The organism is Phormidium sp. FACHB-1136 (assembly GCF_014697375.1).
Lineage (GTDB): Bacteria > Cyanobacteriota > Cyanobacteriia > Phormidesmidales > Phormidesmidaceae > Nodosilinea.
Window position 1 is genome coordinate 1 of record NZ_JACJRS010000030.1, and the last position, 57,332, is coordinate 57,332.

A 57,332-nucleotide genomic window follows, 5' to 3' on the forward strand; every position below is an offset into this window, starting at 1 on the left:
CTCTACTTTTGCCTAAATTCATCGCCGCTAAGCTTAACCCCTTGCCCCCTCAGGTCTCCCAAAGCTTAGTAACTTAGTACCCCTGTCCAGAACTTATGACTGTCCAGTTAATCTTCAAAGCTTGTTTATCATCTAAATCGAGTCCATCGGAGAGTACAAAGTTAACAGAAGCTAACATTGCTCCTGTTATTGACATGGCAGTGATAGCAGCAGCCAATTCTACAACCCCCGTTGGAGGGATAAATGATGCAAAAAACAAGAATACGTTGGTTGCAACTGCTTCGCCAGCAAAAACGGGAAGCAAGGCTAAAACAGCTGTTGGAGTTAAGCGTTTACCTTTATACAGATAATATAAAGATATGATAGCTGTTGACTGTGTGGCAACAATCCAAACTGCTTTGCCAGGTAGGGCAGCTTGTACTCCCACAGCAGTAACAGCAGAGAGAATAATACCTAAGGCATACTTTCGTTTTTGACTCATGTGCCTAGCAAGGAGGAGCTTTTTTCCGCGATTCTCCAAGAAAAGTTCTACATCTTCTCTAAGCTCATCTACTCCTCGAATATCAAGTGGAGTTCTGCCAGATATTTGCGGATCATATCCAAAAGTACATACAGGATATATCCGATCTACTCTCAAATACTTCTTCCATTGATTAATGACATCTTCTAGAGCCTGACCTTCAAACTTATCCCAAACATCTATTTTGCTAAGAACAACGAAGACGGAGTCACAACTTCTCTTGAGATCATCAAAGAAAATCTTTTGAGAAGCATCGGCAGCACCAGATACGACTAAAATTCCTACGTCAATATTCTCAATGAATTTACGTGTTACTTCACTATTTTCTGCTCTGATATCTCCTAGGCCGGGTGAATCTATCAGTCTCACTTTGTCATCTAGTCGATACACCTGTATTTTTTGTGTTACTCCTGCTTGAACGCCAACCTTAGCAACTTGGTTATTTCGATTTCTCATCAAAAATGCGTTTATCAAGGAACTTTTTCCACAGCTCACGTTTCCAATTATTGCTATATTCAAGGTCTTGTCAAAGTCTTGAACTAAATTTTCATACTCTGCCTCAATTGCTTTGATAAATACTATTTCCTGATCTTTTATCCATTCCTGAATGACATCATAAGCATTTTTGACTAGACCTTGGTAGAAATCTTTGTGCTTTGGAGCAGTCAAATCCACAGATACAGATTCACCTGTATTGCCATATCTATGTGCTACAGATTTGTTTTTAGGATCGATGATGAGCTTATCACCACTTGAATTAGTAATGGTTAGCAGAGATTTTTTTATATCATAAGGCTCTGCTAAATCAGCGATGTATAGTTTGTCTTTATGGGTGAACTCTGGCATGTTCAATAACCTCGCACAATGAAATGGGTAACTACATCTGATCGCGGCTACAAACTGAGCCATTAACTTACTTCGCCTTAGCCTCCAACGTCTCCAACCGACTCTTCATTTCCTGATTTGCCTTCTTCAGATCATCCACCTCCTGGCGCAGTTGTTCCACGGCTTTGTCTTTGCCAATCGCCTTTTGCACCTTTTGCACCGCTTCCTGGGCGCGGCGGCGAACTCGGCCATCGGGGGTATGTTCTGCCAGGTTTTGCAGAATGCGGATGGCGCGGGGGCTTTCCACCCCTTCTAGGGCGGCCACGGCGGAAACCTGGGTGAGGAAAAAGGTTTCGCTGGCGATGGGTTCTAGGCGGTCGAGGATGCGTTCGACAGTGGGTTTGGTTTGACCCTTGGAGATGGGGCCGAGGGCGCGGATGGCGTAGAGGCGCAGGGCTTGGGGGGTGCCGAGTTCGGTGTATTTCAGCACCAGGTCGAGGGCTTCTTCGGAGGATTTGAACTGGCTGAGGGCGGTGATGGCCCCAGAGCGCACCGTTTCATTCCAGCCCTGGCGTTCCTTGAGGATACTTTCTAGCAGTTTGAGGGTCTTTTTCTCCTTGGGTTTGCCCTCCAGGTCGGCGGCTCCCACCGCACCAAGGCCGTGGATGGCAGTGGCCTCCACGTAGTAGCTGGCATCGCCTTTTTCGGCAATGGCTTTGAGGGCTTTGTAGCTGTCGGCGGTTTTGATGTCGCCCAGGGCGCGGACTACAGAACGGCGGACGCGGGCTTCGGGGTCTTTCAAGCCCTTCAACAGGCCTTCCACAGCCTGATCGAGCTTGATGGAGCCGAGTTGTTCCGCCACTTCGGCCCGCACGCCCCAGAAGGGTTCCTCGGTGAGGGCGGTGGCGAGGGCGGTGACGGCTTCTAGGTTGCCCTTTTTGGCCAGGGCGATGGCGGCTTCGATGCGGGAGAGAGGGTCGGGGTCGTGCTGGAGTTGGGCCTTCAGTTCGGGCAGGGGATACTCTAGCTCCACGGTTTTGAGGGTGTGGTTGCCCACATCAAAGCTAATGAAGTCGGGCTTTTTCTCTAGGGGGAAGAAGAGGGCCTGCTCCCGTTCGTGGAGGCGCACGGTGAAGGGTTTGACCTCGACCTTGGGGGTTTTGCCCTGGCTGACAAAGCCAAAACCGATGGGGATGCGTAGGTCAAACAGGCCGCTGGTGCTGCTGGTGTCGCCGTCCTTGGCCTGGGTTTGGGTGATGGTGAGTTTGGCCAGCTTGCTGTCGCCGTCCCAGCTATAGGCCACTTTGTAGTCGGGGTGGCCGCCGCGCAGCACGTACTGGTCGAACAGGGGCCGCAGGTTGCGTCCGGTGGCTTGGTCGATGGCCCGCAGCAAGTCGATGGTTTCCACGGTGCTGTGGGCGTGGCGGTTGACAAAGGTCTGGATCGCCTTCCAGAACAGGGGGTCGCCCAGCTCGGCGCGGATCATGTGGTAGACGCAGGCCCCTTTTTCGTAGATGTGGCGGTCGTAGAGTTCGATGGCCTCGCGGTAGATGTGCGTCACCATGGGGCGACGGTAGCGGGTTTTGTCTTCGTTCAGGTAGCTCCGCATTTCGCCCAAACGGTAGTAGGCGGCTTCGTCTGCGCCGTATTCCTGCTCCGTCCACATCACTTCGGAATAGGTGGCCATGCCTTCTTTCACCCAGGCGTGGCTCCAGTGGTTGATCACCAGCAGGTCGCCAAACCACTGGTGGGCCAGTTCGTGGACGACCAGGGACTCGGAATTGCGGTTATCCAGGGCGGCGCGTTCGTCGAGCAGGCAGCGGTCGGTGAGAATCGTCACCGAGGTATTTTCCATACCGCCAAAGATAAAGTCGGCGGCGCAAACCTGGGCGTACTTGGGGAAGGCGTATTTGTAGCCGTACTTGTCGCTGAGAAATTCGATCATCCGAGGGGTTTTGCCCATGGTGATCTGGCCCTGATCCCTACGGCCCTTTTCCACGTAGTAGGTGACGGGGATATCCTGCCACTGGTCTTGGATGATGTCGAATTCACCCACCGCCAGGGCCATTAAATAGGTGGGATGGACTTGCTTTTGGTGCCAGTGGAAGACCTTATAATCGCCGTCTTCGATGGTATCAATTAGCTCGCCGTTAGACACCACCTGGTACTGCGCCGGAACCCGCACCTTAATTTCTGAGGTAGACAGCATCCCCGGATAGTCAAAACAGGGGAACCAGTAGCGGGAGTCCTCATCTTCGCCCTGAGTCCACACCTGGGCGGGTTTGTCGGGGTAATGTTGGTCTGGCCCGACGAAGTAAATGCCCCGCTCTGGCTGCACCAGGCGATAGGCAATGGTGAGGGTAAAGCTTTCCCCCGTCACCGTGGGCTTTTTCAGGTGAATATGCAACCGTTCGCCATCGTAGTCAAAGGCTTGTTTGGCGCTGCCAATTTTGACCGACTCAATCCGCTGATTCACCGCATCCAGGGTCAAACTTTCTACCCCATCCCGCACTGGGTTGATGCGAAGTTTGCAGGTGCCCGCACAGATTTTGTTGTCCAAATCGAGGCTGATATCCAAGAAAATGTGCTCCACCTGGCCGGGACGGTCGGGGTTGTAGTGGGGTTTGGCCCCCGGCATTTCAAAGGATTTGTAGCCGTTGTTGTCATCTTGGAACAGTTCGATTTGGGCGATGCGATGGGCGTTGGGCATGGGAAATAGGGGCCTTAAACGGTGGAGAAGTGACCCAAAAGGTCGGGGGTCGGAGGTTCTTAAAACCCATAGTAGGGCTACACCTCATTCCCAATTTACCCCGTGTTCAGGGGATGGGTTAACATGGCAAAGGGCCAATTCCTGTCTTTCCCTGGCTGTAGATGTATGCTCACCTCCTCCGACGGACTCTCTTTGGCAAACCAGTACGGTGATCGCGCCATTGCCCAAACCCGCGAGGCTCTGCTGGAGAAATGGCCTAGCCCCAGTCAAAATCGCTATACCATCCACCTAGAGCACCCCGAATTTACCGCCCTCTGCCCCCGCTCCGGCTACCCCGACTTTGGCACCATCGTGGTGGACTATTGTCCGGGGGAATGGGTGGTGGAACTCAAAGCCTTTAAGCTGTTCGTCAATTCCTTTCGCAACGAACGCATCAGCCACGAAGCTGTGACCAACGCCATCCTAGACCGCCTTTGGGAGGAACTGGCCCCCCACGGTATCCGTGTGATTGGCGACTTTACCCGTCGGGGCGGGGTCAAAACCGTGATTACCGTCAAAAAAGGCGACTGCAACGACTTTGATCCTTACCAGGCCAATCCGCTTTAGGGGCAAGTCAGCGGCATCCCCCATGGCACAGGGCTTTGTGGATGTAACCGACCTAGATTTGGCCTTGCCAAGTGAGGGTTTGTTCGGCGGAGTGGCTACCCAGGGAACGTAAGGCGGTGATCTCTAGCTGGGCATAGGTGCCGGGGCGCAGGGCGCGGGCATCGATGGGCAGTTGACCGAGGGCGAGTTCAAAGCGGTTGTTGTTAAGGGCTACCTGTTCCGTCGGCAATATGGCTTCGTAGGCGGTGGTATAGCGAGGGTTGCGGCTCTCCCGGAGATCGTCGGTGGTGGTGCGAAGGGTGACCCGAAACTGGGTATCCACAAAGGCGGATTCGTTGCCCAAGTCCAGCACAATGACCCGCAGATTAGGGCCTTGGCCCTGGGTGCCGCCCCAGGCTAGCCGGGTCGCGTCTTGGCGACGCACGGCTCGGTGAATGGTGAGGGTCATCACATCACCCTGGCGCTGGGTGCTGTAGTCGGCCCAGAGATCCTCCGAGAAGGTGGCGGCTAGGGTGCCATCGGCCTGAATCTCGGCGGTCAGGCTTTCCCTGTCAAACCCACTGATCGGACGGGCGGCTTGCCAAACTAACTGCACCGTTCCGGCCACCCGCCCCGTATACACCTGGTAGCTGTCTCGCACCCGTGACCCAGGAGCCAGCAGCCCATTGGCCCCAGATCGGGTCTCCCACAGGTTGCGCGATAGCGGAAAAGACTGATTCGCCAGGGCCGACAGCCGCGCCGATTGAGCGGGATTGTCCGGCTGGAGCGGATCCAGTTGGTTCACGAGCCACAGTTGTCCATCCTCCCCCGTGCGGCCATCGGCCCCGAAGTTGCCCTGGGCACCCGTCCGCCCGTCACTACATCGATAGCGCTGGGTTTGGCAACGGTAGTTACTCTGCCCCGGTGTGCCCGTACAGGTTTGTTGCTCCCACTGGCGCACCGGGCAACGACAGCCTAGGGTACCCTGCCCACCCCGACCACCCCGACCACCCTGGCCCCCCACCGCCGTCACCGAAAGGCGCTGAAGCTGAGCCAGATCGCGATAGTAAACAGTTAAGTCGCCCCCATTGCCGCCCTGCCCACCCTGGCCCCCGTTGCCCCCATTACCGCCATGGGCCGCTTGCAAATGGTGGGCCACATCCCTAGGCTGGTCGGCGCAGCGGGGCCGATAACCCGCCTCCCCATCTTCCCCTGGCCCACCCGATTCTCCAGACAACACAAAACTGGCCGGGTTGCCATCGGCAATGGTATTGGCCGCGACGCCTGACCGTCCATCCTGCCCCGGTCGGCCATCCCGCCCCGCCTCGCCACTGTGGCCAAAGAGGCGGGTTTGGTTCGCCCAAGCCGCCATCGAACAACCCTTCAAGCTAGGTAGGGGTAAGGCCACCACCCCACCGACCAACACCATCGGCAAAGCCAGTGCAAACGCCCGTTTCACAGGGAACCCTCCGGGAATATCCGCAAAAATAAGCAGCCCTATGCTAGCCAATCGGCTCCCACAAAAACGAAAGCCTGTGCCAGAAAATTTCTGTAGAGGGTTCCCTGGGTCTGGCTAGCTCTGGCGGCGACCTGCTAGGGCCAGTTTGGGCACGCGGCCTAGGCGTCCGGTCATCAATCGTAGGGCCAGGTGGCGCAGGGGAGAAACGTGGGTGAGGACCCATAACCCGGTGCGGCGCAAGGCCACGATGGGAGCAATTTGGTTAGAAAAGCTGCGGGTGAGGGTGTCGGTGAAGCTGAGGATGACCCAGTTTTCCCACCGTCGCCAGCGTTCGTAGCGGCGCAGCACGGTGACGGCACCGAGGTCTTGACCCTTGTGGTGGGCGGCGGTGAGGACTTCTGCGAGAGCCGCTGCATCCCGCAGCCCCATGTTCAATCCTTGGCCACCGACGGGGTGGCAACTGTGGGCAGCATCGCCGACTAGGGCAAGGCGAGGCTGGATATAGCGGTCGCACTGCATCAACTGCACCGGGAACAGGGCGGGTGGGGTGAGGCGTTTTAGCTTGCCCATTTGGGAGCCGTAGCGGCGTTCGAGTTCGGCCATAAATTCGGCTTCGGGCAGGTTGAGGATGGCCTGGGCCTCTTCGTGGGGAGAAGTCCACACCACCTGGCAGCGACCACCGGGCAGGGGCAAAATGGCGAAGGGGCCGCTGGGCCAAAAGCGCTCGTAGGCGGTGGATTGATGGTCGCCTTCGGGTTCCAAAACCGTGGTGATGCAGGATTGCCAATACTGCCAGCCAAAGGCATCGATGTTGGCCTGCCGCCGCAGGGGCGACTGTTTGCCATCGGCGGCAACAACGAGGGCGGCATCCAACGTGCGGGTGCCCTCCGGTGTCGTCAACGTGCCCACCACCCGTTCCCCGTGGCGCTCGGTGACGGTGAGGGTGGACTCACTGAGGTAATGGATATTCGCCGCTGCCTGCACTGCCCCTTGCAGCGCCTCCATCAACACCCCATGCTCGGCCCCGTAGAACACCGATTCATCCCCCAAATCCTGGGGCGAGAACTTCACAACTTCGGGATGATCGCCATCGGACAGCCGCACCTGCTGAAAGTGGCAAATTTTCGGCCCCACCTGCGGCCACAATCCCAGGCCCTTCATGATATCTGCCGAGGTGGGCGAAAAGGCATAGGCCCGCTGCCGAGAAGCCGCCCCCTCCGGGGTTTGGGCTTCAATCACCGCCACCCGCAAGCCAGAGGGCCGCAACGCCGCCGCCAGGGTTAGCCCCACAAGGCCGCCGCCGACGATGGCGATATCCACCGAAAGCGGGGGAAGGGAGGATGGGGAAGCAGGCATTGGAGCAGGATAGGTTGTGGTCATGGGAATTGGGAGTCGGGAATCGGGAGTCGGGAATTGAGCGAACGTAGGGTGCATCCGTGAAACGATGCACCAAAGTCAGGGGAATGGAAACTTGGAGCTTATCTAATTGTGGCGTGGAGGTTTGGGCAAAAGCAAGGTTAGTCAGCGTAAGATCCCAGGGTTCTTCTGCCCATTACTCAGCATCTTTGAGTCCCCCAGGTCAGAACCCTGGGATCTAGGTAGGTGGGGTTCCAGATCCCAGGGTTCTGGTTTGAAATTTACCGAGGTGCTGGGCAGACCGATGGAAGAACCCTGGGATCTAGGTAGGTGGGGTTCCAGATCCCAGGGTTCTGGTTTGAAATTCACCGAGGTGCTGGGCAGACCGATGGAAGAACCCTGGGATCTAGGTAGGTGGGGTTCCAGATCCCAGGGTTCTGGTTTGAAATTCACCGAGGTGCTGGGCAGACCGATGGAAGAACCCTGGGATCTTGTGGGCGGATTAGTGGAAATAGGACGCTCCATTGACATCAAAGGTGGCTCCGGTGGCGTGGGGGGCGAGGCCAGCGGCGAGGAAGGCGACCAGATTGGCGATGTCCTGGGGGTCGGCGGGGGCACCCATGGGAATGTCGCGGGTGACATAATCGGCTCCGCGTTCGGCCATCACTTCCTCGATGCGGTCGGTGCGGACGAAGCCGGGGGCAATGGCGTAGGCCAAGATACCGTCCTTAGCGAATCCCCGTGCCAAGGTGCGGGTAAGGCTGATGATGCCTCCTTTGGAAGCAGCGTAGGGCGTGAATTCTGGGCCATCTCCCCGAAAGGCGGCGCGGCTGGCGAGGTTAATCAACGTTCCGCCGCCCTGGTTTTGGAAATGGAGGACAGCTTCTCGGCACAAATCCGCTACGGCGATCAGGTTGACCTGAAGGGTTTGCTGCCAAGCGTTAGCCCAGGTATCCCAATCTCCCTCGACAGGAGCGGCGGGCATGGTGGCGGCATTGTTTACTACCGTCGCGATTGACCCATGCCAAGACAGCGCTTTTACCCACAAATCCCTTGCTGCCCTGGGTTGGGATAAATCCGCTTGAACCAAATGCACCCGGTCAGAGGGTGTCCCGTTAGAACCGAGGGCGGCGGCGATGGCTTCGGCTTCTGTGCGTCCCTGGCCATAGTGCAGCACCACCGAGGCTCCGGCCCGATGCAGGGTTTCCACGATGGCTTGGCCAATGCCGCGAGAGCCACCCGTCACCAAAATCGTTTGGTTTGCTAAATCAATCATCGGATTGCGTCCCGTTGGTTCCTACAATGGAATGATTAACTATTGGTTATACAACTCTGGAGGAATATATGGTAGGCCGTCCGATTATTCTTGGCATCGTAGGCGACAGCGCCGCTGGCAAAACCACCCTAACGCGAGGCATTGCCCAAATCCTTGGCGAAGACCAAGTCACCACCATCTGCACGGACGACTACCACCGCTACGACCGCAAGCAGCGTAAGGAAATGGGCATCTCCGCCCTCCACCCCGACTGCAACTACATCGACATCATCCAGCAGCACTTGGGCCTGTTGCGGACGGGGCAACCCATCCTCAAACCGATCTACAACCACAGCAGCGGCGAATTTGACGCGCCCGAATACATCGAACCGCGCCGCTTTGTGATTGTGGAAGGGCTGCTGGGCTACTCCACCCGCGCCTGCCGCGATGCCTACGATGTCAAGGTGTACCTCGCGCCGCCGGAAGACCTCCGCGCCAACTGGAAAATCAAGCGCGATACCCGCAAGCGCGGCTACACCCCCGAAGAAGTCATCGAGCAAATCAAAGCCCGTGAAGAAGACTCCGAAGCCTACATTCGCCCCCAGCGCCAATGGGCCGACGTGGTAGTGTCCTTCTATCCCCCCAGCGACGAACAAAGCACCAACGAACTGATGCTCAACGTGCGCCTGGTGATGCGCCCCACCATCCCCCACCCCGACTTTAGCCACCTGCTGGAAACCAAACACGGCGGCACCCTCAGCGATGCCGTGCGCCTAGAACTGGATCGCGACATGGGCAAACCCGTGGACGTGCTGGAAATTGACTGCCACGCCACCGAGCAACCCGTCCAAGAGTTGGAACGCACCCTCTGCGGCGAAATTCCCTACCTGGGCCGTTTTTGCAGCATCGAAGGCAACACCGACATCGGCAAAGTCATCGGCACCACGGGCGAAACCCTGCAAAGCTATCCCCTGGCGCTAACCCAGTTGTTGATCACCTACCACATGCTGAAGGCAGCGAATATCTACGACTAGGAAGTCGGGAGTGGGGAACCCTACCCAGACTACATCGCCTAACCTCGGATCCTCATCTACCCACTTGCAGGGGCGAGGTCTTCTCGTCCCCTAATCTTAATGTGCACCTCGATGAATCCGGAATACAGGAGATTGCAGGCTCAAAAAACAATACCGTAAGGCAGAGGGCCTCTAGCCTTAACACCCTTTTGGGATCGGGGTAATCTTACCGGGGTGAATGGGGAAATCCACCCCAGCGGCAAGCGCTAAGATCAAGGGAAGTCCAGGGTTGCCACCCTCTCCTCATTGGCACGTCTGGGCTTAGAGGTCGCTATGGTCTATGTCAACGCCGCCGCATCTCCCCCTTTCGCCACCCACCCCACCACGAGGCCGATCATGATTTTTTCCCTAGGCCACGGCCCCCTCGGACGGCAGTATGCCGAGCAGCGTCAGCAAATGGTGCATCAACAGGTAGTAGGACGTGGCGTTACCGATCCCAGGGTGATCAACGCCCTGCTGACCGTACCTCGCCATCGTTTTGTACCCGCCGACTATACTAACCGAGCCTATGCCGATGAACCCCTTCCCCTCGGCCAAGGGCAAACCATTTCCCAGCCCTACATCGTCGCCTTTATGACCGATGCCGCCTCCATTCCCGCCAACGGAACAGTGCTGGAGGTGGGCACGGGATCGGGCTATCAGACGGCTATCCTGGCACAACTGGCCCAGGAAGTCTATTCTATGGAAATTTTGCCCTCCCTGGCCCAGCGAGCCGAGCAGACCCTAGGCCAAATGGGCTATTCCAACGTTCACATCAAACGGGGCAACGGTTACGAGGGCTGGGCCGACCACGCCCCCTACGATGCCATTGTGGTGACAGCGGCTCCACCCCGCATCCCCAGCGCCTTGGTGGATCAACTGGCCATGGGGGGCAAGCTCGTGGTTCCGGTGGGGCACTCTAGCCAAACCCTGTTGGTGCTCACCCGTCACCTGACGGGCCTGTCTACGGAATACACCATCCCCGTGCGCTTCGTGCCCATGGTGGATGAACCTGTTGTAGCGGCGAATTAACGTACCGCCTGCAACAGTCCGTAGCGAATCAGCCCGCCGTAGAGTCCCTGCCGCATGGGCCACAGGGCAAGGGCACCCTGAATGGTCTCTGGCCCTGCCTGAATCAGCCCTGTCACCGCCTGCCAACTGAAGGCCGAGGCGATCACCTCATCCCAAAAGGGGGCCACCGCCTGAGACCAGTCGGCGGTTTGCACCTGCCGAAAGCCTGTCTGTTCGGTCAGGGTTTGGTATTCTGGCAAGGAAAGCACATAGGGCAGGCCGTAGACCCGATAAATCCAGTCCAGTTGGCCCCGCTCAGCGGCGGTGAGTGGCCCCGCCAGGGAATCCGTAGGGCGATGGCACCAGGTCACCATCAGCAGCTTGCCCCCCGGCTTCAGGAGACGGTGGCACTCCTGCAAAAAGCCCGCCTTGTTGGGCATGTGTTCGCCGCTTTCCATCGACCAAATGAAATCAAAGCTCTCGTCGGCAAAGGGCGTTTCTAGGGCATTGGCCACCTGAAACTGGGCACAGGGAGCGCTGTCTGTGGCCAAACCCGCCGCTTCGGCCCGTTCCGCCGCCCGCTTGGCCTGCACGGGGCTGAGGGTAATCCCCGTCACCTTGGCGTTGAACCGGGTGGCCAACTCTAGGGCACTGCCGCCAATGCCGCAGCCGCAGTCCAGAATCTCCGCCGCCTGGGTCACATTCGCCCAGCGCAAACATTCGTCGATGAGGTCGATCTGGGCCTGCCGCCGATCCTTGCGCACCGTACCCGTGGGGCCGTAGTAGCCGTGGTGCATGTGTTCGCCCCAGATGCTTTCCCATAGGCCGGAGGAAGCGTCGTAGAAGGATTGGATTTGGTCGGAGAGGGGTGTGGGCATGGGAGGAAGGGGAAGTGGGGAGTGGGGAGTCGGGACGCGGGAGTCGGAAAGGGGATGGTTTTACATTACTTTATTAAGAAATGGATCGATGGGTGGAGTGGGATCCGGGAAAAACGGGGGTTGGGAACGTGGAACGGGGGTTATAGAGGCGTCTCTATGGGGGCTTTATTACGATCCATTAAGGTTTGCTAGGGCCAATGATAAGAGCTGAAAACTCTCGCTATAGACTGGTTCATGATTAGGAAACCCTTACTGTATAGACCCTTTTGACCGCTTTTTAAGGGGCTCCTTAGGGCTGTCAAAGTCAGTAGTCGTGACCCAACATTGGAGTTTTAAATTCAATGTCCCATTCCGTCAAAATCTACGATACCTGTATCGGCTGCACCCAGTGCGTGCGTGCCTGCCCCCTAGACGTCCTGGAGATGGTTCCCTGGGATGGCTGTAAGGCTGGCCAAATCGCCTCCTCCCCCCGGACTGAAGACTGCGTGGGCTGTAAGCGTTGCGAAACCGCTTGCCCCACCGACTTCCTCAGCATTCGGGTTTACCTGGGTGCCGAAACCACCCGCAGCATGGGCTTGGCCTACTAGGGCTGTTCCCGCTGCACATCATCATAGTTTCTGCATTCTCGTTTCCCCGCTGGCCTCGGTTGGCGGGTTTTTTGCGCGGGTCGGAAACCCCAAGGTGTTAGTCGGGAATCCAAACATAGGGACTGCCCGACACCGATACCCCACCCGTCCTCGAAAACCGCACCACCACAATCTGGGAGTTATCGCGGCCAATGTCCAAATAGCCGCTGGCCCAAAGGTCGAACTGCACCACCCCAGTTACCTCTAGCCGATAGCCCCCAGGCCGCAGGTGAACGGTGTGCTGACGGTTGAAGTTGTGGGGTTGGTAAATCAGTCGGCCATCCAGATACACCGCTCCCCAGTCGGTGCCTAGGGCGTCGAACTCTACCCGCACTCGCTCCTCTGTCGGAACGGGGACAGGGTAGGGCCAAGGATGGGGCCAGGGGGCCGGACGGTGAATGATGATGACGCGGTTGGCTAGGGGTTGAATCGGCTGGGGGTCGGGGGGGAATGGGAGGTTGGGTAGAAGACCAAGGCCAACCACAAGGCTCAAACTAGGTAGACCAAGGCGATAATTCATAGCGGTGATCCTCCAGTGCCCCTGCGGGACTCCTTGCGGGTAGGTTTGGGTGATGCAGACTCAATGGCAACCCACGCAAACCATGGGGGATTCCCCCACCCAGGGCGAGCCGCCTTTCCCGGCAAAGTTGACTAGAATCTAAGTAGCCATACCCAATATGACTCCAGTTCGAGCCGAGAGGTGCCTCCTCACAGAGCATTCTCGCAATCTTGAACCTTCTTTCACCGTCCCAGGTCAGAACGGCAACGGTCGCTCCATTGAGGCTAGCTTTTCCCCTGACCTGAGGCACGGTTAACTAACTTATCGTGACGTACGAGGATACGGCTTTGAGTAACACCAGCAATTTCCGTGAAGCCATTCAAAAGGCAAAAGGTCAATCCCTCATTGGCCCCAACGTCATCAAAAACGCCCTCCCCTTTGTCGGTGGCGGCCTGGTTCTAACGGCCCTGGGTTCCTTTGGTGGCCTCAATGTGATGGCCAGCAACCCCGCCATTTTCATGCCCACCTTCTGGGTTGCCTTTGTGGCCCAAATCGCTCTGTTCTTCGTGGCCAGCAACATTGCCAACCAGGAAAAGAACAGCACCGCCCTGCCCCTACTGGCCACCTATAGCCTGCTAACGGGCTACACCCTCAGCGGCCTGATTGCCTTGGCTCTTGGCACCGCTGGCGTGGGCATTATGGGCATTGGTTCCGCTGCCTTGGCCTGTGGGGTGGTGTTCATCGCTGCTCGACAAATTGGCTCCAACCTTTCCGAGGAAGACGGCTTTGCCCTCACCCGCACCATCGGCATGGGTGTGGTTGCCGTGCTGATTGCCGTGGTGGGTCAGTTCCTCTTTGCCCTCTTCGGCGGCGGCGTACCCCAGTTTTTGGATATCGCCATCTCCGCCTTTGGGGTGTTGGTGTTTGTGGGCGCGTCCGTGGTGGATTTCTTCATCCTGCCCCGCACCTACAAAGATGAGCAATACCTCTCGGCAGCGCTGTCGATGTACCTCACCTACATCAACCTGTTCATCTTCATCCTGCGCCTGCTGATCGCCATTAACCGCGACTAGGCTAACCCAAAACTGTAGGTTGGGCGGCACCACAACCAAACCCAACTAAACACCAAAATCCCAGGATTCTACCTCAAGCTAGGCTGATGGCATGGCGACTAGGCTAAGAATCTTGGGGTTTCTTTTAATCCAATTGAATGAAGCTGGTTAAACACCAAGCCTATAAAATTAGCAACTTCAGCACACGACTTGGAAGGTTAATGTGCCATACATGGGATTCGGATCCAAGATTAAGGGATTCATCAGCGTGAGGCCTGACTATGTGGCCGTTAGTGGGGATACCGGAGTCGATTGCCCAGGGGATGGCCGCCTATCGGTCAGTGTTCTGCCGAGACGCAGGCTTGGAGCTGTTCGGGTACTCCCTCGGACTGCGTGAAGTTAGCCCTAGGGGCGTTGATGACCACTCCGCCGGATGTGGTGGTGTCCGGCATTAACCACGGGGCCAACCTGGGCACAGACGTGCTCTATTCCGGCACCGTCTCCGCCGCCATGGAAGGGGCCATGGAAGGAATGCCCGCCATCGCCGTTAGCCTTACCAGCTACAAAGGCGGCAACTTCGACCTCGCAGCCGCCTTTGTGCGAGACTTGCTTTCCCCCGATAGCCACCTGCCCCTGCCCCCCGCCACCCTGCTCAACGTCAACGTGCCCGACCTACCATCGGCGGATATCAAGGGCGCAAAAGTGACCCGCCAAGGCATCCGCCGCTACCACGAACAATTCGCCAAACGCACTGACCCACGGGGCAAAACCTACTACTGGCTGGCTGGAGAAGTTCTCGAAGATGTGGAAGATCCCGCCGCCCAGTTGCCCTACCCCCCCGACCAGCGGGAGGCCATTCTCGCCGTCTCCACCGATGTCCAAGCCATCCAGGAGGGCTATATTTCGATTACGCCTTTGCAATACAACCTCACGGCTATCACCACCCTCACCGCCCTCAGCCAGTGGTTCCCGCCTGACATTCCTAATCCTTGAAGTATCAGACCTTTGATGAACACGGATTGCGTATAGACCGATTGCATCCAAATAAAAATCCGTGAATTTACAGAGACTTTTGTGTCTATTATTGGCTTTGAAAGTTTGTCAACTTAAAAAGTATCACTTATTATTAGACTATATGGTGTACAGCAGAATCCGCATATCACAGAAGCCATCTTCAGAAAGAACGTATCCAAGAAAATTCCATAAGTTCTAGCTGGTAATACTTCTATTTTGAATGTACATTTTGCGGTCACGATCTCCGTAATACTCTGGACTTAGATGTCCATAGCATACAAGATGAATGACTCACTAGATTTATCGTCTGATCATGAATCGATGCTAGTTTTGTCGATAGATGACATCTCGGAACTAGGTTTGCTAGTAGATGACACCTCAAAATCTTTAGCTGAAGATTTAAATAAATCGACGATACAAGCAAGTGATATTAGCAAGATTCGATCCGTTGATGGCATCGTCAAATTATTTAGAATGCTTGGATATGATGCAGAAGCCAATGTCTATCCAATAGAGACTATTGAACCAAAGCATTTAGTCTTTCAGCAAGCTGTTAATCAGATTTACACAATCGCTTGCCATCGTGATGAAACTAGTATTTTTCAGATATTTTTTATATCTTTTAAGGCTGTCGATCTTAAGCTGTCATTTCAGATGAATGAGTATTTAAAGAGAGTCTATAAAGCTCTAGATAGCGTAGACAGTATATCGAAAAAAATACTGATTGGCGCATCTGACTATCAAGAGATAATGTTTGCATCTGCACATCGCTATCTCAATAATAAATATGAAAAAGAGTTTTCCTTTGTCTTTTATTATGTAAATCGCTTTAATCCTAGCTGTAGCTCGCTCAAATATATTAACTCGCTCAAGTTAGATGTAGATAAATCCCCTTCCGAATTGCACTATCAGCAACATCAAAAAACTCATAGTATCAGTGTATTTGCGAAGGCTCAGGCAGTTTTAGGTAAGGGATCTAGGACACCAAAAAGTGCTTTTGAAGAATATCTTTTCCAAGTCGGAAGAATTAGACTTCTGAGAGCTGATGAGGAAATTTTGCTAGCTCGAAGAATAGCTGATCTGATCAGACTACGTGATATTCTTTACGATCTAGAAGACAACGATCTACAGAAGCGGGAACAGGAAAAGGAAAAGGAACTTACTCTCGAAGAATGGGAGAGGTGGGCTGAGGCAGTAAGACAGGAAGAGGGGGTATTTTTTACCACTGAATTATTTCGCCACCGCGTTCATCTGGATCAACGGGCTCGAGATAAGATGATTTTAAGCAACTTAAGGCTAGTTATTTCCATAGCTAAGAGATACCAGGGCAGAGGATTAGAACTTCTTGACTTAATTCAGGAAGGTAATATTGGGCTAATTCGGTCAGTTGAAAAGTTTGATCACACCAAAGGCTTTAAATTTTCAACGTATGCTACTTGGTGGATTCGTCAAAAAATCACTCGTGCTATTGATGATAAATCTCGTATGATTCGCTTGCCAGTTCACGTATATGAAAAGATCTCTAGGATCAAGAAAACCGCAAAGCTACTCTCTCTAATGCTTAGGAGAAAACCTACGTATGAAGAGATTGCTACTTTCATGGAAATGGACATTAAAAGTCTACAATTTATTATTCAATCGAGTCTGTCTACTGTTGCTCTCGATGCCATTAGTAATAAGGAGGAATATCTTTGCTTAAATAATGCCATTGACTCGGAGATAGATACCTCCGAAGAGTATGTGTTTAAAACCCTGCTGCGAGAAGATATCGAGAGTGTTCTCAGCACGCTCAGTCCCCGAGAGCGTGACGTGCTGCGTCTGCGCTATGGTCTGGATGATGGACGCATGAAGACACTGGAAGAAATTGGCCAGATTTTTAACGTTACCCGTGAGCGCATCCGTCAGATTGAAGCAAAGGCACTCCGCAAACTACGTCACCCAAATCGAAATGACATTCTCAAAGACTATATTAGATGATGAACTTCTAAATGTCTTGCTAGGCATAGATTTTAGTGTTCTGAAAAACTATCTAGAATTTCTATGAAGCTAGTTTTCTAGGTGTCTAGTATCCTAAAAATACATTGTAGCCCTGCAGAAGGAATTCATAAAAACATGCATCTACCGGATTACATTGACAATGATCTTCATAAACTCGAAGATGTTCTCCGTTCTCTCATCTTGGAATATTATGAACAAGATTTAGATATTGCTACAGGCTATTTTCAAGTTGAAGCTTGGTCTAGACTTCAGGAGGGATTTAGTAAATTAGATAGCTTACGTTTATTAATTGGCCGAGATCCATCCATTAGATTAGCGGAAACGGATCATATTGATCTCAAGACATATTATCGCCGGAACATTCAGGAACAGTTAGACCAGCAGCCCTTTAACCGTAATTATAAAGCGCTGATTGATAATCTAATAGAATTTCTTAGGCAAGAAAAAATACAAGTAAGACTTTATGGTGGAGCCGAGGGATCAATCGGTAAATTTCTTCATGCCAAAGCCTACATTTTTAACCGTAATAGTATTATTGGCTCTAGCAACTTAACGCCATATGGTTTAGTAGGAAATACTGAGCTAAATGTATTGATTAAACAGGAATCAATAAGCCGCGATTTACGACAAAATTGGTTTCATAAATTTTGGAATGATCCAGATGTAGACCAAGACTATAAGCCCAAGTTACTAGATGCGCTAGAAAGTTCAAAGTTTGGTAGTAAGCAATATACGCCCTATCAAGTATTTCTCAAGGCGCTATTTGAATTATTTCGAGACGACATTCATATTGAGAGCGATAACCGAACCGTTTTAGACTTGGCGAGTTTCCAACAGGAAGGCTTTGAACGAGCCGTTAGGTTATTGGAGCGTCATCAGGCCGTGATGGTAGCCGATGCTGTGGGTCTGGGTAAGACTTTTATTGGATTGCGACTAATTGAGCATTACCTCGTCAAGGATCGACAACCAGGCCGAGTGCCTCGCGCTCTAGTGATTTGTCCAGCCCAGATCCGAGACTTAATTTGGCGCAAGAAGCTAGATGAATTCGGCATTAAAGCTGATATTCTTTCTCAAGAAGAAATAGGACGTACTACGTTTGATATTAGTTCTTTTAAGAATCATGACATTGTAGTTATAGATGAGTCTCACAACTTCAGAAATTCCAGCACTAATCGTTATCAAAATCTACAAAAGCTGTTGGGCTCTGGTAAGCGCGGCAAGCGGGTTGTGCTGCTCACCGCAACACCCATTAATAACAGCATTTATGATCTTTATCATCAGATTCTATTAATGACCCGCAACATAGAATCTTACTATCGAGATTGGGGAATCTACAATCTTAATAGTTATTTTAAGGCGCTAGCTAAAGGAAATGTTGAGATTACAGAGCTACTCCTACAAACAATGGTAAGGCGATCACGTCAGGATGTAATCAAGCGTCAAGAAGCAGGAGAAGAGATTAGGATCGGTGGACAGGAAATTCGATTTCCCAAGCGACAACTAGAGAAATTCACTTATAACTTTGAAGATAGTTTTAAAGGGCTATATGCCAAAATAGGAGCACAGATTGATCGACTAAACTTAGCCCCATATAACGTCAAAGCCTTTAAGTATAGGCAGAGCAAAGATGAGAAAACCCAAGTAAAGCGAAATCAAGCTCTAGTTGCTTTAATGAAGTCCCTATGGCTGAAGCGATTAGAGAGTTCAATAGCAGCCTTTGAAGCCAGTATTCAAACTCAACGAGATTTCCAAAGTGAGTTTTTAGCTTGTCTAGATGAAGGTAAGGTGCTCAGTGCAAAAGCATTTCGTAAAATTATCGCCGCAGAGACTGATGGAGAAAGCACTATCGACATTAGTGAAATTTTAGCATCCCTAGAACAAATCTCTATTTCAGACTATGATCTTCATCAATTAAAGGATCAAATATCAGACGACTTCAAAAATTTAGAAGATATTCTCAAAAAATTACGTGAAATTCAATCTTCCGTGGCTCAAAAAAGAGATTATGATCGAAAGCTTATGGCTTTCAAGGAATTAACAAAAACTCATTTGCCTGGAAGAAAGGTCATCGTCTTTAGCTACTTCAAAGAAACAGTTCTATATCTACATAAAGAACTACTTCAAGATAAAAGTTGGCTGCAATCAATGGAAATAACAGATGGCAATAGTAAAAGATTTCCAACAATAGAAATCCTAACCGGAGCAACATCAGGAATCCAGCGTTGGGACAAGGTACGAAGGTTTGCTCCTAATGCCAACTGTGAGGATGAAGATCAACGTCAAGAGGCTCAGCAATTTCCAATCGATATCTTGATTTGTACTGATGTGCTATCCGAGGGACAAAATCTTCAGGATGCTGGAGTTATTATCAATTATGATTTACACTGGAATCCGGTAAGGATGATCCAGCGAGCAGGACGGATTGACCGCATTGGTACTCCCTATGAATTACTTTATATTTACAACTGTTTTCCTGAAGAAGGGCTTGAAAATCTACTTCGATTAGTGCAGCGACTTCAGTCTCGTATTGCGATAATCGATAATGAAGTTGGTCTAGACGGAAGCATTCTAGGGGAAGAAATTTCGGATCGGTCTATCGAAGAATTGATTCGACTTAAAGAAGCAAATAGCGATTTAGAAAAAGCCGCAATCTTAAATGAATTAGAGCAAAGTATTGATTTTGTTTCAGCCGATCAAATGCGTTTCCCACTTCTAGAATTTTTATCAAGAGTCGGGAAAGGTGCTTTGGCAGGCATTCCCATGGGGATTCATAGCACCCGAGTAAATGGAAAAGATGGTGTATTTTTGGCATTTCGAGCTAAGGAGCGCCACTTTTGGTGTTTCTATCCTCGTATCAACGGATTGATTGCTACTGATCCTCAGTATGCTACGAGAGAGAAGCGGAAAATCTTTAAGATGATCGAATGCACACAACAAGATTATCCTGAACATGACAAATTATCTGCGGCAGCTTTTGACAACACCATTTTTCCTGTTCTAGAGGATGCGGTCACAAATATCCTGGACGAATTAAGAAGAGATCGAGTTAGAGCAAGAATCCCTCGCAAGCTCAACAAACTTATGAGTACTATTTATACTGCTCTTACGGATCAAAGTTGGCTCGATAGCTTGGACAAGCCGCTACCAGATACCATTGAAAAAGTGCTCAAGATTCTTATAAATGAAGAGTTGCGATCTTATGACAAGGAAATTCGAGTGATTTGGAACACCTTTAAAACGCATGGTGATCGTCTTATTCTGATTGACGCTCTAGACGAATTCTTCGTGGAACAAGAAATCGGTCGAGATCTTTTAGACGAACATGAGCAAGAAACACTATTAGAATCCATTGTTGATGAAGATATTCAACTCGTCTGCTATGAGTGGTTTAAGCCTGAGTAGTGACGACCGCCGATCACTGAAAGCCTTGTAGAATAGAAACTCTAGAATATCTACTTTCCTAAGACGATGCTTGCCACCATATTTCTAAACGGCCCTATTTTTGGGCGTTGCTTTCCACCATCCTTGCCAGTAAGCACTGCTGGAAAGCAAAATCTTAATACACTCTATTAATCAAAATTCAACCTGCTGAATGTAGATTTAAGCACAAGCTGGCAAACTCTCCCGTCGCCCTATCTACCTATTCCCCCATGAAAATCGCCATTGCCCAACTCAATCCCACCATCGGCGACCTGTCCCACAATGCCCAGCAGATTGTGGCAGCGGCGCAACAGGCTCAAGCCATGGAAGCGCAGGTGTTGGTGACGACGGAACTGGCTCTTTGTGGCTATCCGCCTCGTGACTTGCTTCTGCGGCCCGGTTTTATTGCGGCGATGGCCCAGCGGTTGGAGGATTTGGCCACGGAATTGCCCCCGGAATTGGCGGTGCTCGTGGGCTTTGCGGCGGCGAATCCCAATGCCCGCCAGCGGGGGGAAAAGCCCCTGTTCAACAGCACGGCGCTTTTACAGGGGGGGCAGGTGCAGCAGGTGTTCCATAAACAATTGCTGCCCACCTACGATGTGTTTGACGAAGACCGCTATTTTGCGCCAGGGACAGGGCCAAGCCGTTTTACCCTCAGCACCCCTGAGGGCGATGTGAACCTGGGTATCACCATCTGCGAAGACCTGTGGAACGACGAGGAATTTTGGGGTGGACGCAGCTATCCCCGCAACCCCATTGCCGACTTGGCCGAGGCCGGGGTGGACTTGGTGATTAACCTATCGGCCTCGCCCTTTTCGCTGCAAAAGCCCCAACTGCGGGCGGCGATGCTGACCCACAGCGCCACTCGGTTCCGCTGCCCCATCCTCTATGCCAACCAGGTGGGGGCCAATGACGACCTGATTTTTGACGGCACCAGCATGGCCTTCAACCGCCAGGGGGAACTGGTGGCGCGGCTGCCCTCCTGCCAAACTGGGCTGATGGTGGTGGAGTACGACCTCGCCAAGGCCGACCTACTGCCGGGAACCGTCGCCCCCCTGCCCACCGACGACAACGAAGCCCTCTGGCTGGCCCTGGTGCTGGGGGTGCAAGACTATGCCCGCAAGTGCGGCTTTCGCAAGGTTGTGGTCGGCCTCAGTGGTGGGGTCGATTCGGCCCTGGTGGCGGCGATTGCGGCAGCGGCCCTCGGCCCCGGTCAGGTGCTTGCGGTGCTGATGCCCTCCCCCTACAGCTCCGATCATTCCGTTAGCGATGCCCTCGCCCTCTGCGAAACCCTGGGGACTCCCCACCACACCCTCGCCATCGGCCCCCTCATGGAAGGCTACGATCAAGTCCTCGAACCCCTCTTTGCGAGCACCGAATCCGGCATTGCTGAGGAAAATATCCAGTCCCGCATTCGGGGCAATTTATTGATGGGGATTTCCAACAAATTTGGCCATTTGCTGCTGTCTACGGGCAACAAATCTGAGATGGCGGTGGGCTACTGCACCCTCTACGGCGACATGAACGGTGGCCTAGCGGTGATTGCCGATGTACCCAAAACGCGGGTCTATGCCCTCTGCCACTGGCTGAATCAACAAGGGCAAGGTGTCCAATCTACTGACCCCAACGGCGATCCCCTCGGTGCCCTGGCCCATCTGCGAGGTCAAACTCCCCAGGGCTTGATTCCTACCCACATTCTCACCAAACCCCCCAGCGCCGAACTCAAACCGGGCCAGGTGGATCAAGATTCTCTGCCGCCCTACGAGGTGCTAGACGACATTTTGGAACGCCTAGTGCAGCGCCACGAATCCACCGCCGATATCGTCGCCGCTGGACATGATCCGGCGGTGGTGGATCGAGTGACGCGCCTCGTCGCCAGGGCCGAATTCAAACGCCGCCAAGCGCCCCCCGTCCTCAAAGTGACCGACCGCGCCTTTGGTATGGGCTGGCGAATGCCGATTGCCTCCCGCTGGCCCTAAAAAAATACCCCTAACCCCTTAGGCGGCGGTAAGGCTCGTATTTGGGAGCAGGGGTTGGGTTGTAATCATGCGGATGAAAGGACTTGAACCTTCACTTCTTGCGAAACTAGAACCTAAATCTAGCGCGTCTACCAATTCCGCCACATCCGCGTATTGCTGCTCTAGCATAGCAAAAAATCATCCCTTTGACAGTCCTTCCTGCCGGGATGCCAGCGATGCTAGCGACAGAGGGTTGAATCCACTCTCAGGCAAACATACCTTATAGATGATAGATGTCTTGCTATCTCATGGATGCCTTGCGGCCCATCAATCCCTACCATCGACGCAAGTTAGGCTGCAAAGGGGCCATTCTGTGGCACTCTGGGAGATGACTGTAAACCAATGTTGTGGCACATCGGAACCCGGTTAGGGGTCGTCCTGGGGGCGATTGGTCTAACTCGGTGTTTCTGTATCGGCAAACCTCCGGCAACCCTAGAGCAAAGGCTATGCAAACCCTTCCCAATCCTGTGTCCCAGGCTTCGACCACCCCGGCCTTTGACCCCTTCGATACCACCATCCACCGTCGCAAAACTCGCCCGGTACCCGTGGGCAGCGTCACCATTGGCGGGGGACATCCCGTGGTGGTGCAGTCCATGATTAACGAAGACACTCTGGATATTCAGGGTTCTGCCGCTGCCATCCGCCGCCTGCACGAAATTGGCTGCGAGATCGTCCGCGTCACGGTGCCCAGCATGGCCCATGCCAAAGCCTTGGCGGACATTCGCAAAATCCTTGAAGACACCTACCAGCCCGTGCCCTTGGTGGCCGATGTACACCACAACGGCATGAAGATCGCCCTGGAGGTGGCCAAGCACGTCGATAAGGTGCGCATCAATCCGGGCCTCTACGTGTTTGAAAAGCCCCAGGCCAGCCGCACCGAATATACCCAAGCAGAATTTGACGACATCGGCCACAAAATTCGCGACACCCTTAAGCCCCTGGTGGAATCCCTACGCGACCAGGGCAAATCCATGCGCATCGGCGTTAACCACGGATCGTTGGCCGAGCGGATGCTGTTTACCTACGGCGACACCCCCGAAGGCATGGTGGAATCGGCCCTGGAATTCCTGCACATCTGCGAATCCCTGGACTTCCGTAACTTGGTGATTTCCATGAAAGCCTCGCGGGTACCCGTGATGCTGGCCGCCTATCGCCTGATGGCCAAGCGCATGGACGACCTCGGCATGGACTACCCTCTGCACCTAGGTGTCACCGAAGCGGGGGATGGCGAGTATGGTCGGATCAAATCCACCGCTGGCATCGCCACCCTTTTGGCCGAAGGCATTGGCGATACCATCCGCGTGTCCCTCACCGAAGCCCCCGAAAAGGAAATTCCCGCCTGCTACAGCATTTTGCAGGCGCTGGGTCTCCGAAAAACCATGGTGGAATACGTCGCCTGTCCCTCCTGTGGGCGCACCCTGTTTAATTTGGAAGAAGTGCTCCACAAAGTCCGCGAAGCCACCAAACATCTCACCGGGCTAGACATTGCGGTGATGGGCTGCATCGTCAATGGCCCTGGGGAAATGGCCGACGCCGACTATGGCTATGTAGGCAAAACCCCCGGTTACATTTCCCTGTACCGGGGCCGCGACGAAATTAAAAAAGTGCCCGAAGATCAGGGGGTTGAGGAACTGATCAACCTGATCAAAGCCGACGGACGCTGGGTCGATCCTTAAGTCCAGCGAATCCCGAAGCCTAGTTAATCCCTAAATCTCCAGGCCAAGCTGAGCCTTCACCGCAGCGGCCCAACCGCCTGGGGCCAGGGCCGGGGCGACGGGCCAACCTCGTTCGGCTAGTTGAGGATGGGGGCCAGCGGTTCCAGGCAGAATGATCGGGTGATCCACCGCTGCCAGCATGGGGATGTCGTTGGGGCTGTTGCCAAGGCCCACGGTGACCAGGGGGTCATTGGGATGGGCGGTTTGGTAGAGGGCCGTTAGGTGTCGCACGGCTTCCCCTTTGCCTGCTCCGCCGCCGATCAGATGGGAGAAGCGATCCCCCAGCACGACCCGAAAGCCCATGGCCTCGACAGCGGCTTGGAGATCCTCGGCGGACAAGTTCTTGGGGGTCATAAAGGGTTCACTAAAGTCCCTGGCTTTGGCCTGTTTCGCGGATTCGGGAGACAATCCCGTGATCTGCACCACTTGGTCAACGCTCCAATCGCCAAAGCCCTTGAGGGGACGGCCCAGATCCTGGGCAATGGCCTTCAGCCCCGCCCGCGCCGTCACATAGTTGCACCCTAGGGCGATGACGCGATAGTCGCCGTCGTCTTCCCCCTCCGGCAGGTCAAAGGGCAGTCCTGTTCTAGGGAGATAAATGGCGCTACCGTTTTCCACCACAAAGGGATCCCGCAGGCCCAAATCCTGCCGCAGATGATCGACCTCAGCACGGGTTTTGCTGGTCACCGGGATGACGGGAATCCCCCGTTCCGCTAGGGTAGCTAACACAGGCCGAGCCGCCTGGTAGTCGTAGGTTTCCCCATTGAGGAGGGTGCCGTCGAGGTCGGTAAAAATCAGGTAAGACATGGCTTTGGCCCGGTTGATACCCGTTTATTGTCTTTTAATTTTGGCCTTTAATAAAAGAAGTCCATCAAAGCCGTCTCTTCCATTCCCTTCCCGGCCAGCCCATGACCTCCCTTGCCCCCTCCCCTGTGCGCCCCGCCACCGACTCCAACCCGCTCACCCTGGCCATTGTGGGGGATGTCCATGATCAATGGAGCGACGCCGATGCCGTGGCGCTGCATCGGTTAGCGGTCGATTTGGTGCTGTTTGTAGGGGATTTTGGCAACGAGGTGGTGGATGTGGTGCGTCAGGTGGCTGCGCTGGATCTGCCCAAAGCGGTGATTTTGGGCAACCACGATGCCTGGTATACCGCCACCCCTTGGGGCCGCAAAAAATGCCCCTACAACCGCCAGCACGAGGATTGGGTGGCCCAGCAGTTGCAGGACTTGGGCGACTGCCATGTGGGCTATGGCCATGTGGATTTGCCCCAGTTTGGCCTTTCGGTGGTAGGGGGACGGCCCTTTAGCTGGGGGGGATCAGATTGGACGAACGCCCCCTTCTACGCCGAACGCTACGGGGTGCAACACTTTCAGGATTCCATTGAGCGGATTTGTCAGGCGGTGGATGCGACCCGCTACGATAATCTAATTTTCATCGGCCACTGCGGCCCCAAGGGCTTGGGGGATGCGCCCGAAGATCCCTGTGGGCGAGACTGGAAACCCCTCGGCGGCGACTTTGGCGATCCTGATCTGGCCGCGGCTATTGCCTACGCTAAGGATCGCGGCAAGGCGGTGCCCCTGGTCGCCTTTGGCCACATGCACCATACCCTGCGCCACCGCAAGGATCACCTGCGCCGCCAAACCCACAGCGATGGCTCCACCCTGTACCTCAATGCCGCTAGGGTGCCCCGCTGGCGACAGCAGCATGGCCAAACCCAGCGCCATTTCGCCCTGGTTACCCTTCAGACCAACCAGGTGATTCGTGCCCGCCAAGTGTGGGTCGATGATCAGCAGGGGCTGGTGGAGGCCATCGAGGTTCAGGCCATGGACAGTCGAGAGCCGCTGGCATTGCCCTTGGCTATCAGTTCCCAGTCCACCCTACGGTAAGGCAAACTCTAGCGGTATACTCAAGCCATAGGTATCCCCATATCCGCCCATGCAATATCTGGCGAAGGTGCAAAAAAAAGCATTCCTTGGCGGGGCCGAATTGGCACTGCTGGCGGTGCGCACCTCCGAAGCCACCTGGGAACGGATCGCGACCGAGCGCTTGGTCGAAACCACCCGCGTGTTGGCCTTCCAGGAAGGAGCCCTGGTGTTGGTGGAACTGGATGGCTTGAATCAGGTGGGCACCGTTGAAGATGCTACCCCTTGGGTGCTTGATTTGGTGGATCACTACCTCAGCTATGGGGTGACCCCCGAAGCCCTAGAGCAGGAAATTGAACGGGCCGAACGGTGGCGACAGTCTCTTACCCTGAAAAGCCAAGAGGTAGACCGACGCGCCCTAGAAACCGCCGCCCGCCGCGATGAAATTCAAGAGTTGGAACGCAACCTAAAGCAGGAGCGGGAAGAACTGGAGCAGCGCTGGGATGCCCTTAAACAAAAGGAAGCGGACATGACCCAGGCGGCGGTGGCTGGGGAGGAGGATGAGGGATTTTCGGAGACTTTACGGTAGCTTTAAGATTGCGCTTTAGCGAAGCCTAGGCCACTTGCAATCCTGTGGTCAGGGCGGAGATCACCATATCGCATACCTCGACGTGGGTGGTGCCTTCACTGCGCAGGGCAATGGCGATCAGGTCGTCGAGAACATCGTGGCCATCCACCTGCCCGCTGAGGATAATCACCCCGCCCCGCTGTTTGATGCTGACCTTGGCGGCATCGATTCGACCTAGGCGATCTTTAAATTCAGCCTGGATGCGCTTAGCGAGACCATCGTGATCATACTCCCCCTGTAAGCCCACCCGCTCTGGAGGAATGGTGGTGAGCTGAGCCGGATGGCCTGGGATGGAGCCCCCTCCATAGCACACTCCGCGCACAAGGTGACCGACGATACGCAACGATTTCAACCCCTGATCCATGGCCAGCCTTCCCATAACACTGAAGCCTTCATCAATCAACACAATACGCACAGAACGACTTAAGTTTCGTGATACCGATCACAACATTCACGGTATAACCACTGATGCTTGGTAGATGTCTTGTCAGGATTATACGCGCAATTATGAAAATTATGTAAAGATTTCCTGCAACGATGCCATCTGCCCCATCCTACGGGAGGCCATCGTTGCCTCGGGTGCGCTTGGCCTAGCGGCGGATGGGGATCTTGTCTGGGCGGCCTTGCTCCAACCTGTATTCGTTGATGAGCTGGATGGTTTTTTGGCGCATCGCTAGGTGCTTTTCCACCCCCTCGTAGGCATAGCGGTCAAAGCCGCCTTGGTCAATCAACTGTTTTAGGTAGTTAATCCGATCCCTAGGGTTGGGGTGGGAGGAAAACCAGGTGACGCCCCGGTTGCCATAGGTTTCCTCCAGGGTGGCCATTAGATTATGGAGACCATCAGCAGCATAGTGGCCCGTGGACAGCAGTTTTGTGCCCAAAATATCGGACTGCCGTTCCATGTCGCGGGAATATCCGGCCACAATCAGGTTGGCGGTGAGGTTGGCCACCTCTGGAATCGGGATGAAGGCGGCGAGACTGGCGGTGAGGTTGCCCTGGGTCACCATTTGGAAGCCGTGGGACAGCACCGCATGGGAAATTTCGTGGCCCAGCAGTCCGGCCAGTTCGGCTTCGGAGTAGCTGTTGGTGATCGCTCCGGCATTGATGAAGATTTTGCCCCCCGGCAACGCAAAGGCGTTCAGGCTGTCGTCCATGACCACCTCAAAGGTGTAGTTAAACTCGTCCCGTCCGGCTAGGGCCGCTAGCTTGTGGCCAATGTCGTTGACGTAGTTGCGTACCTCCGGGTCGGTGACGATGGGCAACTGTCGTTTCACCTGATCGGCGACCTGTTGACCGAGGGCGCTTTCCCCCTGCATCAGCAAAATGCCAGAATTGATGGCGGTGAATGGCCCAAACAGCCCCCCTGTGAGGAAATAGCTGGCGGCTCCGGTAATGATATTGCCCACTAAATTGCGGGTGAGGTTAGCGTTCACCTGTCCCCGAAAACGGTTGAAATTGTCCTGGGCCAGTTGCTCCATGGCAGCGGCGTCGGGGTGGTCTGGGTTGAGCAAGGCAAACTGATTGGCGGTGATAGCGGCCTCAATCCACTGTTCCTGGGCCATCTGAAGCTGAATTTCCGCCCTCAGCACATCGGGATGATAGGGAAACCGCAGCGCCACCGCCTCCAACAACTGCCGCGCCTCATCCATGCGTTCCTGCTGAATGAGGTAGCGCACGTATAGCGATTGGGCGGGCAAAAATTCAGGATAGTCCTTCACCAAGAGTTCCAGGGGCACCAACACCCGGTTTGGAAACCCAGACTCTAAGCCAGCCTGGGCCTCTCGCCAATAGACCCGACCCGCTGCGGGCAGTTCCTCCGGGTCGGTGATGGGGATAATGGCTGTGCCGCTGGTCATTTCCGCCAACCACTTCGCCTCCTTGGCCTGTCGATAGAGGACATCCGCCGCCGCCCGATCTCCCGCTAAAAGATGGCGATCCGCCTCCATGAGTAACTGGCTGCGCTTGACCTGATCGGGGGACAGCCCTCGCAACAAACCCGCCATCGCCGCCGAAGGTTCCGACCCTGGGGTGTCTTCTGGGGTGTCTTCTGGGGTGGTGACCTCTAGTTCTGGTTCTGCGACCGATCCCGTGACTTCGCTGGGGTTGGCCTCTAGATCGGTGGCCAATCCCCAGCCGTTGTCGGCATCCTCCCCAGTCCCTAGGACTGGGGGGAACTCCTCGATGGGGGGAGCCCCGTATTCAGCAGTGGACAGTGGCGTCGTGGACAGTGGCGTCGCAGGCGGTGGCGTTGCGGACGGTGGCGTTGCGGATGGTGGCGTTGCGGACGGTGGCGTTGTAGGTTCGACCATCACCGGGAACTCGATGACCACCGGAGGATCGGCTCCCCCCGGTTCGACCGCCCAAACCGGACGGGTTAGGCCATGGGCCAAGCTCCCCACCATGGCTATACTATAGGCGGCCAGGGCGAGGGCCAAAAAGCGTTGAGCAGTTTTGCGTACCACAGCAGATTCTCCCGACATGAGCCTTAAACAAAAAAGCCCCTCGTTCCTATGTCGTTGAATTGGGCCATTGGGTTCCAAACACATCGTAGCGATTTCGGCCTTTGGCCTTGGCGGCATAGAGGGCAATATCCGCCTGGTGCATGAGTTGTTCCCAGGGTTCGGTGGGGGTGGGGGTCTGGGTCGCAAGGCCAAAGCTGAGGGTGACAAAGGGCTGATGGGCTTGGGCTCCGTGGGGGAGGGCTAGCTTTTGCAGGGTTTGACGGATGGTCTCAACCACCTGAAGGGCACCAGCGGTCTCGGTGTTGGGCAGCACGAGGGCAAATTCTTCGCCCCCATAGCGGGCCGCCAGATCGGTGGATCGCCGCACAGAGGTTTTTATTGATCGGTCAATGGCGCTGAGGACTTGATCTCCGGCGGCGTGGCCGTAGGTGTCGTTGTAGGCTTTGAAGTGGTCTACGTCGATCAGCACGACGCTGAGGGGGTGTCCTAGGCGGGCCAAGCGATACCACTCCTGCCGCAGATATTCATCGAGCCAGCGACGGTTGGCCAGTTGCGTGAGGGCATCGGTGCGGGCGAGGCGGTTGAGTTCTTGGTTAGCCTGGGCCAGTTGGCCATAGAGTTCGGCCTGGTGGATAGCGATGGCCAGTTAGAATAACCTAGTAAAAATCATGGACTAGAGATTCGGAACTTTGAGATCACCATACGGCTTAAAAATATGGTCAAGATATTGGGGAATATGGCCATAATCGGGCGGTGATCATTCCTAGGCTTCTCTGCCGATAGAGCACAAGGACATCGCGCCCCAGATCTAGGACTCGCCATAACGCAGGATTTCGCTAGAGTGGAATCGCCCTCGCTGTTGTTTCCCCCTCGTTTGCCGATGGCCAAAGCCACCCGCCCCCCCAAAGCGTCTCACGCCGTGCCTCCGTCCCCACCAGAGGGAGCAAAACGGTCGGGCAAAAAAATGACGGGCAAAAAACGGTCAGGCAAAAATAGCGCAGGTAAACCGGGGGCGGGCACCCCAACCGCAGCGACGGCTCCAGAAACCCTCGACCCCAAACAAGCCCGCCGAGAAGAACGGGCCAGACAGCGCCAGATTAAAAAAGAACGGCAAGCGCTCATTAGCTACCTCTCGACGATCCTATTCGCGGCAGGGGTGGTAGGGGTGCTGGCCGCCCTCGTGGCAGGGCCAAAGGTGGGGTTAGCGGCCCCGGCGGCTATGGTCACCATGGCCATGGCCTATCGCTATCCCCGGCAGGCTATCTATGCCTTCATTTTCTATGTCCCATTCGGGGGCACAGTGGTCTATGCCCTGGGCGGCAGCGGCATTTTGCAACTGGCTAAGGATGCCATCTTTTTCCCGGCCCTACTGGGGGTCATACAGTTTTGCCGCAAAACCCGACAACCCCTCATTATTCCTCCCGCCATCAAGGGGCCGTTGATTGTCCTGCTCGCGTTGTGTGGTTTAACCCTGCTGGTGGTCAACGGCAGTCAACAACTCTCCGCCTCTGGCGAAATTCCGATCCTCATTGGCGTTCTGGGGCTCAAGGTGCTACTGGGCTATGTGCTGCTGATTCCCTGCATTTACTACTTGCTGAGGGATCGCCAGGATGTGTATTGGCTGCTGCGGGCGCAGGTGGTGGTGATTTTAATCTGCTGTTTATTAGGGTTCGCCCAGTTTTTAATGCTGAAGACAGGTCGGTGTCAAGGCACCGTGGGGGAAGGGGCCGAGCTTTTCAGAGCCTCCCTAGAGGCCCGCTGCCTAGTCGGTGGATCGCTACTCTATGCCCCCTCCCAAGGACAAATTCGGCTGCCGGGTACCTTCAATGCACCTTGGCAATGGGGCTGGTTTCTCATTTCCAGTAGTTTCTTCGCCTTTGGCACCGCCTTTAGCGACCGATCTCCGGTTTGGCGCATCATGGGCCTACTAAGCCTAGCCGCCGTAGGGGTCATGGCGGTGGTGTCGGGCCAGCGGATTGCCCTTGCTCTGGTGCCCACCACCATCCTAGGGTTGCTCATTCTCACTGGCCAAGTAGCCAACCTCAAGCGCTTTCTGCCCGTGGGTCTGGGCTTGGTCTTTTTGATCGGCGTTTTTATGGTTCAAAATCCAGAGGTCGTTAACGAACGTGTGACCAGCTTTCAGAATCGCTGGGCCGCCTCTCCGCCCCAAGCATTCATCATGCAGCAATTTCAATGGGCACAACGACAACAGGAAGGCTTTTTGGGTCGAGGGGTAGGCCGTGCCACCAACGCCGCCCGCATCTTTGGCCAAACAGAACTGGTGGAAACCTACCATCCCAAACTGCTCTACGAAATTGGCCCCCTTGGCCTACTGGCCACCCTGGCGCTATACCTCACCCTAACCACCGCCACTTTCAAAGCCTACCGATCCATCCAAGACCCTAGCCTCAGGGGCTATGGGGCGGCCATGTGGGTATTTGTGCTGTTTATCAGCATTTTTCCTTACTACTATCCCCTCGATGTGGATCCGGTGAACGTCTACTACTGGTTGGCGGCGGGCATTGTGCTCAAACTGCCCGAAATTGACCGCCGTGAGCGCCTCCAGCAGCAGTTAGACACTGTTCAGCGTCCTCTGACCAAACGAGAACAAAAGCAACTCAAGCAGCAAGACACCGTCGTGTTTGAGTGATGCGCCCCTACCCCCCAGGCCCAATCATCACAAAGGCCCGACTCTCAAAAAAGAATCGGGCCGTGATTTGGTGGCGGGGCATGGATTTGAACCATGGACCTTCGGGTTATGAGCCCGACGAGCTACCAGACTGCTCTACCCCGCGTCGGTCTATCTAGTATAGCGATAAATCTTTAGAGTCAACAGAAATTTTGAATGTTTTTGGTCCCATTCCACCCGAAGATCCCCCAGAAACTGACGACACCCCCTGGGAGCTACCACCATCGATGATTCCTTGGCGCTGATGGTGGATGAGTCCACTGGGGCCGTCCTAATCAACAATGCCCAAGTGATCACAGCGGACATCATGGCCAGTGATGGGGTCATTCACGCCGTTGATCAAGCGTTCCTTCCCCCTGATCTAGCCCAGTAGTCAAGGACTGCTCACTACCACGATTAACCTCACTCTCTAACTAGCCCCCATAGTTGTGGGGGTATTCTCATTTATTAATCCCGGCTTAACCTGCCTTTATTGTTAAATGGGTCAGGGTTTGGTAATATTCCTAATGACAATAGCTCTCAAAAGTATTGCGCTTTCTAGAGCCATTGTTTAAGCAGCGTCAATCAAGCTTTGTAGCTTGGTCTTTAACCACGTTGCCCCAACAACTAGCCTTTTTAAAAGGTGTGAGGAGAGATAACCGAATGTCTAAACTACTGTGGAAAGCCTTGTTAGCGGCTCCCGCTGCGGGTGTTGCCTTCGCCGTTTCCAGCGTGGCCGTGGCCGCTGAGACGGCCCCTAACCTGAGCCTAACCGTGCAGGCTGAGCCCGTGCAACTGGCTCAGATCACCAGCGTCTCTGAACTCACCGATGTATCCCCCTCCGACTGGGCCTTCCAAGCACTGCAAAGCCTGGTTGACAACTATGGCTGTATTCAGGGCTACCCGGATCGCACCTTCCGTGGTAGCCGTGCACTGACCCGCTTCGAGTTTGCCGCTGGTCTGAACGCCTGTTTGGACGTGATGGCAGTGCTGATTTCCCAGTCTGGCATCCCCCCCGAAGAACTGGCCGCCATCCGTCGTCTGCAAGAAGAGTTCCAGGCTGAACTGGCCACCCTGCGCGGTCGTGTAGATGCTCTGGAAGCGGAAACCGCGACCCTGCGTGCCCAACAGTTCTCTACCACCACCAAACTGCGTGGTCAAGCCGATGGCACCCTCATCGCTCCCTTCAACAGCGTCAACACGGCTCCTATTGGCGGCGTTGAAGATAGCTTCAGCTTTGAAGGTCGGGCTCGTTTGAACTTTGATTCCAGCTTCACCGGACAGGATCGCCTGCGAATTCGTCTTCAAGCTGGCAGTGGTAACCGCGCCCTAAGAGCCTGGAATGGCTTGGCTAACAGCGGTGGCGCTGACTATGACGTCACCGTTGACGACTTTTTCTATCGTTTCCCTGTCGGCAATCGTGTCACCGCCACCTTGTCCGCTCGCGGTCTGCAAGGCGGTGACTGGGTGACCAGCACCATCGTTCCCTTTGATGGCCCTGCTGTTGCCGATGCTAGCGGCCCGCTGTTCTACGATGCGGGTGGTATCAGCTCCAATGCCGTGGGTGGTGGTGTCAACATCGCCTTCACCGATAGCGTTGTGCTCGATCTGGGCTACAGCTCTGCCTACGGCAATGCGGGTAACCCTGCGGTGGGTGTCTTTGACTCTACGACTCCCCAAAGCGTTATTGCTCAGTTGAACTTCGTTCCTGAAGGTCCCTTCAACGCCGCAATCGTCTACATGCTGAACAACCGCTCCTCCACCTTCGCCCTCAACAACACGGGCCTGGCTGCACCGGGCGGAAAGACCAATACCTACGCCGGTCTGGTTAGCCTTGATTTTGGTCGCTTCTTTGTGGCTGGTCATGGAGCTTACCAAGATTTTCAGGGGGGTAGCGACTTTAGCTGGACTGCTGGCGCTGGCCTAAATGACCTCTTCTTGGAAGGGTCTCAACTTGGGGTCTATGGCGGTCAACTGCCTCAGTTGGCTCGCTATCGCGAAAATCCCTGGATCATTGAAGGCTACTATGAAATTCCCTTCAATCAGTTCGTGACCTTGACCCCTGCTGTGGTTGCGGGCGATGCTGGCGTTGCGGGTGCCCCTGACAGCCGTGGCATCTGGGGTGTGATCCGCACCACCTTCCGTTTCTAATGAGCAGCAACTCTGTTTAGTTCGCTTTGAGGTCTAGGGAGAATCATTGATTGCTCCCTAGACCATGACATCAACCAGCCCTTGTCTCCTACGGGTGGCAAGGGTAACGTCAAAGCCTGATCTGGCAACCCTTACAGGAATTTAGACTCAACCCTCTCCCACTCAGGAACTTCTCGATCTTCGGAACGTCCTAAGCGTATACCTCGATGGCGACTAGATTTTTAGTCTGGTCGATACGGGGGATATCTGCTAAATTGGTCGTGATGCATCTCCAATCCTACCCTTACAGGGCTGGCTTCGGAGGTTTGCTACGATGCGCTACCAGCGATGGAATTCCATCTGTTCCCTGGATTGCTGAACAACTAGCCTTTTTAATAAGGTGTGAGGAGAGATAACCGAATGTCTAAACTACTGTGGAAAGCCTTGTTAGCCGCCCCTGCTGCGGGTGCTGCTTTTGCTGTTTCTAGCGTTGCCGTTGCCGCTGAGACGACCCCTAACCTGAACCTAAGCGTCCAGGCTGAGCCCATTCAACTGGCTCAGATCACCAGCGTTTCCGAATTGACCGATGTGTCCCCGTCTGACTGGGCCTTCCAGGCGCTACAAAGCCTGGTTGACAACTATGGCTGTATTCAGGGCTACCCGGATCGCACCTTTCGTGGCAGCCGTGCGCTGACCCGCTTCGAGTTTGCCGCTGGTCTGAACGCCTGTTTGGACGTGATGGCAGTGCTGATTTCCCAGTCTGGCATCCCCCCCGAAGAACTGGCCGCCATCCGTCGTCTGCAAGAAGAGTTCCAGGCTGAACTGGCCACCCTGCGCGGTCGTGTGGATGCCCTGGAAGCGGAAACCGCTACCCTGCGCGCCCAGCAGTTCTCCACCACTACCAAACTGCGTGGTCAAGCCGATGGCACCCTCATCGCTCCCTTCAACAGCCTCAATACGACTCCTATTGGCGGCGTTGAAGATAGCTTTAGCTTTGAAGGTCGGGCTCGCCTGAACTTTGACTCCAGCTTCACCGGAAGCGACCGCCTGCGAATTCGTCTTCAAGCTGGTAGCGGAAACCCCGCCCTGGCGGCCTTTGGTAGCTTGGCTAACAGCGGCGGCGGTGCCTATGACGTTACCGTTGACGACTTTTACTACAGCGTCCCTGTTGGTAGTCGCGTTGACGTGACCCTAGCGGCTCGCGGTATGCAAGGCGATGACTGGGTGACCAGCACCATCGTTCCCTTTGATGGCCCCGGTGTCGCTGATGCCAGTGGCCCTCAGTTCTATGATGCGGGTGGGATCAGCTCCAATGCCGTGGGTGGCGGTGTCAACGTTGCCTTCAGCGATAGCATTGTGCTGGATTTGGGCTATAGCTCTGCCTATGGCAATGCCGGAAACCCTGCGGTGGGTGTCTTTGATTCTGCCACTCCCCAAAACGTTATTGCTCAGTTGAACTTCGTTCCTGAAGGTCCCTTCAACGCCGCAATCGTCTACATGCTGAACAACCGCTCCTCCACCTTCGCCCTCAACAACACGGGCCTGGCTGCACCGGGCGGAAAGACCAATACCTACGCCGGCCTGGTGAGCTTTGACTTTGGTCGCTTCTTTGTGGCTGGTCATGGGGCTTACCAAGACTTCCAGGGTGGGAACGACTTTAGCTGGACCGCTGGTGCTGGCCTCAATGACCTCTTCCTGGAGGGGTCTCAGCTCGGTGTGTATGGCGGTCAACTGCCCCAGTTGGCTGGCTATCGCCAAAACCCCTGGATGATTGAGGGTTACTACGAAATCCCCTTCAACCAGTTCGTGACCTTGACCCCTGCGGTGGTTGCAGGTGACGCTGGCGTTGCGGGTGCTCCTGATAGCCGTGGCATCTGGGGTGTTATCCGTACCACCTTCCGCTTCTAGGGTTATCCCTCTCTAAGCGGATATCACGATAGATCGAAAGCCTCGTCTTTATGGCGAGGCTTTTTTGTGGATTCATCGATTGGTTAACCATGCATATTGAAACTGAGTTGGTTCACAGCGGCAGGGGCATCGACCCGTCTACAGGTGCCCTAGTAGCCCCCATTCACCTATCCACCACCTTTGAGCGGGGGGAAGATGGGTCCTATCCCCAGGGCTATGTCTATGGCCGTAGTGGCAACCCTAATCGTCAGGATCTTGAAACGGCGTTGGCAGGGTTAGAGGCGGGCTGTGAGGCGGCTGTCTTTGGTTCGGGCTCTGCTGCGACGTTTACGCTCCTGCAAGCGCTAAGGGCGGGCGATCATGTGGTGGCCCCTCAAAATGTGTATTTTGGGGTGCAGGAAATGCTAGCCAAAATCCTGGCTCCTTGGGGGTTGCAATACACCCTGGTGGACACCACGGATGTGGCCGCAGTGGAGACGGCTATCCGGTCAAACACTCGCCTGATTTTGATTGAGACCCCTTCCAATCCCCAACTGGCGATTACCGATATTCAGACCGTTGCACACCTGGCCCATCAGGCGAATGCCTATCTGGCTTGCGACAACACAATTCCATCGCCTGTGCTACAACGGCCTCTGGATCATGGAGCAGACTTTGTTATTCATGCCACGACCAAATACCTGGCGGGGCACAGCGATGTGATTGGCGGCGCGGTGATTACCAAAGATCCGAATCCGCTGTTTGCCCAACTACAGCTGATTCAAGGCATTGGCGGAGCGGTACCCTCGCCCTTTGATTGTTGGCTGACTCTACGGGGGCTACAAACCCTGGCGGTGCGCGTTAAGGCCCAGAGTCAGTCAGCCTTGGCGATAGCCCAATGGCTGCAAACCCATCCCGCCATTGATCGCGTTCTCTATCCAGGGCTGACGGATCATCCCGGCTATGAGATAGCCCAGCGACAAATGATTGGGGCCTACGGCGGGCTCCTCTCGATTTTGGTGGGCGGTGGTCAAACAGCAGCCCTGGCGATGACGACGAAAACCCAGCTTTTTACCCGTGCCACCAGTTTTGGTGGCCCCCACAGCACCCTAGAACATCGCGCCTCGATTGAGGCTCCGGGCACCGGAACGCCCGATAACCTGCTGCGCCTATCCATTGGCCTAGAACATCCGCAGGATTTAATCGCAGACTTAGAGCAGGCGCTAGGGCACCGCTGAGATCCCCCCTCCCCCGGTTACCGATCCGGTCGTCCCGTCGCTATACTGTCCAATGGCTTGTTTGAAGGTTGTGGGTATGGTGTCGAGCTGGCTTATTTCAGGAACCCTAGGGACACTGGGTGCTCTGGTGGTGGTGGCTCCGGCCCAGGCTGCAACCCTGCAATATTGGTGGTTTGATGCCGAGAGGAATCAACTCGTGTTTACCACCGATGGCAACGTCCAGCCCACGGCCCAGATGCTCTCGAACCCCACCCGTATTGTGGTGGATTTGCCCAATACCCAGCTCGGCAGTGGCACCACGCGACAATCGGTGGGTGGCAACGTGCGCGAGGTGCGGGCCGGACAGTTTGATGCCCAAACCACACGGTTAGTGATTGAATTTGCGCCGGGGTATCGCCTCGATCCCCGTGCTGTGCGCGTACAAGGGGTGCGCCCCAATCAGTGGGTGGTGCAGTTGCCCGGTTCAACCCCGGAGATTGAGGGGAGTACTGCTGCCCCTGGATCAACCCCAGGCACCGAAGGCACGACTCCATCGGCGAACCAAGTCCAGGGTGGGACGGGCACTGGGGCCGACGCTACCCTGAATCGAGTGATTACCACAGGCGACGGCTTTCTGCTTCAGATGAGCGGCACCGTGGCCCAGCCCACCTTGCGCTTTTCGGGGGACGGCCCCGATGACCGAATAGCGGTGATCGACTTGCCGAACACCACCGTGGCGACGACGTTGCAACCAGGCGACCTACCTAATTTCCGCTACAGCATTCGCACCTGGGAAATTGTGCAGCAGGACACCAGCCCTCCTAGCACCCGCATTACCCTGCGGTTAACTCCCGACAGCCCGGAATGGCGGGCCTTGCGCAATCAAAGCGGTGTGATTTTGCTGCCGCCCAGCGGGGTGCCCATTGGATCGGTTCCCGATGAGCCCCCGCCGCCCACCCCGGTCGCGGAAGTGCGCCCAACAAGCCCCATTGTCCGCCCTAATCGGCCTGTGGTGCCGCCCCCCCAACCCGCTGTGGTGCCGCCCCGGCCAGCGACTGCTCCGCCCTTGCCCAGTATTTCCAACCAGCGGGTGGTGGTGGTGATTGATCCGGGCCACGGTGGACGAGATCCAGGGGCCGTGGGGATCGGTGGGCTTCAGGAAAAGCAGGTGATCTTTCCCATGTCTCTGCGGGTGGCCGAACTCCTTGAACAGCAGGGCGTGGTGGTGGTGATGACCCGCCGCGACGACATTACCCTAGACCTGCAAGCCCGTGTGGACATTGCCAACCGATCTGGAGGGAACATTTTTGTCAGCATCCATGCCAACGCCATCAGCATGAGTCGTCCCGATGTGAACGGCGTGGAGACCTACTTTTCCTCAGAACGGGGACGGCGGCTGGCGGCCACCATTCAATCCAATATGCTGGCGGCAACGGGAATGCGAGATCGCGGGGTGAAGCAGGCCCGATTTTACGTCATTCGCCATACGAATATGCCCGCCGCCCTAGTCGAGGTGGGGTTTGTGACCGGGGCCGAAGATGCGCCCCGCCTCGCCGATCCGGCCTGGAGAGAAACCGCCGCCCAGGCCATTGCCCGTGGCATTTTGCAGTATATCCAGCAGGGGCTTTAAGCCTCCCTGGGCCGGGGGGATTGTCTATGATGGAAACAGGTCTGGGTGGATGGCCGACCTGCCCCACCCAAGCCCCATCGTTATCGCCCTGCGCCACGGTTCATGGTCAACATCACAGGCAATTGGATGAAGGTCTGGAGGTTTCGCTCAGCTATCCTGGGCTTCTTAGGGCTAGGGATGGTCGTTAGTTTGAGTGGGGGCGGAGGGGCGAACCCCGGTCTAGCAGTAGATGCGGTCTGGATCGCTCAAACCGCCGCCCCATCGGAGGATTCTCTCTGTTCGGCCCCGGCCCTGTCTCGTTTGGTGCGTCACCGGGTGGCCGCAGGGGAAACCCTGGATACCATCGCCCAACAGTATGGGTTGTTGAGCGCTACCCTCATGGGCTTTAACCCCGCCGTGCAAGGGGGACGAGTCAGTGTTGGGCAAGAATTGGTGATTCCGCCCTACAACGGTATTCGCGTGCGCGTGGCCCCAGGCCAAACGTGGGTACAGGTGGCCCAAGCCTACGACCGTCAGGCCGATCTGTTGTTTGAAATCAACGGCTGTGTGAGCGCCGTCCCCGCCGAAATTTTTGTACCTGGCATCAACTGGTTTCCCGGCGTGAGTACCGCCGCCAGTGCCCATAACCCGACTCCAACTCGACCCAGCCCGCTCCAAGGCTATCCCCTGCCGGAACGAGCGGAGGTGGTGGTGAATTTTGGCTGGCAGCCCGCCCCAGATCGTAATGAAGTGGTATTTAATACCGGGGTCGCCTTGGCGGCCACCGCCACAACCCCCGTGCTGGCGGTGGGAGCGGGGACGGTGGCTTTTGTGGGGACGGATCCGGTGTACGGCAACCTGGTGGTCGTGAACCATGCCGACGGTTTGCAAACCCGCTACGCTAACCTTACGGAAATGGCGGTAACCGTGGGACAAACGGTATCCCAGGGGGCCAGGTTGGGACGGGTGGCGGCTAGGGACGAACGGGTGGAGTCCTACCTCTTTTTTGAAGTGCGCCTCAATTCTGACTTGGGTTGGGTGGCCCAAAACCCCCATGATCTCGTGCCTGCTATGGCCCTACGGTAGGTTGGGGAACTTCGATTGGGGCTAGGAGGTGGAGTCCTGAACGCTGGCCTCAATGGCATCTAGGGTATTGAGTACGAGGCGTTTCGCCTGGAGTTCCCATCCCCATTTTTGAATTTGAAAGGCCACGTAGAAGCCAATCCCGGTGGCGATTAAATCCAGCGGTTGTTTGCCGGAAATACCGAGCAACAGCCCCAAGCCACCAATCCCCCAAAAGGGTAGGGCCACGGTTTGACGGTTTTCTTCCACTAAAGTGGCCAGAAAATTCTTGGGCAAGCTTGCCTCGACCTCCTCCCGGACGGCCTTTTGGTCTGGGTAGGGCACGGCAAAGCTGAATTTGCGCCGCAGCTTTTCAATTTTGCGGGCATCAGTACTATATTCCGTTAGCTCGTCTTCCGCCATGCGAATGAGCTGTTCTGCTTTGCTCATGGGTTCCTTGGGCTCAGGGGTCACTTCTCCAGGGGTCGTATGACGACCCTATCGCTTCTATGATCCCACAGCCACTCCATCCCTGAACGGTGACAAGGCCCATGATTGGGCCGTAGAACGCCAATAACCCTAGGCCATGGGGCCAACCTACCCTTGCCCCTGATATACACTGGGGAAGATCGATGACCTCTGCGCCCCACGCCATGACCCACGCCACCGATGTTCAAACCCTGGCCCGCTGGATGGCCGCCGACTTTAGCAACCAGCAGCAAGCCTTTGACAACCCACCCCTGTTTGCCCATATTCGAGTGTGTATGCGGCCCTTGCCCAAGGAAACCCTGGATGGCTTTGGGTTTTACATCGAACAAGCCTATGACTACATGCTGGATCGTCCCTACCGGGCGCGGGGGATGAAATTGGTGGCCAACGGCGATCATATTGTGATTGAGAACTACACCGTCACCGATCCCGAAGCCTTCTACGGCGCATCTCGCAACCCAGAGCAATTAGCTAAGTTTACCTCCAACCACTTTCAACGCACCCCCGGTTGCAACCTGCTTGTGCAATGGACAGGCCATAGTTTCAAAGGGGCGGTGGAACCGGGCAAAGCCTGCATGGTGGAACGCAACGGCAAACTCACCTACCTCGACAGCGAGTTTGAAATTGACGCCGACCAGTTTATTAGTTGGGATCGAGGCCGCGACCCCGAAACTGACGAACACCTCTGGGGTGCCCTGGCGGGGCCGTTTCAATTTAAGCGGCGGGCCAGCTTTGCCCACGAAGTCACCGCCTAGGCGATGGCCAGAAAAGACTGTCTTCTAACGTAGGATCAGTAGATCACAAAGTCCCCGCAGCCCTCACCCCCAACCCCTCTCCCAGGGAGGAGAGGGGAGCCAGAAGCTCTTCAAAGTCCCTCTCCCAAGATGGGAGAGGGATTTAGGGTGAGGGCTGGGTTACGACAAGAGAGCGTGTTTGTGATCTACTGAGGATGGGCAGATTGTTATCCAGAAATCTCCTTAGCCCCAGGCCGGACGCCACCCCCTAGGATTGGGCCTTGGTCAACCGATCTAGGCGCAGTTGATGATCGGGGCTAAAGAGAGTTCTAAAGGCCAGCAGCACCACGCTAAAAATGCCAATGGCGGCCCCGGCGGCAATCATAAACACGATCATAATTTGGTAGCGGACGGCGTCGATGGGGTTGGCTCCGGCCAGAATTTGTCCGGTCATCATGCCAGGGAGACTGACTAGGCCCATCACCATCATGGAGTTAATGGTGGGAATCATGCCAACGCGGATCGCCTCGCGCACCTGGCTGTGGGCGGCTTCCCAGCGGGTGGCTCCCAGGGTGAGCCAGGTTTCAATCTGATCCCGCTGGTTAACCAGGCTTTCCATAAACCGATCTAGGGAGAGGGAAATGCCGTTGAGGGTGTTGCCCAGCACCATGCCGAGCAGCGGAATGAGGTATTGCGGGCTGTACCAGGGCTGCACCTGAAGCACCCCCAACAGCGCAAAGCTGGTGACCAGGCCCGATGCCACCAACACTGAGAGCAGGCTATTCCAGTACAACCCCACAAAGCGGCGACGGGTGCGGTTGACGGCGGAGATTCCGGCGATGCTGGTCATCACGAGGCTAATGGCCAGGATGGTGAAGGGGTTTTCCTGAGCGAACAGCCACTCCAGTACAAAGCCAATCAGCAAAAGCTGGGTTACCATGCGCACCGTGGCCAGGGCCAGCGTTCGTTCTAACCCCAGCCGCAAGACCACCGATAGCGAGAGATTGACGACCATGAGCAACGCCGCCAGGGCCAACTGCCCATAGCCAATCACCACGTAGCGATCATCCATGGGGTATCGCCTCCAACACCAGTTTGCGATGGGTGAAACGGTCGATTTGGCTAGGGTCGTGGCTGGTGACCATCACTGCACGCGGAGACATTTGCAGCCATTGGCCTAGCAGGGCTTCCACCTGGGCGGTAGTAGCGGGGTCTAGGGAAGCGGTGGGTTCATCCAGCAGCAGAATTTTGGGGTCAAGCTGGAGGGCGCGGAGGAGGGCCAAAAGTTGGAGTTCTCCCCCGGAAAGCTGGGTGGACTTCAGCCTCAAAAAATCTGGCCCCCGGCCTAGGGCGTCTAGCCAGGAGAGGATCCGCTCGGCCTGATACCGACGGTGGCGATGCTGGGCCAGGGTGAAGGGCTGTTGCAGGTTATCGGCCACGGAACCTTCGATCACCGCTGGGCGCTGGGACAGGTACATCACCTGGGTGCGATAGTCGGGTAAGGCCCAGTCCGTTAGGGATCGCCCCTCAAACCAGACCTCGCCCTGCTGAAGGGGGTCGAGCCACACCAGACTCCGCAGCAGGAGGGTTTTTCCGGCCCCGGAGGGTGCCACGAGGCCCACACAGTCTCCGGCGGCTAGGTCAAAGCTGAGCCCCCGCCACAGCCAGCGACCCTCCACCTGTCGTCCCAGTTCCGTTGCAGCTAACATGCGGCCCCCCTGACCCACGATGGCTTTCTAACCACGGAGCCCTTCTGCCTAGGCGGCCAGAATTTGGTCATCCAGGCTAAAGTCCACCTCGGTTTTGTCTTGGCCCGTGGCCAGGTAGTCGTGCTGGAAGGAGTCCTTCAGTCCGGCCACTAGGTCAAATTTGGGAGCCCAACCCAGTTCGGCCTGGGCTTTGTCGATGGCGGTGAAGAAGTGCTGCACCCGCATGGGGAAGGCTTTGGCTTTGCCGAAGTTGAAGGCCTTGGGGTCGTAGTGGACGATTTTGAGGTCGGAGGGATCCTTTCCGGCGGCTGCGGCACAGGCGCGGGCCAGCCCATCGAAGGTGACGGCTTTTTCGCCGGAGATGTTGTAGATCTGGCCAATGGCGGTGTCGTTGCCCAGCACGGCGGCCATGGCTTCGGCTAAATCCTGGACATGGCCCAACTGGGTGAGGTGCATCCCATTGCCGGGGATGGGGACAGGACGACCGCGCACAATCCGGTCGAAGAACCAGGCTTCGAGGGGGTTGTAGTTTTGGGGGCCATAGATATAGACCGGGCGCACGGAGGTAAAGGGCACGCCCTGGGCCTGGAGGTAGGCTTCGGTGGCAAACTTACCCTTGTGGCGGCTGTTGGGATCCACTGCATCCCCTTCGATATGGGGCATCTGGTCGGATTTGAGGTACACCCCGGCAGAACTGACGTAGACGAAATGCTTGACCTTGTCACCAAACAATTCCACGAGGGGCTGGGTATCGGACAACTCGCGCCCGTTGTTGTCAAAAATGGCATCGAAGGATTCCCCCGCCAGTTTGCTTTTTAGGGTGTCGGCATCGGTGCGGTCGCCCACAATGGTCTGCAAACCTGCCACGGGTGCTGGCTTTTTACCCCGGTTAAACAGCACCACCTCATGGCCTTGGGCCACCAGTTGTTTGGTGAGATACACCCCAATAAACCGAGTCCCGCCCATCACTAAAATTCGCATCATGACCTCCTAGCCGCGAAGTATGGCCCACATAGAGCCGCAAATGTGTCCCTATATTAAGCTGTGGCGATCCCCGAAATTTGCTTTAAGAATCAACGGGTTGGGGAAGCTTCCCCTTAAGCTGAAGAGGAGATGTGAACGGTACCCTTACGCCGGAAGGGGAACCCGCCTAGAATGAGAGGAATCGAAACCCATCCCAAGCGGCCTCAGCCAGAGATAATCGCCCCATGCGAGAGCTGGATAATGCTTACCGAATTCTAGAGCTAGAGCCTGGTGCCTCCCTGGAGGACATCAACCAGGCTTATAAGGATTTGGTGTTTGTCTGGCATCCCGACCGCATCCCCCAGGACAACGAGCGCCTCTATCAAAAGGCTCAGGATAAAATTAAAGCCCTCAACCAGGCCAGGGACTTGCTGCGTACCCACAGCCGCCATGGCCGCAGCGGCACCAATTCCACCGCCAACCGCTACAGCACCACTAACCGATCCTCCTCCTCCAGCTACTACTCGGCCTCCCAGTCCTCCAGCGAGGGCAGCGACCGCCGCTACTACGGCAACAACTATCGCCCGCCCTACGGCTATGGCAGCAACTATCGGCGTCCCTACGAGCCTAGTTCGGCCCAGGGCAACGGCCAGGGCACCAGCAACCCCGGCAATGGATCCAGCAGCACGGGTCAGTCCGCCAATTCTACCTACCAAAGCCGCTACTACCGCTATCAACAAAGCACCTACGGCCAACCGCCCTACGGCGCAGGTACCGCCGCCAGCAACGGTTATGGCACAACGGCCAAGGATGAGACCCAATCCAATACAGGCCAAGCCTCGGCCAACGGCACCTCGGCCAACGGCACCAGCCATAACGCTAGTCACAACGGATCTAGCAGCCAAGGATCCAGTAATAGTGGATTCAGTCATAAGGAATCCAGCCATCACGGATCCCCCAGAAGCACCAGCCCTGGGTCGTCAACCCAGGGAGCCTCGTCCCCAGGCCATGGCCAGCCCGAATCGTCCGCCGAGGACAGCACCTACCAAACCTATCGCCAACGGCGCGATGCCGCAGCGGGAGTAGGCCGTGCCCAGGCCCATGGCCAGAGCGGATCAGCCCCTAGCCGTTCAGAGGATCCCAACCCAGGGGCGGGTCGCCATGCCAGATCCAGCGTTAACCACGAGGGCCCTAGTCCTACTGGCCCCAAGGTTACCCCTAACACCGCTCCACCCCGCCCATCGGTCGATCCGGGCTACAACGCCTACAACGCCCACACCCGGAACTCTACCAGCAGTGCCCACCGTGCCCGCCAAAGCCCCGACCTGAGCGGCAAAGACCTGAGCGGGGCGAACCTGCGGGAAAAGGATTTCGCCAACCGCAACCTGAGTGGGGCCAACCTGAGTGGGGCCGACCTCAGCGATGCCTTTTTGCACAAGGTCAACCTCAACCGGGCCAACCTCAGCAAGGCCAAGCTGTTTCGGGCCAATCTGCTCCAGGCCGACCTTAGCCACGCCAACCTGCGCGAAGCCGACCTGATTGGGGCCGACTTCAGCGGCGCAGATTTAAGCGGAGCCGACCTCAGTGGGGCCAAAGTGGCCGTGGGCGGGCGTACCATGGTCAAGCTCACGGGCACCATTCTCACCGGGGCGATTATGCCCGACGGCTCTATCCATGATTAGTCACCCTTTCAGGGGGGCACCATCACTTTTCGTTACTATGGCTCTGGGTCGTGTCAGTAATCATACTGACACTTGAGCTTTGCCTAAGATTCATAAAATGTACACAAAGCCAGTGGCCAAGTTTGCAACTCCTTTGATCTGCACCTTGTAACATTTGTATAAATTGCAACGACTTCTCTGGAGTTTTACAGCTTTTATTGCGGGCCACCTTACCATGCTTACCCTCGCGTCTCTTCAATCTGCCCTGGCGACAGGCCATCGAGATTTTCCCCAAGCCCACCTCGTCGGAGCCGATCTTAGCCGTTGGAACTTAACTCGGGTGCAGTTGGGGGGCGCAAACCTAACGGAGGCCAATCTGAGCCGTGTGCTGCTGGGCAACAGCGATCTCACAGCGGCGGTTCTTGATCGGGCCAACCTCCTCCATGCCTACCTCCGTCAGAGCAATCTACATCGGGCCAGTCTACAACGGGCTACCCTCATGCTGGCGGATTTAGGAGAAGCCGATCTAAGCGAGGCGGATCTCCGCAAGGCCAACTTGGTGGGGGCCAATCTCCAGTTCTGTAACCTCACGAATGCCGATCTGCGAGGAGCGATCTACTCTGACGGCACCCAATGGCCCAAGGGGTTTCAGCGGAAGGCCAGTCTGCACCGTCTGGCCCCCAGCGTGTGCCTGTCAGGGGTGGATCTCAGTGGGGCACGGCTCACCGGAGTGAATCTACGCGGGGCTGACCTATCGGGAGCCAACCTAGAACACGCCGACCTGTGGGGAGCCTGCTTGGCCCAGGCCAACCTGAAAGGGGCCAATTTACAAGGGGCCAATCTGCTCAGCACCGACCTCTCGGGGGCCAACCTAGAGCACACCAATCTCCTCCAGGCCATCATCGATTTCCCCCATCGATCAGAAAATACGCCCCTGGTCGGCTTGCGAGGGCCATCTCGTAGCCTACCCTCCTTAACCTACTGAAACCATAGGAATCGACTGAGGCCATGGGTGGGTCAATGAATCCTCGGTCTCGCGGATAGAGGGCAAAATTCTAGGAACTATGCCAGAATTGCGCCGTTGGTCTATTTGCTTGGCCCGGAGGTTAACCGTGCAACCTTGTTTATTCCGGCAATTGCCAGGTCGGCAACGGAGCACCACCCTTGCTGCTCTGGTGGCCACCGTCGTTCTGGGCCAAGGGCTGCTGGGGACATGGGAGCAACGCGCCCATGCCATTGATTGGGTAGAGCCGGAAGATGCCACCGGATCTCCCCCAGCGGTGACCGACCCCGCCACCGAAGTGGCCCCCGCTGTGATTGACGTTGTCCCCCACCAGCGCACCTTAAGCCCGGTGGTGGCCTTTGCCATGGAGCAGGAACTCAAAAACCTGATGGGTCGCCTCGAAAGTGCCCTGCTGCTGGCTCAATCTCTCCATGTACCTACTACCCTCACCCTCGCAGAGACCGTTCCCCTCCTTACCGCCACCGTGGGAGAGGTGAACCTAGGGGACGATCCACCGCCGTTTCTGCACCCACAACTGGCGGAGGCTCAGCAGCTTTTGCAAGACTGGCCCGCGCTGTTCTCTGGGAGCCAGCATCGAGAACTGACGGATCGCTGGTTGGCGGTGCGAGAGGCTCTGTGGGACAGTTTCCCGACGGAGCGACCCTATGCTCCGGCGGAGATTCGCGCCGTGTGGCTGGATCGGGGCACCATTGTGCGGGCGCGAAACCCAGAGGGATTGGCCCAACTCTTCGACCAACTCGCCGAGGCCGGGATCACCACGGTATTTTTTGAAACGGTGAATGCAGGCTACCCCATCTACCCCAGCCGTGTGGCCCCAGAGCAAAACCCCCTCACCCGCCGCTGGGATCCCCTCGCCAGTGCCGTGGAACTGGCCCATGCCCGAGGCATGACGCTGCACGCCTGGGTGTGGGTGTTTGCCGCTGGGAATCAACAGCACAACCGCCTGCTCAACCTACCCGCCGATTACCCCGGCCCTCTCCTGTCGCGCTATCCGGCCTGGGCCGGATCCGACCATCGCGGCAACCCCATCCCCCTCGGCCAAGATAAACCCTTCCTCGACCCGGCCCATCCGGAGGTGCGCAGCTACCTGATCCGCCTGATGTCGGAAATGGTGCAGGAGTACGACATCGATGGCGTTCACCTCGACTACATTCGCTACCCGTTCCAAGACCCAGCCGCCAATCGCACCTACGGCTATGGCGACGTAGCCCGCTGGCGTTTTCACAGCATCACCGGGGTCGATCCCCTCGATCTGTCCCCCCGGCCAGACCCCAGCCTCAGCCCCAACCAACAGACTCAGCAGCGGATACTGTGGGATCGCTGGACGGAATTTCGTATTCAGCAGGTGAACTCCTTTGTGGCCACCCTCAGCATTACCCTGCGGCGACAACGTCCGGGGTTGGTGATGTCGGCGGCGGTGTTTGCCCATCCCGAACCTGAGCGGCTGCAACAGATTCAGCAAGACTGGGCCACCTGGGCCAAGGAAGGACACATCGATTGGGTGGTGTTGATGAGCTATGCCCAGGACACTAGCCGATTTGAACAACTGGTACGCCCCTGGATGAGCGGCCAACCCTTTGGATCGGCCCTGGTGATTCCCGGCATTCGCATCTACAACCTCTCGACCCAGGCCACCCTAGACCAAATCCAAGCTGTCCGTGACCTGCCCACCCCAGGGTTTGCCCTCTTTGCCACCGCCGACCTCAATGCCGACCTCAATCGGCTCTTAACCCAAACCCAGGGCACCCCCACCCCCACCGCCCCCGCCCAGATGGCCCTGGCCCGCTACCAAGCCCTCCAGCGGGAGTGGCAGTGGCTACTCAGCCATCAAAAACTGTGGATGGAACGCCCCGCCCTAGAGCAGTGGGTACGGGACGTGAACCAGTTGGAGGCCGATCTCATCGCCCTGAGTAATACCCCCTCACGGCGCACCCTAGAGCGGGTACAGCAAGGGATCGTTCAGGTTCAAACGCCCCTCACCTCCCAAATTCTGATCGAGGCCACCAATAGCGCCTATCGGCTTCAGGTGTGGCAGCATCGGCTGGGGGTCATTGATCAACTTCTGCGCCACGGAGAACCGCAACTGCTAGGGCGTTAACCCCTCAAAGTCGGCGGTGGCCATCGTCGGTGGGGTGGGGACATGGGAGAAAGATGGACTTTCTTGGTTTTTTATTTGACAAACGTCCCATAAGGACACACAATAGAAATCACCCAAGTCGAGGGCCTGTAGTTCAATCGGTTAGAGCACCGCCCTGTCACGGCGGAAGTTGCGGGTTCGAATCCCGTCAGGCCCGTTAAATAGATTACAAGGTTAGGCTGAGTCTCAAGTTGGGCTCAGCCTAGTTTTTTGTGGACAGGATGAGGGGGGCGGGGGGAGCCTTTTTGATCCAGCCCGCTTGGATGAGTTGGTCGTAGGTGGCAGATTCGATGGCCTGGAGCTGTTGGCGCTTCTGCTGTTCCACGAAGGCTTCGAGATCGGGATGATCGGCCCGGAGTTGGGCCATGTCCTGGCTAGCCTGATCTAGCTTTTGGGCAATGGTGACTAACTCGATCTGGCAGAGGGATTCCCCTAGCTGGGCTTGGGTTTGGGGCAGGCTGAGGTACTGCTGAAGGCGTTCTAGGGCCATCCGCTGGGCCACCCGCTCTAGGTATTGATCTTGATACTTTCGGGTTTCCAAGAGGTTAAGGGCGTCTAGGAGGGGTTTGGTGGTCAGCCCTTGAACCAGCAGGGTAAACAGAACAACGCCGAAGGAATTGGAGATAATTTGCTGGCGATCCGTCACTAGGTCGGGAATGCTGAGGGCCAGGGCAATGGCCACGGAACCCCGCAGCCCCACCCACCACAGCACGGTTTGCTCGGCCCAGGGGATGGGGGAACGGGTGATCAGCCCACTGAGGGCACTGAAGCCAAAGATGGCCACGGCGCGGGAAATCACTACGGCGATGATCGCGACGATACTGGTGCCGACGTGCTCAATGAAGTAGGGGAACAACACCTGATCCCCCAGTAGCAGAAAGACAATGGAGTTGACCAGGAAGATGGTGAACTCCCAAAATTCCACCATAGTCGAGCGCTTTTGAGGGCGGGTTCCGGGCACCAGGCCCAGGTTGCCAATCACCAGGCCCGCCGCCACCACGGCAATGACGCCAGATCCCCCGAAATCTTCTGCCAAGAGGTAGGCTCCGTAGGCGGTGACCAAACTGAGGGATTGTTCCACCCAGGCCAGGTCGTAGCGCTGGGTGAGCAGGGCCACGGCGGTGCCAATCAAGCCGCCCACCCCCAGGCCAATGCCGCTGACAATGAGGAACTGCACCAGGGTCGTGGTTAGGTCGATGGGCTGGGGGTCGATGGCCTGCTCTAGTAGGACACTAAAGGCCACCACGGCAGCGCCATCATTGAACAGGCTTTCCCCCTCCAGGAGCGTCGTCAGCCGTTTTCCGGCCCCCACTTCGCGAAACACCCCCAACACCGAGGCCGAATCCGTGGCCGCTAGACAGGCTCCGGTGAGCAGTGCCGTCGTCCAAGACACCTGCATCCAGTGGTGCAAGGCCCAGCCAATCCCCACAATGGAAACGGGTACGCTGCCAATGGCAAACAAACTGCTGGGAACGATCTGCTGGCGCAGGTCGGGCCACTTCATCTTCCAGGCCGCCTCAAACAAAATGGGCGGCAGAAAAATCAGGAGAATCATTCCCGGCGATAGGTCAACCAGACGCACCTCCACCAGGGCCAGACCCAGACCTACAACAACCAGCAACAGGGTGTAGGGGACTTGCCTCAGGGGTGGGAAAATCCGGGGTAGGCTGGCCGCACTGAGGGCCACCAGCAGCACGGGCAAAAAGGCTTTGAGGTTGCGCTCAATGGCCAAATCCGTGGCGTCGGTTAACAAACTGCCCAACACCGAAGGGAGGACAGCAAGCGGGGACGCAAGGGTGAGATCCATCACAACGCTGAAAATTCTGCAACAGCCGTGGACGAGCCACGCCAGACCAAGCATAGCGCACAGGTCTTTCCTCCGGTGCAGCCTGAACTTGGCTTCGAGTTGGCGTCAAGTTAGCATCAAGGCGGGTATGTCATGCATCCTTATGTTGCCTGCCATCCTGATCAAAACTCGCATAGGCTGGTGGGCCGCAGGGGGCACTGATCCGCCGTGGTGATCACTCCCCGCAGGGTGAGTTGGCTGAGATGGGGAAGTTCCGCTAGGGGGCTGAGGTCGGTGATGGGGTTTTCGTCGAGATAGATCAGACGTAGTTCCGTCAGTTCCGCCAGGGGGGCCACGTCCCGCACGTTGGCATTCACCAAGGCCAACCGTCGCAGGTTGGTCAGCGCGGTCAGGGGTTGCAGGCTGTCGAGGTCGTTGAAGGCGAGGGTCAGTTCCAGCAAATCCGTTAGGGAACGGAGGGGGCCGAGGTCGGTAATGGCGTTGCTGGTCAGGCTGAGGCGATACAGTTGGTTCAAACCGCTGAGGGGTGTGAGGTCCTGAACTTGGTTATCCGACAGGTACAACGCCCCCAGATGGCTGAGGTTAGCGAGGGGACTGATATCCTGAATTTGATTGGAACTGAGATCTAGCTCTTGCAGGTTGGGATAGCGGGTTAGGGGTTGCAGATCGCGAATTTGATTTCCGTGTAGAAACAGGTTGTTGAGGGCGGGCAACTCCGGCAGTTGGCTTACATCCGAGAGACCCGTCAAGCTTGCCCGTAGGGTAGTTAACGCGCTGAGGGAGCCTAGGGGGGCAAAGTCCTGAACGGCGGTGTTTTCAAGGTCTAACTCAAATAAGGGTAACCCTGTCAGGGGTGAGAGATCCTGTACAGGGTTGCGGCCTAGCCCCACCTGAGCCAAGTTCGATAGATCTTGCAAGGGACTGAGGTCGCTGACTTGGTTGCCATCCAAATACAATTCCGCTAAGTTGGACAGACCTTGCAGGGGGCTGAGGTCGCTGACGGCATTGTCGCCCTGCATGACCTGGTAGCCATCCAACCAAATTCGATTTTCCAGGGATAGACGGTTGAGGGTCGTGAGGGTTCGCAGCGGCGTAATATCTGTAATCTGGTTGGCGTCTAGGTTAAGTTCCCACAGTTGGCGCAGGTTGGCCAAGGGCGAGATCGCTTGGATTTGGTTATCGTTGAGGCTTAGGAATTGCAAATTGGCCAGATTCTCCAGGGGGGCGAGGTCAGAGATGGCATTGTGGCTCAGCGATAACGTTTCTAAGGAAGTCAGCCCCGATAGCGATTGCACCGACTCAATTTGGTTTCTGTCCAAATACAGGGCGATGGGAGTCAAATCCTCTAGGGGGATCAGATCTCGAATGAGGTTATCGTTTAGCGCCAATTCGTTCAGCCTAGTGAGGGCTTGCAGCGGCGTGAGATCCTGGATTTGGTTGTCATTCAGCAGCAGTTGTTCTAATTGATCGAGTCCCGCCAAGGGGGCCACATTCTGAATGGCGTTGTTCTGAAGGCTGAGGCGGGTGAGTTGCGTAAGGTTTACGAGGGGAGCCAAATCGGTGATTGAGTTGTCGTATAAATAAAGCTGCTGTAATTGCGTCAGCCCCGCTAGTGGCCCTAGGTCAGTAATCTGGTTATCGCCTAGGTTCAGTTCTTCAAGTAGCGTTAAGGCTTCTAGCCCCTGCAAACTTCTGACTTGATTGCTGCTAATGGATAGCTTTTGCAACTGGGTGAGGGAGGCCAAGGGGCGCAAATCGCTAACCGCATTGCCATAGAGATAGATCTCCCGCACCTGGGTGAAGGACGAGAGGGGACGCAAATCCACAATTCCGGCCCCATCCAAGGCCAGGGCGGGGCTTTCTTGTAAGCGGGCTTCGGCGGTGGCACAGTCTTCGGTACCCGTGTAGATCAACAGGGCGGTAACCGTTTGCTGAGCCGCAGGATCCAGTTCAGCGTAGTGAGTACACCAATCCGTAAAACGACTAAAGCGAGAGTCGGCATTGGCCCAGGCTGGGTTTCCTAGCCCAATCCACAGGCCGATAGCGGAAAACCCAACCCACCGGGGGAAATGTGTCGTCATAGCAGAAAAGCGTCCTGGCAAACGTTTGGGCAAAACTGAAAAATCCGATTTTCTCAATTTAGCCAGGAAACTTCGTCCACCCGGAAAATAGCGGCAAAACGCAACAATTCCGCCGCGATCTGACCCCTAACTCAAACTTTGCACAAACCGCATCGCCATTTGGGGGAGGTGGCCGATCTCAAACCAAAGTTGTTTTGGGGCAATGCCAAACAGGTATTGCAGCCCCAGCACAATGGCCACAATGCCCAAAATCGAGCCCGCCCCCACCCTAAACACCTGAAAAACGAGCCGGAAGCCCAGCACCACCACTGCGACCGCTGCCGCCAGCAACACCAACTGAGAATCAACGCCGCCAAACACTGGACTCATGGTTTACCTAATTCCAACACGTAACGTTACTTCAGACTATCCAAACCCAGGGGTCAGCCACATCTGGATCAGCGGTCAAGATTCGCTGTAGCCCCTGGCCTAGGCGGTGCCCTCGCCTTCCGAGGGCTGCATTGCTGTGCGGGTATGCAAGACTTCAAAGGCCCACAGCAACGCTAGACACACCGACACACTCATTGCCACCCCCAGCCAAAACCGATGGGCGACCAGCGGCGATTGATCCATGGCCCAGCCGCCAATCAGGGGGCCAATGAAGTAGCCAATCGTCCAGCATTGGGAACTGACGGCGACGTAGGTGGCGCGGAGGTTGGGCGGCGCGAGGTCAGAAACCGTGGCTACAAAAAAGGGCTTGTAGGCTACGGAGGCCAGGGACAGCAAACATAGGGCCACAATCGCCCAGATAAACTGCCCTTCGGCAAAGGTGCCCGCCGCCCACAGCAGGGCAAAGCCAAAGGCCCACAGCACCATGGCCCCCATCAGCACAAAAATCCGTCTGAGAGGCGTCAAAATGCTGGTAGTAGGAAGTTGTAGCACCGCTCCCACGCCGATGTAGCACCAGGTAAACAACCCTGCCGTACTGCCCACAGAAACCCCTGGGATGGGGTCATTTCCGGCGATAAAGTTGGTGAAGTAGAGGGGAATGGTGGTGGTGACTAGGGCCACGTAGGTGGTAAAAAACACGTTGGCCAGCATGAACACCACCAAAGCTTTGTCTTTCAAGGCGGCGACCCAGCCCTGCCCCGACCGCTCATGCTTAGACCGACTGGGGTAGTCATTGGTCATGAGGATCTGAATCAGCAGCCCAAACAGGGCAAACATGGCCCCACATCCAGCAAACAGCAGCTTGGGTGACTCGTTCACGAGAGCCAGCAAGGCGCTGCCCCCCAATACTCCCAGACCAATCCCAATGTATTCCGCTACCCCCATCACTGCAAAGGCTTGGCTGCGGTCTTCGGAATTGGTGGCATCCATCACCGCCGCCCCGGAGGCCGTCCAATAGCAGCCGAGGCTAATGCCTAGTACCATGCTGGCCACAATCAACAGCCAAAGGGATTGGGCCACCATCAAAATTAGCGCCACTGCCGCCCCGCTGGCGGCGGCCAAGGAAAGAACCACTTTTCGGCCAAACCGAGGGGAGTCTGCCAGCGTCGCCCCGACAAAATGCCCACCAACCTCGGTAATGGCGCACAGGCTGAGGGCAAACCCCACGGAGGTCGCTGATAGCCCCACCTGGTTGACAAACAAAATGGGGATGTAGAAGCTCAGGAGGCCGTAGCTGATCTGAATTAAAAAGCGCCCTAGGGCTTGAACCTGAACCTGTCGGTTAGACAACTGCAACGCCGAGGAGAGATTCATGGCCAACCAGGGAAAATGAAGGAGTAGCGGGCAAACGGCATTTAGTGAATTTCGCTAAACACAAATACCATAGCCACCATCGCCGCGATAGTGAAGGTTGCCCCCACAATTTCTATCCGCATGGAGGCTCGACGGTGGGCAGGCTGGAGCCAAAAGTCTAGGGTACGCAGAATCAGCGGCATCACCACCAGGGTGAGAATGCAGGTCGTGACTAGATTTTTGACCAACATGGCACTGGCCGGATCCCAGTTTTTCATCAGATCTAGGGCATCAATTACACAATCCTGAATCATAATCACCGGATACAGCCCCAGCACCACCGACAGAATTTGTTTCCAGGCTGGGGGGCCAAGCCCCGTGAGTTCGTTGCCTGACTGGTGAGAAAACCAGCCCTCCAGCCCCGTTTCAAAGGACTTGAATTTGTAAGACTTAAACAGATCGCGGCCCAGCTTCAGCAGGGCATCTCGCTTGGGCGACAGCAGCCAGCGGTTGAGATCCTCCGGCTGCTCAAAGTGAACCACGGAATACCACTTCAGCACCCCACCCCGGCACGGCAGGGGACGATGGCGATCAGCTCGGATAAACCCTGGGAACGATTGAGCCGCATTCACTAGGCTGCGGTGCCACCTGCGAAAGGCCCAGCTTTTCTCCTGGGGCACCGTGTACTCAATCACGACGCTGGAGTAGGGTACCTGCTCCGGTTCCGCTGCCTTGGCCAGCAAATTCAGCGACCCCTGCCAGACTGGATGCAGACGTTGCTTCACCTCTTGTACTAGGGCCGGAGAGGCCACGGCCCCTAGGGATGGGATTTCCAGCGACCCCAGGCGGCTGCGCCAGTCGTCAACGAAATTGAGTGCAGAACCTTTGAGAGTCATGGTGGCTTAGGCTCTAAAGTGACCCTTAATGGAATTGTATTCTGTATACATCTTCTGGGATCAAGGCTTTGTAGCCGTAATTACCCCACTGATCTGCCGTGTGATGATCCCTGGGCTATACACCCAGACATCCTAGGAGATCTCTCTTAGTGATACAGGCCAGTATGCCCCGCGCTACAGGTTGAGGTTCTGTAACCAATTAAACAAAACGACGCAGAGCATTAGAAGACTTAACACAATCGCCGCTCCCACCAGGTCAACCTGACGGGAGGTGAGTTGGTAGGCGGGCTTCAACCAAAACTTCAACAACCGCGACACCCTAGGCATCACTACCCAGGTGAGCAGGGAAGAGGTGATTAGGTTGTTCACCAGCATCGCCGTGGGCAATGGCCAACCCTGCATCATGCCTAGGGCTGAAAAGGCCATCCCTTGCAGAATCACCGTAGGATACAGGCCCAGCACCACCGACAGAATTTGCTTCCAGCGGGGGGGGCCAAGGCTACCGCTCGATCCACCGCTCAGGGAAAACCAGCCCTCTAGCCCCGTGGTGAAGGATTTGAATCGGTAGGCCAGAAATAGGGTTTTGCCTTCTTTAAAGAGTTGCTGACGGGTATCGCAGGTTAGCCACAAATCAAGCTGGCTGGGGCTGGCAAAATGAATAATGGAGTAGTACTTAATGACGCCATCGTCACAGTTCAAAGGCGTACACAAATCCGCCCGCAGGAAACCGCTATGGTACTGGGCCTCCCGCCGTAATCGCCCATACCAGTCCTCAAACGCCGCCGTGTTAGCTTCAGGGACAATGTATTCCATCACCGAACTGGTGTAGAAGTGTTTGTGGTGCGGCGATACATGGGCGTCCTGCCTCTGAAAACGAGCCACCGGAGACCTAAACATTAGTAATGGAAAAAGAGGGCGCGGACGGCAAAGAAGCCCACGATGATTAACACCCAGAGCAAGCGCTGTTTCACAATTTTTAACTCGGCCAAGATAGCCTCGGCTTGCCCCTGGGTCAGAGGGGCCTGAGCAGGCTCCCCTTGGACTGAATCTGCGGTATTCGCCCCAGAGCTTGAGGGGGTAGGGGCTGGCGTTGGGTCATCGGGGGAGGGCATCGCCGCATCATCTCCTACACGTTTCAAGGCTGGGAGTATTGTAACGGGTCAGAATGGTCGCCTCGAATTCTTAAAAATCTCTGGGGACTGTCAGAAGTTTTCATTAAAGTGCGTAACATTATATGTATGTAGGCGCAACATCCACCGCAGTGACCTTGGCACCCGAAACCTTGAAAGAAAACACCGAAGACCTTAGCTTGCTGCTCCGACGGGCGGCGCTAGGGCTGGTTACCGTGGTTATAGCCATTGTCATCGGTTGGGGCTTAGTGCGCTATGTACAAGCCTCAGACCCCTACATCCATGAGGTCTTGAGCCTAGAGGGTGACGTAAATCGTGGGGAAGCCATCTTCAGAATGAACTGCGCTGTCTGCCACGGGTTTGAAGCCACGGGCGAAGTTGGGCCAACCCTGGTCAGCGTCTCCGACCACCGCACCAAGGTCAGCCTGATTAAACAGGTGATCAGTGGCCAAACGCCCCCCATGCCGCAATTTCAGCCCGATCCCCAAGCCATGGCCGATCTACTGGGCTACCTGGAAAGCCTATAACCCTCGCTACGGGAGGTTAGGCATTTTGTCTGCCACCAAGACAGCCAGGATGGCTGTTCTAGCTTCGGCCTGCGAGCGACTTTGCCTAATTTATGAGAGGCCGCATGATCGGTTGTCCCCTCTAGGGGCTGGGGTATATCGGGCCACATCCCTCGGTCTAGCGACGTTTCAGCCATCGAACGCCCTGACCTGGAATCAACACTTAAACTTTACAGGAAAGTTTGTTTACAAAACTCTATGTTTCCGTTAATGTAGAGCCATGCAGGTTACAAATCGCAATGAAGAGGGCCTGCATAACCCTTGAAACCATAAATACCAAGGACTAATACATCATGACAACGACTCTACAGCGGCGCGAGAGCGCCAACCTGTGGGAGCAGTTCTGTCAGTGGGTGACCAGCACCGAAAACCGCCTGTACATTGGCTGGTTCGGCGTCCTGATGATCCCCACTCTCCTCGCTGCTACCGCTTGCTACGTCATCGCTTTTGTCGCGGCTCCCCCCGTGGACATCGACGGCATCCGTGAGCCCGTTGCTGGCTCTCTGATGTACGGCAACAACATCATCTCCGGTGCTGTTGTTCCTTCCTCCAACGCTATCGGTCTGCACTTCTATCCCATCTGGGAAGCCGCTTCCTTGGATGAGTGGCTGTACAACGGTGGCCCCTACCAGCTAGTGATTTTCCACTTCCTCATTGGCGTCTTCTGCTACATGGGTCGTGAGTGGGAACTGAGCTACCGCCTTGGTATGCGCCCCTGGATCTGCGTGGCTTACTCCGCTCCTGTGGCCGCTGCCACCGCTGTGTTCCTGATCTACCCCATCGGCCAAGGCTCCTTCTCTGACGGGATGCCCCTGGGGATTTCCGGTACCTTCAACTTCATGTTGGTGTTCCAAGCTGAGCACAACATCCTGATGCACCCCTTCCACATGAT

The 57,332-nt window shown here is 55.9% G+C and carries 44 protein-coding genes, 3 tRNA genes and 2 pseudogenes; 25 read left to right on the top strand and 24 right to left on the bottom strand.

Annotated features, from left to right (window positions below; genetic code table 11):
- Nucleotides 1-73: 73 nt before the first annotated feature.
- Both H6G62_RS11045 and H6G62_RS11050 read right to left on the bottom strand, forming a co-directional pair.
- A complete protein-coding gene (locus H6G62_RS11045; protein WP_190495037.1) occupies nucleotides 74-1,366 on the bottom strand; it encodes a GTPase in 1,293 nt (430 codons plus the stop codon).
- Nucleotides 1,367-1,433: 67 nt separating this feature from the next.
- Nucleotides 1,434-4,055, bottom strand: a complete 2,622-nt coding sequence (locus tag H6G62_RS11050; protein ID WP_190495039.1) for a M1 family metallopeptidase — start codon at nucleotides 4,053-4,055, stop codon at nucleotides 1,434-1,436.
- A gap of 165 nt (nucleotides 4,056-4,220) precedes the next feature.
- Here H6G62_RS11050 and queF point away from each other — a divergent pair, with 165 nt between their 5' ends.
- Nucleotides 4,221-4,661, top strand: coding sequence for a preQ(1) synthase (queF, locus tag H6G62_RS11055; protein WP_190495041.1), 441 nt, complete (start codon nucleotides 4,221-4,223; stop codon nucleotides 4,659-4,661).
- Nucleotides 4,662-4,713: 52 nt separating this feature from the next.
- Here queF and H6G62_RS11060 read toward each other — a convergent pair whose 3' ends face one another.
- From H6G62_RS11060 to H6G62_RS11070, 3 genes are all read right to left on the bottom strand, one after another.
- Nucleotides 4,714-6,099: a collagen-like protein gene (locus tag H6G62_RS11060; protein ID WP_190495043.1), complete on the bottom strand. Its 1,386-nt coding sequence runs from the start codon at nucleotides 6,097-6,099 to the stop codon at nucleotides 4,714-4,716.
- A 114-nt stretch (nucleotides 6,100-6,213) separates the two neighbouring features.
- Complete coding sequence (locus H6G62_RS11065; RefSeq protein WP_190495044.1) at nucleotides 6,214-7,479, bottom strand: FAD-dependent hydroxylase; 1,266 nt, start codon at nucleotides 7,477-7,479, stop codon at nucleotides 6,214-6,216.
- A 478-nt stretch (nucleotides 7,480-7,957) separates the two neighbouring features.
- Entirely contained in the window at nucleotides 7,958-8,731 is a 774-nt protein-coding gene (locus H6G62_RS11070; RefSeq protein WP_190495047.1) for an SDR family NAD(P)-dependent oxidoreductase, read from the bottom strand.
- Nucleotides 8,732-8,799: 68 nt separating this feature from the next.
- Between H6G62_RS11070 and H6G62_RS11075 the strand changes: the two genes are divergently transcribed.
- Both H6G62_RS11075 and H6G62_RS11080 read left to right on the top strand, forming a co-directional pair.
- The gene (locus H6G62_RS11075; RefSeq protein ID WP_190495048.1) at nucleotides 8,800-9,744 is read left to right on the top strand and encodes a phosphoribulokinase; all 945 of its coding nucleotides are present in this window, start codon (nucleotides 8,800-8,802) and stop codon (nucleotides 9,742-9,744) included.
- Nucleotides 9,745-10,119: 375 nt separating this feature from the next.
- The gene (locus tag H6G62_RS11080; protein WP_190495050.1) at nucleotides 10,120-10,794 is read left to right on the top strand and encodes a protein-L-isoaspartate(D-aspartate) O-methyltransferase; all 675 of its coding nucleotides are present in this window, start codon (nucleotides 10,120-10,122) and stop codon (nucleotides 10,792-10,794) included.
- Here H6G62_RS11080 and H6G62_RS11085 read toward each other — a convergent pair.
- Entirely contained in the window at nucleotides 10,791-11,651 is an 861-nt protein-coding gene (locus tag H6G62_RS11085; RefSeq protein ID WP_190495052.1) for a methyltransferase domain-containing protein, read from the bottom strand. The genes H6G62_RS11080 and H6G62_RS11085 overlap by 4 nt on opposite strands.
- A gap of 341 nt (nucleotides 11,652-11,992) precedes the next feature.
- On the opposite strand from H6G62_RS11085, the gene psaC reads away from it, so the two are divergent.
- Nucleotides 11,993-12,238 (top strand): photosystem I iron-sulfur center protein PsaC, encoded by a 246-nt coding sequence (gene psaC, locus H6G62_RS11090; protein ID WP_012307203.1) that lies wholly within the window; start codon nucleotides 11,993-11,995, stop codon nucleotides 12,236-12,238.
- 97 nt (nucleotides 12,239-12,335) lie between these two features.
- On the opposite strand, the gene H6G62_RS11095 is transcribed toward psaC, so the two are convergent.
- A complete protein-coding gene (locus H6G62_RS11095; RefSeq protein WP_190495054.1) occupies nucleotides 12,336-12,797 on the bottom strand; it encodes a hypothetical protein in 462 nt (153 codons plus the stop codon).
- A 326-nt stretch (nucleotides 12,798-13,123) separates the two neighbouring features.
- Here H6G62_RS11095 and H6G62_RS11100 point away from each other — a divergent pair, with 326 nt between their 5' ends.
- The 5 genes and pseudogenes from H6G62_RS11100 (at nucleotide 13,124) to H6G62_RS11120 (ending at nucleotide 22,239) form a co-directional block, all read left to right on the top strand.
- Nucleotides 13,124-13,849, top strand: a complete 726-nt coding sequence (locus H6G62_RS11100) for a Bax inhibitor-1 family protein (protein ID WP_190495056.1) — start codon at nucleotides 13,124-13,126, stop codon at nucleotides 13,847-13,849.
- A 291-nt stretch (nucleotides 13,850-14,140) separates the two neighbouring features.
- Entirely contained in the window at nucleotides 14,141-14,821 is a 681-nt protein-coding gene (gene surE, locus H6G62_RS11105) for a 5'/3'-nucleotidase SurE (protein ID WP_190495058.1), read from the top strand.
- Nucleotides 14,822-15,847: 1,026 nt separating this feature from the next.
- Nucleotides 15,848-16,819, top strand: a pseudogene (locus tag H6G62_RS11110) (sigma-70 family RNA polymerase sigma factor); the annotation flags it as partial.
- 135 nt (nucleotides 16,820-16,954) lie between these two features.
- Entirely contained in the window at nucleotides 16,955-20,242 is a 3,288-nt protein-coding gene (locus tag H6G62_RS11115) for an SNF2-related protein (protein WP_190495061.1), read from the top strand.
- Nucleotides 20,243-20,490: 248 nt separating this feature from the next.
- Complete coding sequence (locus tag H6G62_RS11120; RefSeq protein WP_190495063.1) at nucleotides 20,491-22,239, top strand: NAD+ synthase; 1,749 nt, start codon at nucleotides 20,491-20,493, stop codon at nucleotides 22,237-22,239.
- A gap of 68 nt (nucleotides 22,240-22,307) precedes the next feature.
- Here the strand turns inward: H6G62_RS11120 and H6G62_RS11125 are convergent.
- Nucleotides 22,308-22,389 (bottom strand) — tRNA-Leu (locus H6G62_RS11125).
- Between the two features lie 335 nt (nucleotides 22,390-22,724).
- Here H6G62_RS11125 and ispG point away from each other — a divergent pair.
- Nucleotides 22,725-23,954, top strand: coding sequence for a (E)-4-hydroxy-3-methylbut-2-enyl-diphosphate synthase (ispG, locus tag H6G62_RS11130; RefSeq protein ID WP_190495065.1), 1,230 nt, complete (start codon nucleotides 22,725-22,727; stop codon nucleotides 23,952-23,954).
- Nucleotides 23,955-23,984: 30 nt separating this feature from the next.
- On the opposite strand, the gene H6G62_RS11135 is transcribed toward ispG, so the two are convergent.
- Nucleotides 23,985-24,800 (bottom strand): HAD-IIB family hydrolase, encoded by an 816-nt coding sequence (locus tag H6G62_RS11135; RefSeq protein WP_190495067.1) that lies wholly within the window; start codon nucleotides 24,798-24,800, stop codon nucleotides 23,985-23,987.
- Nucleotides 24,801-24,901: 101 nt separating this feature from the next.
- Between H6G62_RS11135 and H6G62_RS11140 the strand changes: the two genes are divergently transcribed.
- Nucleotides 24,902-25,882 carry a TIGR04168 family protein gene (locus tag H6G62_RS11140; RefSeq protein WP_190495068.1) on the top strand — a complete coding sequence of 327 codons (981 nt, stop codon included), beginning with the start codon at nucleotides 24,902-24,904 and terminating at the stop codon, nucleotides 25,880-25,882.
- Nucleotides 25,883-25,931: 49 nt separating this feature from the next.
- Complete coding sequence (locus H6G62_RS11145; RefSeq protein WP_190495070.1) at nucleotides 25,932-26,447, top strand: hypothetical protein; 516 nt, start codon at nucleotides 25,932-25,934, stop codon at nucleotides 26,445-26,447.
- 25 nt (nucleotides 26,448-26,472) lie between these two features.
- Here the strand turns inward: H6G62_RS11145 and H6G62_RS11150 are convergent, their stop codons facing one another.
- The 3 genes from H6G62_RS11150 to H6G62_RS11160 form a co-directional block, all read right to left on the bottom strand.
- Nucleotides 26,473-26,838, bottom strand: coding sequence for a phospholipid-binding protein (locus H6G62_RS11150; protein WP_190495122.1), 366 nt, complete (start codon nucleotides 26,836-26,838; stop codon nucleotides 26,473-26,475).
- A 238-nt stretch (nucleotides 26,839-27,076) separates the two neighbouring features.
- Nucleotides 27,077-28,948, bottom strand: coding sequence for a M48 family metalloprotease (locus tag H6G62_RS28580; protein WP_199324905.1), 1,872 nt, complete (start codon nucleotides 28,946-28,948; stop codon nucleotides 27,077-27,079).
- A gap of 46 nt (nucleotides 28,949-28,994) precedes the next feature.
- Nucleotides 28,995-29,594, bottom strand: a complete 600-nt coding sequence (locus tag H6G62_RS11160) for a diguanylate cyclase (RefSeq protein WP_190495107.1) — start codon at nucleotides 29,592-29,594, stop codon at nucleotides 28,995-28,997.
- Between the two features lie 195 nt (nucleotides 29,595-29,789).
- Between H6G62_RS11160 and hpsL the strand changes: the two genes are divergently transcribed.
- Nucleotides 29,790-31,598: a hormogonium polysaccharide biosynthesis protein HpsL gene (gene hpsL, locus H6G62_RS11165; protein ID WP_199324906.1), complete on the top strand. Its 1,809-nt coding sequence runs from the start codon at nucleotides 29,790-29,792 to the stop codon at nucleotides 31,596-31,598.
- A 68-nt stretch (nucleotides 31,599-31,666) separates the two neighbouring features.
- Here the strand turns inward: hpsL and H6G62_RS11170 are convergent.
- Nucleotides 31,667-31,743: transfer RNA gene (locus H6G62_RS11170), tRNA-Met, on the bottom strand.
- 536 nt (nucleotides 31,744-32,279) lie between these two features.
- Here H6G62_RS11170 and H6G62_RS11180 point away from each other — a divergent pair.
- From H6G62_RS11180 to H6G62_RS11200, 5 genes are all read left to right on the top strand, one after another.
- On the top strand, nucleotides 32,280-33,767 hold the full coding sequence (locus H6G62_RS11180) for an iron uptake porin (RefSeq protein WP_190495074.1): 1,488 nt from the start codon (nucleotides 32,280-32,282) through the stop codon (nucleotides 33,765-33,767).
- A gap of 399 nt (nucleotides 33,768-34,166) precedes the next feature.
- On the top strand, nucleotides 34,167-35,654 hold the full coding sequence (locus H6G62_RS11185; RefSeq protein WP_190495076.1) for an iron uptake porin: 1,488 nt from the start codon (nucleotides 34,167-34,169) through the stop codon (nucleotides 35,652-35,654).
- Nucleotides 35,655-35,743: 89 nt separating this feature from the next.
- Complete coding sequence (locus tag H6G62_RS11190; RefSeq protein ID WP_190495078.1) at nucleotides 35,744-36,871, top strand: aminotransferase class I/II-fold pyridoxal phosphate-dependent enzyme; 1,128 nt, start codon at nucleotides 35,744-35,746, stop codon at nucleotides 36,869-36,871.
- 76 nt (nucleotides 36,872-36,947) lie between these two features.
- Nucleotides 36,948-38,480: an N-acetylmuramoyl-L-alanine amidase gene (locus tag H6G62_RS11195; protein ID WP_190495080.1), complete on the top strand. Its 1,533-nt coding sequence runs from the start codon at nucleotides 36,948-36,950 to the stop codon at nucleotides 38,478-38,480.
- A gap of 177 nt (nucleotides 38,481-38,657) precedes the next feature.
- Nucleotides 38,658-39,545, top strand: a complete 888-nt coding sequence (locus H6G62_RS11200; protein ID WP_199324907.1) for a M23 family metallopeptidase — start codon at nucleotides 38,658-38,660, stop codon at nucleotides 39,543-39,545.
- Between the two features lie 21 nt (nucleotides 39,546-39,566).
- Here the strand turns inward: H6G62_RS11200 and H6G62_RS11205 are convergent, their stop codons facing one another.
- Nucleotides 39,567-39,971 carry a hypothetical protein gene (locus H6G62_RS11205; RefSeq protein WP_190495082.1) on the bottom strand — a complete coding sequence of 135 codons (405 nt, stop codon included), beginning with the start codon at nucleotides 39,969-39,971 and terminating at the stop codon, nucleotides 39,567-39,569.
- Between the two features lie 203 nt (nucleotides 39,972-40,174).
- On the opposite strand from H6G62_RS11205, the gene H6G62_RS11210 reads away from it, so the two are divergent.
- Nucleotides 40,175-40,765 carry a chromophore lyase CpcT/CpeT gene (locus H6G62_RS11210; RefSeq protein ID WP_190495111.1) on the top strand — a complete coding sequence of 197 codons (591 nt, stop codon included), beginning with the start codon at nucleotides 40,175-40,177 and terminating at the stop codon, nucleotides 40,763-40,765.
- Nucleotides 40,766-41,012: 247 nt separating this feature from the next.
- On the opposite strand, the gene fetB is transcribed toward H6G62_RS11210, so the two are convergent.
- The 3 genes from fetB to H6G62_RS11225 are packed head-to-tail and all read right to left on the bottom strand — an operon-like array spanning nucleotide 41,013 to nucleotide 43,434.
- Complete coding sequence (fetB, locus tag H6G62_RS11215) at nucleotides 41,013-41,816, bottom strand: iron export ABC transporter permease subunit FetB (RefSeq protein WP_190495084.1); 804 nt, start codon at nucleotides 41,814-41,816, stop codon at nucleotides 41,013-41,015.
- Entirely contained in the window at nucleotides 41,809-42,453 is a 645-nt protein-coding gene (locus tag H6G62_RS11220; RefSeq protein ID WP_190495086.1) for an ATP-binding cassette domain-containing protein, read from the bottom strand. The genes fetB and H6G62_RS11220 overlap by 8 nt, the downstream gene beginning before the upstream one ends.
- A 48-nt stretch (nucleotides 42,454-42,501) precedes the next feature.
- Nucleotides 42,502-43,434: an NAD-dependent epimerase/dehydratase family protein gene (locus H6G62_RS11225; RefSeq protein WP_190495113.1), complete on the bottom strand. Its 933-nt coding sequence runs from the start codon at nucleotides 43,432-43,434 to the stop codon at nucleotides 42,502-42,504.
- Between the two features lie 227 nt (nucleotides 43,435-43,661).
- Between H6G62_RS11225 and H6G62_RS27345 the strand changes: the two genes are divergently transcribed.
- From H6G62_RS27345 to H6G62_RS11250, 4 genes are all read left to right on the top strand, one after another.
- Nucleotides 43,662-45,098 carry a pentapeptide repeat-containing protein gene (locus tag H6G62_RS27345; RefSeq protein ID WP_242051931.1) on the top strand — a complete coding sequence of 479 codons (1,437 nt, stop codon included), beginning with the start codon at nucleotides 43,662-43,664 and terminating at the stop codon, nucleotides 45,096-45,098.
- A 214-nt stretch (nucleotides 45,099-45,312) separates the two neighbouring features.
- Nucleotides 45,313-46,062 carry a pentapeptide repeat-containing protein gene (locus H6G62_RS11240; RefSeq protein ID WP_190495088.1) on the top strand — a complete coding sequence of 250 codons (750 nt, stop codon included), beginning with the start codon at nucleotides 45,313-45,315 and terminating at the stop codon, nucleotides 46,060-46,062.
- A 127-nt stretch (nucleotides 46,063-46,189) separates the two neighbouring features.
- The gene (locus tag H6G62_RS11245; RefSeq protein ID WP_199324908.1) at nucleotides 46,190-48,199 is read left to right on the top strand and encodes a family 10 glycosylhydrolase; all 2,010 of its coding nucleotides are present in this window, start codon (nucleotides 46,190-46,192) and stop codon (nucleotides 48,197-48,199) included.
- Nucleotides 48,200-48,321: 122 nt separating this feature from the next.
- Nucleotides 48,322-48,395: transfer RNA gene (locus H6G62_RS11250), tRNA-Asp, on the top strand.
- Between the two features lie 45 nt (nucleotides 48,396-48,440).
- Here the strand turns inward: H6G62_RS11250 and H6G62_RS11255 are convergent.
- The 7 genes from H6G62_RS11255 to H6G62_RS11285 all read right to left on the bottom strand — a co-directional run bounded on the left by H6G62_RS11255 (nucleotide 48,441) and on the right by H6G62_RS11285 (nucleotide 55,883).
- The gene (locus tag H6G62_RS11255) at nucleotides 48,441-50,045 is read right to left on the bottom strand and encodes a sodium:proton antiporter (RefSeq protein WP_190495091.1); all 1,605 of its coding nucleotides are present in this window, start codon (nucleotides 50,043-50,045) and stop codon (nucleotides 48,441-48,443) included.
- A gap of 161 nt (nucleotides 50,046-50,206) precedes the next feature.
- Nucleotides 50,207-52,126, bottom strand: a complete 1,920-nt coding sequence (locus tag H6G62_RS11260) for a leucine-rich repeat domain-containing protein (RefSeq protein WP_190495093.1) — start codon at nucleotides 52,124-52,126, stop codon at nucleotides 50,207-50,209.
- A gap of 126 nt (nucleotides 52,127-52,252) precedes the next feature.
- Nucleotides 52,253-52,495 carry a hypothetical protein gene (locus H6G62_RS11265; protein ID WP_190495095.1) on the bottom strand — a complete coding sequence of 81 codons (243 nt, stop codon included), beginning with the start codon at nucleotides 52,493-52,495 and terminating at the stop codon, nucleotides 52,253-52,255.
- Nucleotides 52,496-52,594: 99 nt separating this feature from the next.
- A complete protein-coding gene (locus H6G62_RS11270) occupies nucleotides 52,595-53,869 on the bottom strand; it encodes an MFS transporter (RefSeq protein ID WP_190495097.1) in 1,275 nt (424 codons plus the stop codon).
- 41 nt (nucleotides 53,870-53,910) lie between these two features.
- Nucleotides 53,911-54,744, bottom strand: a complete 834-nt coding sequence (locus tag H6G62_RS11275) for a hypothetical protein (protein ID WP_206755642.1) — start codon at nucleotides 54,742-54,744, stop codon at nucleotides 53,911-53,913.
- Between the two features lie 174 nt (nucleotides 54,745-54,918).
- Nucleotides 54,919-55,626 carry a hypothetical protein gene (locus H6G62_RS11280; protein WP_206755643.1) on the bottom strand — a complete coding sequence of 236 codons (708 nt, stop codon included), beginning with the start codon at nucleotides 55,624-55,626 and terminating at the stop codon, nucleotides 54,919-54,921.
- Nucleotides 55,627-55,640: 14 nt separating this feature from the next.
- The gene (locus H6G62_RS11285) at nucleotides 55,641-55,883 is read right to left on the bottom strand and encodes a hypothetical protein (protein ID WP_190495099.1); all 243 of its coding nucleotides are present in this window, start codon (nucleotides 55,881-55,883) and stop codon (nucleotides 55,641-55,643) included.
- A 143-nt stretch (nucleotides 55,884-56,026) separates the two neighbouring features.
- Here H6G62_RS11285 and H6G62_RS11290 point away from each other — a divergent pair, with 143 nt between their 5' ends.
- Nucleotides 56,027-56,401, top strand: a complete 375-nt coding sequence (locus H6G62_RS11290) for a cytochrome c (protein ID WP_242051932.1) — start codon at nucleotides 56,027-56,029, stop codon at nucleotides 56,399-56,401.
- Between the two features lie 332 nt (nucleotides 56,402-56,733).
- Nucleotides 56,734-57,332 (top strand): annotated as a pseudogene (locus tag H6G62_RS11295) (photosystem II q(b) protein); the annotation flags it as partial.

Bases quoted from the DNA above. Each gene is read 5' to 3' on its own strand.
- H6G62_RS11045 (WP_190495037.1), bottom strand. From the start codon at position 1,366: ATGCCAGAGTTCACCCATAAAGACAAACTATACATCGCTGATTTAGCA.
- H6G62_RS11050 (WP_190495039.1), bottom strand. From the start codon at position 4,055: ATGCCCAACGCCCATCGCATCGCCCAAATCGAACTGTTCCAAGATGAC.
- queF (WP_190495041.1), top strand. From the start codon at position 4,221: ATGCTCACCTCCTCCGACGGACTCTCTTTGGCAAACCAGTACGGTGAT.
- H6G62_RS11065 (WP_190495044.1), bottom strand. From the start codon at position 7,479: ATGACCACAACCTATCCTGCTCCAATGCCTGCTTCCCCATCCTCCCTT.
- H6G62_RS11070 (WP_190495047.1), bottom strand. From the start codon at position 8,731: ATGATTGATTTAGCAAACCAAACGATTTTGGTGACGGGTGGCTCTCGC.
- H6G62_RS11075 (WP_190495048.1), top strand. From the start codon at position 8,800: ATGGTAGGCCGTCCGATTATTCTTGGCATCGTAGGCGACAGCGCCGCT.
- H6G62_RS11080 (WP_190495050.1), top strand. From the start codon at position 10,120: ATGATTTTTTCCCTAGGCCACGGCCCCCTCGGACGGCAGTATGCCGAG.
- H6G62_RS11085 (WP_190495052.1), bottom strand. From the start codon at position 11,651: ATGCCCACACCCCTCTCCGACCAAATCCAATCCTTCTACGACGCTTCC.
- psaC (WP_012307203.1), top strand. From the start codon at position 11,993: ATGTCCCATTCCGTCAAAATCTACGATACCTGTATCGGCTGCACCCAG.
- H6G62_RS11095 (WP_190495054.1), bottom strand. From the start codon at position 12,797: ATGAATTATCGCCTTGGTCTACCTAGTTTGAGCCTTGTGGTTGGCCTT.
- H6G62_RS11115 (WP_190495061.1), top strand. From the start codon at position 16,955: ATGCATCTACCGGATTACATTGACAATGATCTTCATAAACTCGAAGAT.
- H6G62_RS11120 (WP_190495063.1), top strand. From the start codon at position 20,491: ATGAAAATCGCCATTGCCCAACTCAATCCCACCATCGGCGACCTGTCC.
- ispG (WP_190495065.1), top strand. From the start codon at position 22,725: ATGCAAACCCTTCCCAATCCTGTGTCCCAGGCTTCGACCACCCCGGCC.
- H6G62_RS11135 (WP_190495067.1), bottom strand. From the start codon at position 24,800: ATGTCTTACCTGATTTTTACCGACCTCGACGGCACCCTCCTCAATGGG.
- H6G62_RS11140 (WP_190495068.1), top strand. From the start codon at position 24,902: ATGACCTCCCTTGCCCCCTCCCCTGTGCGCCCCGCCACCGACTCCAAC.
- H6G62_RS11145 (WP_190495070.1), top strand. From the start codon at position 25,932: ATGCAATATCTGGCGAAGGTGCAAAAAAAAGCATTCCTTGGCGGGGCC.
- H6G62_RS11180 (WP_190495074.1), top strand. From the start codon at position 32,280: ATGTCTAAACTACTGTGGAAAGCCTTGTTAGCGGCTCCCGCTGCGGGT.
- H6G62_RS11185 (WP_190495076.1), top strand. From the start codon at position 34,167: ATGTCTAAACTACTGTGGAAAGCCTTGTTAGCCGCCCCTGCTGCGGGT.
- H6G62_RS11190 (WP_190495078.1), top strand. From the start codon at position 35,744: ATGCATATTGAAACTGAGTTGGTTCACAGCGGCAGGGGCATCGACCCG.
- H6G62_RS11195 (WP_190495080.1), top strand. From the start codon at position 36,948: ATGGTGTCGAGCTGGCTTATTTCAGGAACCCTAGGGACACTGGGTGCT.
- H6G62_RS11200 (WP_199324907.1), top strand. From the start codon at position 38,658: ATGGTCGTTAGTTTGAGTGGGGGCGGAGGGGCGAACCCCGGTCTAGCA.
- H6G62_RS11205 (WP_190495082.1), bottom strand. From the start codon at position 39,971: ATGAGCAAAGCAGAACAGCTCATTCGCATGGCGGAAGACGAGCTAACG.
- H6G62_RS11210 (WP_190495111.1), top strand. From the start codon at position 40,175: ATGACCCACGCCACCGATGTTCAAACCCTGGCCCGCTGGATGGCCGCC.
- fetB (WP_190495084.1), bottom strand. From the start codon at position 41,816: ATGGATGATCGCTACGTGGTGATTGGCTATGGGCAGTTGGCCCTGGCG.
- H6G62_RS11220 (WP_190495086.1), bottom strand. From the start codon at position 42,453: ATGTTAGCTGCAACGGAACTGGGACGACAGGTGGAGGGTCGCTGGCTG.
- H6G62_RS11225 (WP_190495113.1), bottom strand. From the start codon at position 43,434: ATGCGAATTTTAGTGATGGGCGGGACTCGGTTTATTGGGGTGTATCTC.
- H6G62_RS27345 (WP_242051931.1), top strand. From the start codon at position 43,662: ATGCGAGAGCTGGATAATGCTTACCGAATTCTAGAGCTAGAGCCTGGT.
- H6G62_RS11240 (WP_190495088.1), top strand. From the start codon at position 45,313: ATGCTTACCCTCGCGTCTCTTCAATCTGCCCTGGCGACAGGCCATCGA.
- H6G62_RS11255 (WP_190495091.1), bottom strand. From the start codon at position 50,045: ATGGATCTCACCCTTGCGTCCCCGCTTGCTGTCCTCCCTTCGGTGTTG.
- H6G62_RS11260 (WP_190495093.1), bottom strand. From the start codon at position 52,126: ATGACGACACATTTCCCCCGGTGGGTTGGGTTTTCCGCTATCGGCCTG.
- H6G62_RS11265 (WP_190495095.1), bottom strand. From the start codon at position 52,495: ATGAGTCCAGTGTTTGGCGGCGTTGATTCTCAGTTGGTGTTGCTGGCG.
- H6G62_RS11270 (WP_190495097.1), bottom strand. From the start codon at position 53,869: ATGAATCTCTCCTCGGCGTTGCAGTTGTCTAACCGACAGGTTCAGGTT.
- H6G62_RS11275 (WP_206755642.1), bottom strand. From the start codon at position 54,744: ATGACTCTCAAAGGTTCTGCACTCAATTTCGTTGACGACTGGCGCAGC.